At 66.7% G+C, this 44,290-nt stretch carries 31 protein-coding genes; 3 read left to right on the top strand and 28 right to left on the bottom strand.

Annotated features, from left to right (window positions below):
- Window positions 1-174 precede the first annotated feature (174 nt).
- The 19 genes from C9F12_RS21380 to C9F12_RS21290 all read right to left on the bottom strand — a co-directional run bounded on the left by C9F12_RS21380 (window position 175) and on the right by C9F12_RS21290 (window position 31,538).
- Complete coding sequence (locus tag C9F12_RS21380; RefSeq protein WP_108450147.1) at window positions 175-1,536, bottom strand: phosphatase PAP2/dual specificity phosphatase family protein; 1,362 nt, start codon at window positions 1,534-1,536, stop codon at window positions 175-177.
- A complete protein-coding gene (locus C9F12_RS21375; RefSeq protein WP_108450146.1) occupies window positions 1,533-3,287 on the bottom strand; it encodes a bifunctional alpha/beta hydrolase/class I SAM-dependent methyltransferase in 1,755 nt (584 codons plus the stop codon). Before C9F12_RS21375 ends, C9F12_RS21380 begins: the two co-directional genes overlap by 4 nt.
- Window positions 3,284-3,916, bottom strand: a complete 633-nt coding sequence (locus tag C9F12_RS21370; RefSeq protein WP_108450145.1) for a CDP-alcohol phosphatidyltransferase family protein — start codon at window positions 3,914-3,916, stop codon at window positions 3,284-3,286. Before C9F12_RS21370 ends, C9F12_RS21375 begins: the two co-directional genes overlap by 4 nt.
- A gap of 104 nt (window positions 3,917-4,020) precedes the next feature.
- Complete coding sequence (locus tag C9F12_RS21365) at window positions 4,021-4,785, bottom strand: FCD domain-containing protein (protein ID WP_231498686.1); 765 nt, start codon at window positions 4,783-4,785, stop codon at window positions 4,021-4,023.
- Window positions 4,786-4,968: 183 nt separating this feature from the next.
- Entirely contained in the window at window positions 4,969-7,194 is a 2,226-nt protein-coding gene (locus C9F12_RS21360; protein WP_205254748.1) for an HlyD family efflux transporter periplasmic adaptor subunit, read from the bottom strand.
- Window positions 7,195-7,196: 2 nt separating this feature from the next.
- Window positions 7,197-8,627 carry an HlyD family efflux transporter periplasmic adaptor subunit gene (locus C9F12_RS21355; RefSeq protein WP_108450143.1) on the bottom strand — a complete coding sequence of 477 codons (1,431 nt, stop codon included), beginning with the start codon at window positions 8,625-8,627 and terminating at the stop codon, window positions 7,197-7,199.
- Entirely contained in the window at window positions 8,624-9,568 is a 945-nt protein-coding gene (locus C9F12_RS21350) for an efflux RND transporter periplasmic adaptor subunit (RefSeq protein WP_162816546.1), read from the bottom strand. The genes C9F12_RS21355 and C9F12_RS21350 overlap by 4 nt, the downstream gene beginning before the upstream one ends.
- Window positions 9,558-11,153: a TolC family protein gene (locus C9F12_RS21345; protein ID WP_108450141.1), complete on the bottom strand. Its 1,596-nt coding sequence runs from the start codon at window positions 11,151-11,153 to the stop codon at window positions 9,558-9,560. The genes C9F12_RS21350 and C9F12_RS21345 overlap by 11 nt, the downstream gene beginning before the upstream one ends.
- A 23-nt stretch (window positions 11,154-11,176) precedes the next feature.
- Entirely contained in the window at window positions 11,177-21,067 is a 9,891-nt protein-coding gene (locus C9F12_RS21340; RefSeq protein WP_108450140.1) for a VCBS domain-containing protein, read from the bottom strand.
- A gap of 468 nt (window positions 21,068-21,535) precedes the next feature.
- Entirely contained in the window at window positions 21,536-22,276 is a 741-nt protein-coding gene (locus C9F12_RS21335) for an ABC transporter permease subunit (protein WP_108450139.1), read from the bottom strand.
- Between the two features lie 189 nt (window positions 22,277-22,465).
- On the bottom strand, window positions 22,466-23,179 hold the full coding sequence (locus C9F12_RS21330; protein WP_108450138.1) for an ABC transporter permease subunit: 714 nt from the start codon (window positions 23,177-23,179) through the stop codon (window positions 22,466-22,468).
- A 139-nt stretch (window positions 23,180-23,318) separates the two neighbouring features.
- The gene (locus C9F12_RS21325; protein WP_108450137.1) at window positions 23,319-24,173 is read right to left on the bottom strand and encodes a transporter substrate-binding domain-containing protein; all 855 of its coding nucleotides are present in this window, start codon (window positions 24,171-24,173) and stop codon (window positions 23,319-23,321) included.
- Between the two features lie 30 nt (window positions 24,174-24,203).
- Window positions 24,204-25,016 (bottom strand): amino acid ABC transporter ATP-binding protein, encoded by an 813-nt coding sequence (locus tag C9F12_RS21320; RefSeq protein ID WP_108133341.1) that lies wholly within the window; start codon window positions 25,014-25,016, stop codon window positions 24,204-24,206.
- Between the two features lie 7 nt (window positions 25,017-25,023).
- On the bottom strand, window positions 25,024-26,208 hold the full coding sequence (locus C9F12_RS21315; protein ID WP_108450136.1) for a pyridoxal phosphate-dependent aminotransferase: 1,185 nt from the start codon (window positions 26,206-26,208) through the stop codon (window positions 25,024-25,026).
- Window positions 26,205-26,960, bottom strand: a complete 756-nt coding sequence (locus C9F12_RS21310) for a class II aldolase/adducin family protein (protein ID WP_108450135.1) — start codon at window positions 26,958-26,960, stop codon at window positions 26,205-26,207. The genes C9F12_RS21315 and C9F12_RS21310 overlap by 4 nt, the downstream gene beginning before the upstream one ends.
- A complete protein-coding gene (locus C9F12_RS21305; RefSeq protein WP_231498688.1) occupies window positions 26,957-27,868 on the bottom strand; it encodes an ABC transporter substrate-binding protein in 912 nt (303 codons plus the stop codon). Before C9F12_RS21305 ends, C9F12_RS21310 begins: the two co-directional genes overlap by 4 nt.
- A gap of 144 nt (window positions 27,869-28,012) precedes the next feature.
- On the bottom strand, window positions 28,013-29,719 hold the full coding sequence (locus C9F12_RS21300; protein WP_108450134.1) for a 5-guanidino-2-oxopentanoate decarboxylase: 1,707 nt from the start codon (window positions 29,717-29,719) through the stop codon (window positions 28,013-28,015).
- Window positions 29,716-30,339, bottom strand: a complete 624-nt coding sequence (locus tag C9F12_RS21295) for an HD domain-containing protein (protein ID WP_181248663.1) — start codon at window positions 30,337-30,339, stop codon at window positions 29,716-29,718. The genes C9F12_RS21300 and C9F12_RS21295 overlap by 4 nt, the downstream gene beginning before the upstream one ends.
- A gap of 17 nt (window positions 30,340-30,356) precedes the next feature.
- The gene (locus C9F12_RS21290; protein WP_108450133.1) at window positions 30,357-31,538 is read right to left on the bottom strand and encodes a TauD/TfdA family dioxygenase; all 1,182 of its coding nucleotides are present in this window, start codon (window positions 31,536-31,538) and stop codon (window positions 30,357-30,359) included.
- A gap of 304 nt (window positions 31,539-31,842) precedes the next feature.
- On the opposite strand from C9F12_RS21290, the gene C9F12_RS21285 reads away from it, so the two are divergent.
- Window positions 31,843-32,895, top strand: a complete 1,053-nt coding sequence (locus C9F12_RS21285; RefSeq protein WP_240184324.1) for a GlxA family transcriptional regulator — start codon at window positions 31,843-31,845, stop codon at window positions 32,893-32,895.
- A gap of 20 nt (window positions 32,896-32,915) precedes the next feature.
- Here C9F12_RS21285 and C9F12_RS21280 read toward each other — a convergent pair whose 3' ends face one another.
- On the bottom strand, window positions 32,916-34,184 hold the full coding sequence (locus tag C9F12_RS21280; protein WP_108450131.1) for a TauD/TfdA family dioxygenase: 1,269 nt from the start codon (window positions 34,182-34,184) through the stop codon (window positions 32,916-32,918).
- Window positions 34,185-34,499: 315 nt separating this feature from the next.
- On the bottom strand, window positions 34,500-35,459 hold the full coding sequence (locus C9F12_RS21275) for a GlxA family transcriptional regulator (RefSeq protein WP_108450130.1): 960 nt from the start codon (window positions 35,457-35,459) through the stop codon (window positions 34,500-34,502).
- 277 nt (window positions 35,460-35,736) lie between these two features.
- Here C9F12_RS21275 and C9F12_RS21270 point away from each other — a divergent pair, with 277 nt between their 5' ends.
- On the top strand, window positions 35,737-36,732 hold the full coding sequence (locus C9F12_RS21270; protein ID WP_045994548.1) for a GlxA family transcriptional regulator: 996 nt from the start codon (window positions 35,737-35,739) through the stop codon (window positions 36,730-36,732).
- 12 nt (window positions 36,733-36,744) lie between these two features.
- On the opposite strand, the gene C9F12_RS21265 is transcribed toward C9F12_RS21270, so the two are convergent.
- A complete protein-coding gene (locus C9F12_RS21265; RefSeq protein ID WP_108450129.1) occupies window positions 36,745-37,419 on the bottom strand; it encodes a Fe2+-dependent dioxygenase in 675 nt (224 codons plus the stop codon).
- Between the two features lie 218 nt (window positions 37,420-37,637).
- Between C9F12_RS21265 and C9F12_RS22680 the strand changes: the two genes are divergently transcribed.
- Window positions 37,638-39,011 (top strand): hypothetical protein, encoded by a 1,374-nt coding sequence (locus tag C9F12_RS22680; protein WP_162816545.1) that lies wholly within the window; start codon window positions 37,638-37,640, stop codon window positions 39,009-39,011.
- A gap of 168 nt (window positions 39,012-39,179) precedes the next feature.
- On the opposite strand, the gene C9F12_RS21250 is transcribed toward C9F12_RS22680, so the two are convergent.
- The 6 genes from C9F12_RS21250 to C9F12_RS21225 form a co-directional block, all read right to left on the bottom strand.
- The gene (locus C9F12_RS21250; RefSeq protein ID WP_108450128.1) at window positions 39,180-40,571 is read right to left on the bottom strand and encodes a BCCT family transporter; all 1,392 of its coding nucleotides are present in this window, start codon (window positions 40,569-40,571) and stop codon (window positions 39,180-39,182) included.
- A gap of 130 nt (window positions 40,572-40,701) precedes the next feature.
- Window positions 40,702-41,520: an alpha/beta hydrolase gene (locus C9F12_RS21245; protein WP_108450127.1), complete on the bottom strand. Its 819-nt coding sequence runs from the start codon at window positions 41,518-41,520 to the stop codon at window positions 40,702-40,704.
- 40 nt (window positions 41,521-41,560) lie between these two features.
- Complete coding sequence (locus C9F12_RS21240; protein ID WP_045994798.1) at window positions 41,561-42,013, bottom strand: thioesterase family protein; 453 nt, start codon at window positions 42,011-42,013, stop codon at window positions 41,561-41,563.
- Complete coding sequence (locus tag C9F12_RS21235; protein WP_108450126.1) at window positions 42,013-42,966, bottom strand: L-carnitine dehydrogenase; 954 nt, start codon at window positions 42,964-42,966, stop codon at window positions 42,013-42,015. The genes C9F12_RS21240 and C9F12_RS21235 overlap by 1 nt, the downstream gene beginning before the upstream one ends.
- Window positions 42,963-43,883: a 3-keto-5-aminohexanoate cleavage protein gene (locus C9F12_RS21230; protein WP_108133355.1), complete on the bottom strand. Its 921-nt coding sequence runs from the start codon at window positions 43,881-43,883 to the stop codon at window positions 42,963-42,965. Before C9F12_RS21230 ends, C9F12_RS21235 begins: the two co-directional genes overlap by 4 nt.
- A 283-nt stretch (window positions 43,884-44,166) precedes the next feature.
- A partial coding sequence (locus C9F12_RS21225) for a transposase (RefSeq protein ID WP_146188265.1) occupies window positions 44,167-44,290 on the bottom strand: 124 nt, incomplete at its 5' end.

The following is a 44,290-nucleotide window of genomic DNA, read 5'->3' as shown; positions in this document are numbered from 1 at the left end:
TAGAGGGCATCAGGGGGCATAGTCTAGCTACCAGGCTGTTGAGCCTCAGGCTCTGTGGATGCTCACCCTGATGCCAAGGCCTGCTGGCAGCTAAACAACAAGCCCGGAGAGACACAAGGCTCTGTCCTGGGACCCGTGACAAGGCCCTGTCGAGTGTCACTCGGCGGGGCCTTGTCATGCCGGCGAGCCGACGCGCGCGAGGTGCGGGTCCCGCGCGAGGGTCTCGAGGGCCTGACGATGGTGGGCCTTGAGCACGCTGATGGGGCGGGCGCTGCGCACCTGTATCACGGCGTCATCGACGTTGCGCGCGCGCCCTGTCAGCAATAGCCAGGCAGCAACGGCGCTGGTGCTGCGCGAGACTCCGAGGGCGCAGCACACCAGCACAGGGCCTCCTTGGCGATAGTGTTCGATGGTAGCGGCGGCAAGGCGCAGCGTCTGCGGCGATGCCACTGTCAGGTCCATGACGCCAAGGCTCGTATAGTCTCTTGCCCCGGACGGCGCTGGAAGCTCGGCGCAAAGATCGACCAGGGCCATCGTCGGTGAGGGCATGGTGTGCCAGGGGAGTCGCCCGAGGTAGACCCCGTCGGTTACCACGTCGGGTTGCGGGCGTCGACGGGTCCACACACGAGCGTTGAGACAGGCGGCCATTGTGTAGGGGGCGTAGAGCAGCGTCGCCGCCAGTGAGAGCCGCCCTGTGGCGTCCTTTTGAAAGCCTGACGGGCCGAGCCAGGCGTAGTTGAGCGCGACCAGCAGCAGGGACAGCGCTGGCCAGGCGAGCCACAGCGCGGCGCCGCCGATGGCCAGGGCCAGTCCGCACAGGGCCGCCGCCGCCAGGGCGTAGCGCCAGGCCAGTTGGTAGCTCGCCGAGGGAAGTGACCGGCGTGACGCGAGAGGAGCCAGCGGCGAGCGAGCCTGGGAGGGCCATAGCCAGAGGCTCAGTGCACCGACCAGGGCGCCGCTCGGCACGTCGATGAAATGGTGCTGCCAGGTGGTCAGCACCGAGACGCCGATCAGGCCGCACCAGCCGTGTAACAGCCAGCGCCAGCGGCGGTCAAGGTGCGCGGCATAGGCGTGCCAGAGCACCACCAGCAGCGCGATATGCAACGACGGCGCCTGATTGTAGGGCAGGTCGAAGCCCATCAGGATATCGAAGAGCGAGCCAAAGACGCCGTCCAGCTCCGGTCGCACCAGGCCGCAGCGCAGTGGGTAGGCCAGAAAGCCGATGACGCAAAGCAGCTGCACGCTCAGCAGGCGCTTGACCAGCCGCGACAGCTCCCCTCCATCGCGCGGCAGCCACAGCAGCGCCAGGGCGTACATCAGGTCGATGGACCAGTAGGGCACGATGGTCCAGGGCAATAGCGGGATCGCCGATTCCCACGCAAACATCATGCTCGGCAGCGGTTCGCGCGCTGCGCTGAGGTGGTTGCAGGCGGTGTAGCTGGCAAAGAATATCAGCCCAAGAACCAACAGCGAGAGAGCCCCCCTGACGCGCAGGGCGAAGCAGGCGTGGTAGCGGTTGTCGCTGTTTGCGCTCATTGCGGGAGCCGGCGGGCGAGCATCACCGAGAAGATCCCCCAGGGATCGATACGCAGGGTTTCGACCACGAATCCGCTGGCGTGAAGGAGCTGGCGCATCTCGTATTGGCTGCGACAGCGCATCACCCAGGGCTCGCCCTGGCGGTGAGACGACAGGGCCCTGGCGATAAAGGTGAGCTGTGGATGCCAGGGCTGGTTGGTGACGATAAGGCGACTGCCTTCGGCCATGCTGTCGGCCAGCCCGCACAGGGAGTCCATGACCCGATCATTGTCGCAATAAAGCTCGTAGAGTCCCGAGACTACGGCCAGCGTGGGGGCGGGAGAGATGCGGGCGAGGCTAGCGCGGTCAAAGGCATCGCCGGCGTTGAAGCGAACGCGGTCGGCAAGGCCCATCTGTTGGATCATGGCCCTGCCGGCAGCGACGTTGTGCTCGCTGTAATCGCGCAATAGCACGCTGTCGGGCGCTGGGTCCATGGCTGCCACCGCAGAGAGAACGTAGCGACCGTGACCGGCGGCAACATCCAGCAGGTGCAGGTCGCGATCTTCGTCACGCAGGCATCCGGCAGCCAGGGAAATCAGTTCTTCCAGGTGGCGGCGTCTAAGGCGAATACCGCGCCAGCCAATGGCGTCGAGGTGCACGCGGTCGATCAGCCGGCCCAGGCGGCTCGAGCTCTCGGCGCGGTGGCGATAGACCTGATCGAGCATTGCTCCTGAGTCAAAGCCGCGTTCGATGCCTACCTTGAGGCTGCTGGAAAGACGCGCGCCGACCCTGAGAGCTGCCCGCATCAGACGCCAGTAGCCAGCCTTCAGCGAGCCTGCTGCAAGTGGGCGGCCCAGCGCTTCAACCTTGGCGCAGCCCTGTCCGTGGAGGTGGGCGGCAAGGCGAGTGAGCGGTAGAGCGGGCGCCTCAAGCTGGCGCAGGATAAAACGGCGCATGGGAGCCAGGGCCAGATGACGATCGCGCTCGCCGAGGGTGTCGTGGAAAAAGCCCTCGAGCAGGTGGCACTCCTTGTCCGGGTGGGGCAGTCGCGCAAAGAAGTCGAGCTGAGGTCGTCGGTCGACCACATGGTCTCGACCAGACAGCAGCAACTGGATGGGAGTATCGATGGTGTCGGCGTCATCGACGATGCGCCGGGAGGTATCGGCAAGACCGATCAAGATGCGCGCCGATATCTGGCGACTGATGGCCGGGTCCGTGGCGTAGCTGCGTTGACGCTCTGGGTCGTGGGTCAATAGCGAGGCACGCACGTAGCTCTTGATGAAGACTTTATCGGACAGTCGGGTGGCGAGCCTCAAACAGGGCAGCGCCAGGGGAATGTACAACTTGACCTTGAAGGCAGGCGCCGCCAGTACCGCGGCGCGTATGTCGGGGGCGTAGTCGTGAAGCCAGCTTGCTATGATCACGGCACCGACGCTCTGGGCGATCACGATGGTATCGGCGGCGGCTTGACGGTGATGGGCGGCGAGGTGGTCAAAGAAGGTCTGGACGTCTCGCGCATAGGTAGCAAAGTCCGGAGCGTCGCCACGAACCCCGTCGGAGGCGCCGTGACCACGCGCGTCCCAGGCGAAGAAGGCGACGCCGGGCAGGTCGAGTTCATCGACCAGATGGGCCATCCGGCCGCCGTGCTCGTGGCCACGATGAAACAGCACGATGGCGCCGTTGCGGTTGTCTGCCGTCGCCGGCCAGTGGCGATAGTGCAGGCGCTGGCCGTCGTGGGCGGTGAAATCGAGGGCCTCCTGCGGGCGCGTCATGGTCTTTCATCCCGGTCGCCTGGGGTAGCGACCTCGGCGATGCCACGCTGGACGCGATGGTACAGCGAGACCAGCATCAGCGCCGCCATCAGCCAGAAAACTGCTGCGATAAACCAGCTTGCCGCCAGGCCCACCACCACCACCAGGGCGAGTATGCCGATGATCAGGGCGCGATCGCTCTTGCCCATGGGGCCATCATAGCGTCGGGTCGCCCCGACCAGGGGGCCCATGACGCCGGCGTACTCGACGATGATCGCCAGCACCATGGCGACCAGGACGGCGCCGGGGCCTGTCTCGGGCAGCAGCGCGAAGGGGACGAACAGGGCGGCGTCCGAGACCACGTCGCAAAGCTCGTTGAGATAGCCGCCCAGGGCCGTCTGCTGGCCGTGTTCACGGGCGAGCATGCCGTCGATGGCGTTGAGCGCCATGCGTAGGGGGAGCCACAGTGCGATCAGTACGAACCAGAGCTGCGTCTGCACGTTGAGGCTAACCACTGCCGCCACCAGCAGTGACAGCACGGCGGCCAGCAGGGTGACCTGATTGGCGCTGACGCCACGCTGGTGAAGGCGGCCCACCAAGGGACGCAGCAGGGCTTGAAAACGAGGCTTGAAATCATACACGGAGGCCATGTCAAAGATCCTTTTTGACGGGCTAGGCGGGGGGACGGGGCTGGCGGGTGCGTGGGCTGCGCCAGGCCGCCAGCATAGCATGGCGGCTCCCACAGGACCTTGACTCAGCCGGTAGGAGGCAACTCCAGGTCGCTGCCGAGCACCGAGTCGCCGGGCTTGATGCCCAGGGCGTCGGCGGTACCGGCGAGCACCGCCTGGGCGGCGCGAAAGGCGTCCTGGGGGCGTCGCGTGCGGATCGCCTCCATCAGCTCGCGGTGACGCTCGAGGCTGTCCTCGGGGTCGCTGGCGCTTTCGTTGGAGGTCTCGATCAGCAGGTAGATCGAGGGGCGCAGGATATGCGAGAGCTGGGACCAGACGATATTGCGGGTGGCCTTGAAGATGGCCACATGGAAGGCGATGTCGTGATCGCTGTGCAAGCGCTTGGCGTCGCCCTCGGCGGCGTTCATGGCGCTCTCCATGCCCTCGAAGGCCTCCTCGATGGCGACCAGATCGCGGGCCGTCGCGCGGCGGGCGGCGGTCATCGCCACGTAGGGCTCGACGTCGAGGCGGAAGCTCAGGATCTCGCGCTGGATCTCGGGGTTGGGAGCCGCGTAACGGGTCATCCAGTCGGTGACCGACGGGTCGAGGATGTTCCAGGCCTCGACCTCGCGCACCTTGGAGCCGTGGCCGGAAATGCGCTCGATGATGCCCACGTCCACCAGCTGGCGCAGGTCGCTCCTGACCGCCGAACGGTTCAGCGCAAACTGTTCGGCCAGGTCGACCTCCTTGGGCACGAAGTCGCCGGGGCGATAGCGTCCGCCGAAGATGGCCTCGGCCAGGTAGTCGGCCACGCTGGGGCGTTTGCTGTTGCTGCGAGATGGGACGGCCACTGACTTGCTCCTGGCGAATGCAGTGACGATGCTAGCGAATGTGCAACATAGTGACAATGCGCCTTAGTGACAACGCGGCACAGTGACAACTTGGCACAGTGACAACGGGGCACAGCGACAACGGGGCACAGTGGCAGCGCTGGTGGACTCGCGGGCAGGCAGTCTAAAGGGAGCCGGGCCTTCTCAGAAGCCACTCTCGCGGATCACCACCGAAGCGACCCAGGTAGTGAACTGGCCGACCAGGCTCTGACGCTCGGCGTCGATGTGCAGTTGGCCAGCGGCCTGCCTGCCGCCTGTCCAGGGGCTGTCCAGGCGGGCTTCGATCGCGATCAGCGCGCGTTCAAGACGCAACTTGCCGCGCTCCTCCGGGTCCTCGTGGGTGGACAACGGGCCGCCGTGGCGTGCCGCCAGCAGGGGGTGACTCAGGTGCTCGGCACGGGTGGCACCGATGCTGGTGACGTGTCCGGCCAGCGGTCGGGTGTGGCCCTCCACCAGAAAGCGCACCCGAGCACCAGGACTCAGGCGGTGGACCTCGTCCTGAGGCACGTAGGCATCGATGACCCAGGTCGAGGGGTCCACCAGTACGCCCAGCGGCTCTCGGGTCGCGACCCATTGCCCAGGCGTCTGTTGGCGATCGAAGCGCTGCCATTCGCCGGCGAAGGGGGCGTTGATGACCAGTCGCTGCTGCTCCCGCCGGGCGGCCTGGCGTCCACTTTCGCTGACGCGGTGTAGCGCCAGGGTAGCGCTATCGCGATTACGCCCATCGTCGGCGTCGAGCAGCCCCGCGAGTTCGGCCTCCAGCAGGTCGAGCTCGCTTTCCTGGGCCAGCTCGCGACGTCGGATATCCGGCTCGCTCAGCCGCACCAGGGCCGCCTCTCGCTCGACCCGCCCGGAGGCGGCGATGGTCTCCAGGCGTGCGGGAAACGGCGAGTACAGGGTCAGCTCGCGCTCGGCGTGGAGCACGCCAGGCCCGCTGACGCGGGTCTGCAGGGGCAGGCAGGCCAGCAACAGCAGGGTGCCGAGGGCCAACAGCCAGGCCAGGCGAAAGCGCCGGGGGACGGCGCGGCGATGGGACCACCAGTGCTGCAGTTCTCGGGTGACGGGCATCAGGATGAACCAGGCAATTTCCACGGCGAACAGGACGATGCCCAGCGCCTTGAAGAACAGATGATAGACGGCCAGGGCGATGCCGAGGAACAGCACCAGTCGATACAGCCAGGTGGCGAAGGCGAACAGCACCAGCGAACGTCGCTGATGACGGGGGAAGGGTTCCGGCCAGGCCTCGTCGAGCCCCAGCAGTCGCCGGCGTAGCCACACGCGGGCCTGGGCGCCGGCGCGCTCGTGCAGGTTGGGGAAGTCGAGCAGATCGGTCAGCACGAAGTAGCCGTCGAAGCGCATGAAGGGACTTGCGTTGATCGCCAGGCTCAGCACCCAGCTGGTGGTGGCCAGATACAACAGCGCCGAGTTGACGGCGCCCGGCTCGGTCAGCACCCAGCCAAGGGTCGCCAGGCCTGCCAGGCCAAGCTCCACCAGCATGCCTGCCGACGAGATCGCCAGCCGCGATCGACTGCGCCTGAGTTTCCAGCTCTCGCCGGTGTCGGTGTAGAGCATCGGCCACAGCACGATAAAGGCGACGCCCATATGCGCCACCTTTACCCCCAGCCGGGTCGCCACTAGGGCATGGCCGAGCTCGTGGCAGGCCTTGGCGACCACCAGTGCACAGGCGAAGCTGAGCATGCCCGACAGCGAGAAGGCGTCCATCACCGCGTGGGTAAAGTGGTCCCAGCGGCGCACCACCAGCACCAGCCCGAGCAGTCCGAGCAACAGCACCGCCGTGACCATGCCACGGCTGAACAGCCAGGGCAGGGCGCGCACCACGGCGCCGAGAAAGCGCTGCGGGCGCACCAGCGGCAGGCGAAAGAACAGATAGTGATGCAGCCACCAGGACAGCTTGCGCCAGGCGGCGCCTGTGGCGGCCTCGCGGGCCAATCGGTCGGTAGCTTCGGGCCCGGCCCGCAAGAGACGGTGATGCTCGAGAAAGTCGACCAGTTCGAGCACCTGCTCGAGCGACGGCTGCATCGGCGTCTGGGCGGCGATCTCGTCGCGAATCCGCGCGGGGCTCGCCCCCCAGCGCGCCAGACACTCGAACTCGAGCCAGCCGATCCGGTAGAAGCGATTGGTCACCGGGTCCTGGATCGACCACTGGGGCTCGCCATGGCGATCACGACCTGCATCCACCAGCACCAGGTCCTCGCGCAGCGGTGGCGGCGGACGATCCGCCCGTTCATCGACGCCGGCGGTGTGATGGGCCATCGTCGCGGTAAAGGGACTGGCGTGGACGTCCGTGGGTGAGGCAGCCGCGCTATGGGAAGCCCCCGGGCCATGGCTTGCGGGTGTCGCTGAGGCCATGGCTACCACCCCGTCCAGGCGCGCAGGGCCGATAGCGGCCGGCGCAGCAGGTAGTAGCCGAGACTGACCTCTTCGCCGTAGACCTTGGCGGTGCCGTGCAGCCCCAGGCGTACCTTGTTTACTGCCGAGTCGGCCTGGGTATCGGTCACTTGGTCGAGGCTCTGTCCGGCGCTGTCTTTCACCTCGGTCGGCGCAAGCTCGGCCAGCAGGCGATAGGCGGCGACGCCATCTGCGTCGGTCGAGGCTTCGTAGCTGGTCTGGGTGAGGCGCGCGCCGATCGGTTCCAGCGGCCGGGCGCTGAGGAACACCTTGACCTCGGCCCCCGCTGCCAGGGTGATGGCGTCGGCGGCGGCCAGCTGGATCTCCACCGCCGGCTGATCGGGGTCGGCCAGGCGCAGGATGCGCTCGCCGGTGGCGACGGGGCGTCCTTCCCAGTCGTCGGGGTCGCTGTAGACCGCGACTCCCGCCGTCGGAGCCGTCACCAGGGTGCGTTCGAGCCTGGCCTCCAGTGCCTCCAGTTCGGCCAGGCGCTGTGCCTGCTGGCGCCTCAGGCGACTTATGTCGGCGAGCCGTGAGCGGTCGTCGAAGGCCAGGTTGCCGGCGGCGTCGAGCTCGGCGCTGGCCACCTCGAGCTGACGCCTGAGTACCTCGGCGCGGCCTTCGAGTTCGCTACGATCCAGGCGAAACAGGGGGGTGCCGGCCTCGACGCGTGAGTTGGGCTCTACCAGCATCTCGGCCACCACACCGTCCAGCGGGCTGGTGATGGCGGCGCTGTCCAGCGACACGATCTCGGCCGGGGCCAGGGCCGACTGGCGCACCGGCAGGAACATCGCGGCGATCACTGCAACCAATAACAGCCAGCCGAGCCGACGACGCGGTAGCTGCCAGGCGCGTCGGCGTGGCGCCAGGGCCAGCCAGCAGTAGCGCCAGGTGGCGGCCAGGCCACCGAGCTGCTGGCGCAGCGCCTGGGGCGGTGGCTGCTCGAGCAGAAACAGCGCCCAGGCATGGTCGCTGGACGACTTTCGGTCGGCGTCGGCGACGCCGGGACCCAGCGGCACCAGCCACAGCACCTCTGGCCACCACTGGGCCCAGCCTTCGGACAGGTCGTCGGGGAGTTCAAGTTGATCGCGCAGCAGCAGCCTGGGGCCATCGATGTCGTGTTGATCGAGCAGCCAGGCGCCGAGCCTTTCCACCCAGTTGACGAAGGGGGTGCGCTCGGTGGGCGTGGCCAGCCCCGAGACACAGCGCAGCCTGACCGCACCCCGGGCACGGCCCTCCAGTACCAGTGCCTGACGAAAGCGCAGCAGCGGATAGGGGTCGTTGGCGATGGAGAAGGCCAGGGTGGTGCGCGAGTCGGCGTCCAGCGCGCGATCTCGCAGGGCCAGGCTCAATGACGCCAGCGACGCCGGGCGTGGGTGTTCGCTGGCGCTCATGGCGTGCCTTCGTCGCTGTCCTCTGTGGTAGGCGATTCGGCCACCAGGGTGGCACGCCCGGTCATGCCCGGCATCAGCTCGTCATGGGCCTGGTCGAGGCGTGCCTCGAGCTCGACGGTCTGGGCCACCGCATCGATGCGGGCACTCACCGCGCTGAGCGTGGCGGCGTAGCGCTTGCCGGTCTCGCTGACGTCAAGGCTGAGCGACTGGCCTTCGCCGAGCTCGGCCAGGTGCGCCGAGGGGGCATTGAGCCGGACCTTGAGAGGGCCATCACCGACCAGATCGACGATCGGCGTACCGGCGGCCATGGTCTGAAAGGGCTTGACGTGAACCGCGGCGATGCGCCCGGCGAAGGGCGCCTTCAAGGTACAGCGATCGCGCTGGACGGCGGCAAGGTTCAAGGCGCTCTGGGCCTTGTCGACCTCCGCCCGGGCCAGCGCCACCTCGAGATCGCCCACCGCGTCCAGGCGGCGCAGGCGGTCCTTGGCCTGGCTGTTGAGCCGGGCCACGCCGAGTTCGGTATTGGCCACGTTGACCCGGGCCTGCTCGATTCGGCAGTCGAAGCGGGCCAGCACATCGCCCTCGGCCACCCTAGCACCCAGCGACACGGCCAGCTCGTCCAGGGTGCCTTCCATGCGGCTGGACAGGGTCGCCTCCTGCTGGGGGGCCAGCAGGGCGCGCATGGTCAGCTCGCTCCGGCTTTGCTGGGTCGATTGCTGTGCCGACTGCTGGGTCGATTGCTGTGCCGACTGCTGGGTCGATTGCTGTGCCGACTGCTGGGTCGATTGATGTGCCGACTGCTGGGTCGATTGATGTGCCGACTGCTGGGTCGATTGAGGTGCCGACTGCTGGGCCGATGCCAGCGCCGAAAGCCCGAGCAGGGGCAGTGCGAGGCCGAGGAGCATCCCGGCCGAGCGCGGGCGAAGACGACTAGACGGCATCGGTGCCCCCCTCATCGGCGCCTGTCCCCGGCTGCGGGCGACGCGGCTCCAGGGTGTGCCCGCCGGCTGGCGCCGGTGGCTGGCCCGGGTGAGGCGCAATGATGCCCTGGCGCTCGTGGGTGGTCATGATCCGCTCGATCTCGCCGGCCAGGGTCTGTACATCGTGCTGGCCGACGGTCTCGGGCAGCACGTCCAGGCCCACCGAGTTGAACAACCGGCCCCAGGCGGCCTGGGCGCGGGAGTAGGCCGCCTCGCGCTGGTACTGGGACAGCAGATAGCGGCTCTCGGCGCGAATCACCTCAAGCTCCGAGCCGATGGAAGAGGAGGCCGCGGCCTTGGCGTAGGCCAGCAGGTCCTCGTCCACCTCGAGGCTCTCGTCACTGTACTCGAGCTCCTCGCGGGCCAGGTGGTAGCGCAGGGCGCCCACCCGAACCTGGGTCAGTACCGCCATGGACAGCGCGGTACGGCGCAGGTCGTCGGCGTCACCCTGGGTGTCCTGGGCTTCGTTTAGATCGGGATAGGACAACAGCTTCAACAGGTTCAGGGACACGTTGACGCCGGTCTCGGTCCAGTCGTTGTTGTACAGGTAGTCGTTGGAATCGTACTCGACGCCCGCGCTGACCGTGACGTTGGGCCACAGCCTGAGCTTGGCGGCTTCCAGATCGTTCTGGTTGACCCGCTTGCGGTACCACTCCTCCATGATCTCCGGGCGGTGCTGCAGCGCCAGCTGTTCCAGGCGCTCGATATCGCTGACGTCCGGGGGAAGATCCGGTTCCGGTTCGTCGGCCAGGATCAGGCGGGTACCGGGGGGCAGCGACATCAGCGCGGCCAGTTCGGTCTTGGCCAGCTCCAGATCCTGGCGGCGCGCGGTCAGCAGGGTGGTGGAGTCGAGCAGGGCGCGTTGGTAGGCCAGTACCTCCTGGCGTGGCAGCAGCCCCTGGCGCTGGGCCTCACGGGCGGCGTCCAGCGCTACCTCGGTGCGCGCCAGCAGTACATTGAGGCGAGGAATCAGGCGTTGGGCGGCCAGCGCCCGCCAGTAGGCGTTGCGTACGTCGCGCAGCACGTTCTGGGCGACCTTGCGCCGACGTTCCTCGGCCATCAGCATCTGATCGGCCTTCTGCTGGTTCTCGTAGTAGGCCAGGCCGAAGTCGAGCAGGCTCCAGGACAGGCCAAGGCCCGCGGTGGAACGGTAGCGCTGCTCCGAGGTGGAGGGCCGCAGGCTTTCCTCGCCGTCCTCGATACCGATGGAGGTGCCGCCGGAGTCGTTGCTGCGATCGCTGTAGCCGGCCTCGGCGACGATGCGTGGCAGCAGTTCATGGCGCGAGACGTCACGCAGGTTCGAGGCCAGGGCGCTTTCCATCAGCTTCAGGCGATAGTCGAGGTTGTACTTGAGTGCCCGGGCGGCGGCCTCGTAGAAGGTGACCGGCTGATTGAGCGGCTCCTGCAGGCGATACATCTGGGCCTGGTCGCTGATCGCCCGCTGACGGATCTCGGTGGCGTCGAAGGGCTGGGGCTCGAGGCTGGAGCAGGCACTCAGGGTCAGGCCGGCGGTGACCGCCAGCGTGGTGAGCGGTAGTCGATGCATGCGGTGTCCTTGTCGTTCGAATCTCACAGGTCGTGCTCCCCTCGCAGCGGCGCGGTGGAGCCGGCCATGGCCGTCAGTTGTGCGCGAAAGCCTGCAGCGACCCTGGGAGAGGCGCCGGAGGTCTCATCTGGCCCGCGCCAGCCGTCCTGGTCACCATCGGCGATCCATTCGGCCCCCGGCGGCAGCACAGGCCGGCCGTCATCTGCCGCGTCGGGGGGCGGCGCCTCGGCCGAGCCAGGTTGAGCGTCGCCCGGCGTCGAGCTTCGCGTCGGAATCGTCGGTTCGCTGTCGGCACCAGAGGCGTTGTTCAGCAATTGTTCGCGGGTGGGAGCGTAGACGGAGGGATCGGCCAGCAGGCCATCCGCCGTCAGATCGGTGCGGCCGTGGCGGCCCAGCAGCAGCAATTGATCCTGCTCGGCATATAGGCGACTCAAGGCTACGCCGCGCAGCACGTACTGGCCTGGCACCTCACCCAGGCCGTTGGCCAGCGACGGGATCTGCGTCTCCAGCGGCCTGACCAGCCAGGGCTGGGCGCCGTGGGACAGGCGCAGGTAGTCGAAGACCTGACGGCTGTTGCGCTCGACTTCCGGGGTGACGTAGACCACCGGGTCGACATCGCCGAGGGTGGCGCGCGACTGGCGCCCATCGTCCGGGCGCAGGAAATGGGGCCCGGCGCCATCCCTGATCGGAATATAGGGTGCGGCGATATCCAGGGTCAGGGTCAGGGTGGCGGTGTCGCTGGCGCCGGCCTGGTCGGTCAGGGTGTAGACGAAGACCTCCTGCAACAGCGGACCCAGGCCGCTGGCGCGCAGCACCTCGCTGTTGGTGCGGTCGATAAAGTAGCGGTAGCTGCCGTCCGCCTCGATGATCAGGGTGCCGTAGCGGCCCGCCAGGCGCTCGCCGGGCGCCGCGGTGACGCCATCCTGGGTCACTAGGGTGACCCTTTGGGTCTCGCCGTAGCGCTCGGCGTCGACGTCTGTGTCGTTGGGCAGCACATTGCCGGTGGCGTCGGGGCGGCTCGCGCCTCCGCCGATGTCCACGGCGTCGCCGCTGTCGTCGCGGGCCGTCGGTGCGTCGTTACGCCCATCGATGGTGATCGTCAGGTTGGCACTGGCGGGGCCGCCCCAGCGATCTTCCAGTGCATAGGTGAAGACGTCGACCAGGGTCTGACCGCTTTGACGCAACGCCTGGACCTCCGGGTTGTCGTCATCGACCTGGTAGCGGTAGCTGCCGTCGGCCTCCATCACCAGGCTGCCGTAGCGGCCCACAAGGGCGTTGCCGAGGGTGCCTTCGGTGCCAGCACTTGGGTCATCGCCGGTGCGAACGCCGGTCACTGTCAGGTTGGGGCCGAGCAGGTTGACGCCGAGGTTGATGTCGCCATCGACGTCGCTGTCGTTGTCGAGCACATTGCCCACGGCGTCCGCCCCGGGTGTGGCGTTGTCCCGGCCGCCGGCCTCCACCGCCAGGCCATCGTCGGCGCCGGGCAGCGGCGCCTGGTTCTGGCCGCGCACGAACACCGTCAGTTCCGCCAGGTCCACTAGTCCCGCCAGATCACGGGCCTCGTAGGTGAAGATGTCGCGGCGGAACTCCAGGGGGCCAAGCCCGAGGATCTCGGCGTTGGTCTGGTCGACCGCGTAGGTGTAGCTGCCGTCGGTGGCAAGCGTCAGGGTGCCGTACTGGCCTGTCAGGGTTATCGTGCCGGCGCTGGGGGGGGACAGGGCCCCGCCTGCGGCCTCGGTGCCGGGTCGGGCAGCGCTGACGGCAATTCGGTCACCGGCGTCGATATCACTGTCGTTGTCGAGCACGTTGCCGCTGGGATCGCGGCCGGTGCCCAGGTCGTTGTCGGCCACCGCCAAGGCGATGTTGTCGGCGGCCACCGGGGCGTCGTCGCGTCCCTGAATGGTCACGGTCAGACGCGCCGTGGTGCTGGCACCCAGGGGATCGACGCTGCGGTAGACGAAGACCTCGGTGAGGGTATCGTTGGCGGTTCTTAGGGCCTCCACCGTCGGATTGGTGTTGTCGACCACATAGGAAAAGCTGCCGTCGGCGTTCAGGGTCAGGGTGCCGTAGCGTCCGGCCAGCGGCTGGCCGGCGTTTACCGTGGTGGTGTTGAAGCGGACCTGATCGACACTCAGTGTCTGTCCATCCACGTCGTCGTCGTTGGTCAGGACATTGCCGCTGGGGTCGTCACCTGGGGTGGCGTTGGCGGTACCCCCGGCCTCCACCGCGATGGCCTTGTCGGCCACCGGGCTCGGCGGATCGTTGGCGCCGGTGACGGTGACGACCAGCTCGGCCAGGTCCGGATTGCCGGCGGTGTCGATCAGCCTATAGGTGAAGGTCTCGCTCAGGGTGGCGCCTGCCGCCAGGGCCTGTACGGCGGCGTTGTCGCCGTCGACCACGTAGCGGTAGCTGCCGTCGGCGTTTACCGTGAGGCGCCCGTACTGACCATCGACGCTGGCGCTGACGCCACCGAGGCTGGTCATGGCGCCGCCGGCCGTCTCGCTGCCGGGGCGAATGGCGCCGACGGCGAGTGCGCCCTGGTCGATCGCATCGACGTCAACGTCGACGCCATCGCCGTCGTTATCGCCGATCAGATTGCCGGTGCCGTCCACCGCTGGCGTGGCACCGTCGGTGGACGGTGCCTGGGCGCTGGTGGTGTTGTCGGTGGCGACGGGGTTGTCCTGGGCACCTTCGATGGTGATGGTCAGCACCGCGATGTCATCGAGTCCCAGGGCGTCGGTGATCCGGTAGCTGAAGGTCTCGCTCAGGGTCTCGCCTGCCGCCAGGGCCTCGACCGCCGCGGTATCGTCCTCGACGACGTAGCGGTAGTTGCCATCGGGGGTGATGGTCAGGATGCCGTAGCTGCCGAACACGTCGGTGGCGCCACTTACGTCGGTAAAGACGCCGAGAGGCTCATCGCCAACGCGGATCCCGGACACCGCCTTGCTCTCGCCGTTGAGGTCGACGTCGGTGTCGTTGCTCAGCACATTGCCGCTGGCGTCCTGGCCGGCGGTGGCGTTGTTGATGCCACCTTTCTCGATGGCCACGCCGCTGTCGTCGACGCCTACCGGGGCGTCGTTGGCGCCTTCGATGGTGATGATGATGGTGGCCTGGGAGGTGACGCCTGCGCGATCGCTGATTTCATAGACGAAGGACTCGGGCAGCGTATTGCCGCTCAGCCTCAGAGCCTCGACAGCAGCGTTGTCGTTGTCGAGCTGGTACTCCGCCGAGCCGCTCGAGGAGATCACCAGGGTGCCGTAGGTGCCGACGATAAGGGTAGGTGAGGCGGGGTCGCTGTTGACCGCCTGCAGTGAGCCCGCAGTGGTGCCCGCCCGGACCACCGTCAGCACGTCGGGGTCGGCGTCATTGAGGTCGGCGTCGGTATCATTGAGGATGACCAGGCCGTTGGGATCGATACCGCCGAGATTGAAGCGTCCCCCGGCCTCCACGGCGATGGCGTTGTCGTTGGTCGCGATGGGGTCGTCGTTGACCGCGATCACTTCGATGGCCAGGGTATCGCGGTCGGTCAGGGCGTCGGCGCTCTCGCCGGGGGTGCCGTCGCCGGTGTCCGGGTGGTCGCCGAAGTTACCGTTGTCGCTGGTGACGATGGTCAGGGTATCGTTGCCGTTGAAGTTGGCGTTGCCGGTATAGGTCAGGGTGGCGAGGGCAGCATTGATCTGGGTGACGCTGCCGGTGAGGATCAGCTCGCTGGTGCCACTGCCTGACACACTGGCGCCACCGGCGCTGGAAGCGTTCAGGGTGCCGTTGTTCACACTCAACGTCGTGGTCAGGTTCTGGGCCCCGCTGGTACCGGGTGTCAGGGCGTCGGGATCGGCAATCGAGATGCCGGAGATGGCAAATTCGGTGTCTTCGTTGCCGGAGGCCGGCGAGGCCGGCAAGGCGTGGACCGGGGCGTCGTTGAGTTCGACATAGCCGATATCGGCGTCGAAGGTGGTGGCACCGTCGACGGCGCCGGTGATCAACGACAGGCTGCCGTCGCCGAAGGTGCCGCCATCTGAGTCGAGGCGCGCCTTCAGCTCGCCAGAGGTGGCGTCGGTGAGGCTTTCGCTAGCCGAGATCCGATAGCTGCCCTTGGGCAGCACACCGAAGGCGTAGTTGCCGTTTGCGTCGGTGAGCGTGGTGTAGCTGACGTCGTCGGCGTTACCGAAGGTATCATCGCTGCCTGCCCAGGTCAGGGTCACACTGACGCCGGCCAGGCCATCGCCATCGGGTGCGGTGCTGGCGTCGGCGGAAAGGGTGTCATTCCACAGCGTGCCTTCGACAAGTCCGAGACTCGCCCCGGCGGTCAACACATAGTCATTGAGCCCGCCGCTGCCGTCGGCATCGGTACGCTCGCCCTTGTCCGTGCCGTCGACGCCGACATCGCTGCCACCAAAACCATCGAAGCTGCCGTCGTCGGGCAGGCTGGACCAGGCAAGACGGGCCTCGGCGGCGGTGGCCGCCACCACCGCGTTGTTGGGTACCTCGACGCGATAGGACACGCTGACCTCGCTGCCCGGCTCGAGCTGTGCAAAGGTGAGCTCGATTCCCGAGGCGGTGGCGCTGGCCGTGACTCCGGCCGGCAGGCCGCCCAGGCTGTAGCTCTGGCCATCGATGACCACACTGTCGATGACATAACCGCTGCCCGAGGGAAAGGCGTCGGTCAGCTTGACGTCATAGGCGGGCATGCCGCCGTTCTGGGTAAAGGCAACGGTGACGCTGGCGGTACCGGTGGTGTCATCCGGGGCGGGATCGAAGGCCACCACCGTCTTGGTCATGTCGGTGAAGGACGGCTCGACGATACGTTCGATCAGGGTGGCGCTCTCGCCCCGGACCGTGTCGGCCCCGCCTCCGCTCGCGTCAATCAGTTCCCTTGCCACCACCGCGAGCTGGTCGCCTGACTGATTGCCCGACACATTGTCGACGCGCACGTTGAAGTCGATGGAGATGCCTTCGCGATTGGCGTCGGCGGTTTCGCTGTTTTCGAGCCGGCGGAAGTCAAAGGTGAGCACCTGCTTGCCGCCAACAGTCGTGATGGTCAGGATGCCGGCAGCGTGCAGCTGTATTGCCGTGGGTGACACCGCCTGGCCAAGGGTCAGTGCCTGGGCCAGGGCGCTGGTCTCGTCGCCGGCCTCGTTGAAGTCATCACCGATGCCCCGAATGTCGAGTGCCGAACTCGACAGCCCCCCGGCGTCGGAGATCAGTGCCAGGTTGACGCGGTTATCGCCAAAGTCGACAAAGGACAGGCCCGCATCCAGGGTCACCTGAAGCTTGTAGGACTGGTTGTCGCCGTCGGGGGCCAGGGCTACCACCCTATAACGGATGATCTCGCCCACCGCCACGTCGTTGCTGGCGGCCTGGCTGTCGCTGGCGTCGCCGGTGCTGGCAAGGCCACCGATGCGTGAAATATCCAGATAGCTCGCCACCGGTATCGCCAGGGTATCGCTGGTCCGGTAGTCATTGAGGACATTGACGCCAGGCTCGCCGTCGGCGCCGGTGCGCTCGACCACTGGGCTTGCCGGGTCGCCGTCGAGGCTGGTCCACTGCACGCTGGTCGAATTGTCCAGTGTCACCTGGTTGGGGGCATTGGCCGATACCGTCCCCTCGATGGTCAGGGTGACGACGTCTCCGTCCGCCAGGTCGAGATCGAATCCACTCTTGACGCTGACTTGATAGCCGTCGGTGGCGTTGCCAGTGATCTCGAAGGGATTGTCGGCGCCGCTGACGTTAATGACGGAGCCATTGATCGTCACTTGGCTGATGGTGGGCGACACCAGTTCGGGCGAGATGTCGCCGTTGACGTCCAGATCGAAGGCATCGACTCCCGAGGTATTGGACAAGGTGATGGTGTAGCTGACGGGGTCATCGGCATCGACGCCAAGGCCCGGATCGGAAGGAGTGGTCAGCGCCTGTTCGATGGTGACCGTGGGTTCCACCAGGGTGGTGGTCGGGCCCGTACCGGGCTGACTGACGTCGCGATCCACGGCGGTGCTGCCGTTGACCTCATCACCGTCGACGTCTTGGTAGGTGAGGCTGGCCTTGTGTTCGTGCTCGGTACTTTGCTGGTTGTCGAGGGTATTGCTGGCGATCAGGCGTACCCGCAGCACGAAGGTGTTGTTGCCGGTGTCGTTGTCGCCGGTGGCGCTGGCGGCGCTGAAGGTGTACTGGGCATCGACGCCGTCAGCGCCCAGGGTGCCGCTGCTGCCGGTAAGCGCGCTGACGGAGACGCTGCCGGCGAAGTCTGCGCTCAGGTTGTCGCTGTCGGCGGCCAGGGTGATCAGTTCGTAACCCGAGCCATTGAAGCTGGTATCCAGCGCCATGCCCGGTGGTATCAGGTCGTTGATCACGAGGCTCTGGGTAGTGCCTTCCGGCAGGGTCACCACGATGTCGTAGAGCATCGACTCGCCGACCACCAGGTCGGCGCCGTCGGTGTGGCTGGCGCTTGAGTCGTCGTCAGTGGCGGCGCCGCCGTCCGCGAAGGTGGTGGTGATGGTTGGCGCCGCCACCTGCTGGGTGGCGTCGTCATCGAGATCCGTCGGGGTAAAGTCGCTGCCACCGTCGACGCTGGCGTAGTTGGTGAGCGTTGCCTTGGTGCCGAGGGTGCGACTGGCGCTGACCGCCGCGGCCACGGTCACGTCGTAGGTGATGACGATGATGTTGGTGCCGGCGGCGTCGCTGGCGCTGCCATCCCGCCCGGCCTGCAGGGTGGCCTGGCCGCTGTCGTCGAGCAGGGTGATGGTGTTGCCACTGACGCTGTAGTCGGTGCCCTCGATCAGCACGCTGCCGTCACCGAGCGTCAGGGTCAGGTTGGCACCGCCCAGGCTGCCACCGACAAAGGCCAGGTCCGTGGGCAGCGCGATCTCGGTCGTCACGTCGAAGGCACCGCCGCCGCCGGTGTTCTCGAGCAGGGTGGCCAGGCGCAGGGTGTCGCCGGCGTCGATGTCGGTGACGTCGCCGTCCACCGCCGCCGGGTCGGTAATGCTGCCGGTGAAGGGCGCACCCGCCGTGCCGGGCGCATTCCAGCTGCCGCTGGTGCCGCTGACGCTGCCGTTGGTCGAGGACACCACCCCATGGGTGATGGTGACGACCGGCTCGGCCACCGACTGCACCTTGACCACGTCCTGGGTCACCAGTTCGGTCTTGTCGAGGGTGGTGGTCTGGCGCGATTCGGCCAGCACATCCAGCGAGCGACCATCGGCGAAGGGCTGATCCCCCACCGTCATGGTAAAGCTCAGGGCGATGGTGCTGGCCTCTGTCGTGGTCAGGTCTGCCAGGGTAAAGACGATGGCGTTGCCGGGACCGCTCGCTACGCTGGTGATATCGCCCGCCCAGCTGTTGTCCGCTGCCAGGGACCACTGGCCGGGGCCAGTCCCTTCTGTCCAGCTGATGCCCGAGGTGTCGAGCAGCGGCAGCGGCAGGTAGGCGATCAACTGGAAGTTTTCGTGGTCGCCGGTGACCAGCTCGTAGCGCAGGGTGAAGGTCACCTGGTCGCCGGGGGCCAGTTCGCTGACGCCTCCTTCGATGGCGATGTCCACCTGGCCGGTGGGCACCGTCAGCGCTGTGCTGGAGTCGTCGGTCTCGCTCTCGCCGGTCAGGTTGTTCGGGTTGAGCAGCAGGGTGGCATCGACCTCGGCGGCATTGCCCAGGCTGTCGCCTTCGTTGATGGCAGGGTGGTCGGTCACGTTCGCGTAGGCGTCATCGATGACCGCGCGATAGCTGATCAGCGCACGGGTGGCGCCGGCGTCGATCACCCCATCGAAGGCGGCGTCGCCGGCGAGCCAGGCCTGGTCATCCAGGGCGTTCTCGATCGACTGGGCGATATCGAAGACAAGGGTGGTGGTGCCATCGGCATTGACGCTGGTGGTGACCACCAGATCGATGGTGGTGGCGTCATCACCGCTGTAGAGGATCAGCGTCGGGGTACCCGTGAGGGTCTGGCCATTGCCGAGGGTATCGGTGACGACAAACTGACCGTCGAGCTGAGTGTCCTCGCCGAAGGCGAAGTAGTCCGACAGTGCCATCTCCAGCTGGTATTCCAGGGTATCACCCGGGGTCAGGTCGCTGGTGCCGGTATCGATGGCAAGGGTGGCGGTCTTTTCCAGGGTGATCGACTTGGCAACGAAGCTCAGCGCATCGCCGGTCCCCTCGAAACTGACCTTGCCGTCGGGGTCGTCGGGATTGCGGTCGCGATCGTCCAGCGGCAGCCAGACGCCGCTGCCGGTCGGCGCGCCAAAGGTGATCGTCTGGTCATTGCCGGTCACCGGGTCGAGGACAGGGTCGCCGTTGGCATCGGTCTCCGGCACATAGAAGTCTACCCGGCTGGACTGGGCCTCGGTGAGGTTGGCGTAGGTCACCGTGTAGGAGGTGATAAATTCGTCGCCGTCGATCAAGTCCTGGATCTCCGAGGCGTCGGTGTAGGTGCCACCGCTGGCCAGGGTGATGGAGGTCAGGGTGCCGTTGCCGGGATCGATGGCGGTGACCTGAACGTTGGTCGGCACCGGCTGGGTGATGACCACGTCGGTCAGGGTCTGGGCGGTGGCCCCGGCGCCTGCCGGGCGCACCGTGGTGACCAGGCTGTGGGGGTAGTTCTCGCCGGTGGTGGTGTCGCCCTCGCTCATGTCGAGGCTCTGCTCCACCGCGATGACCGTGGGGGTGATGGTGAAGGCGACCGCACTACCGATCAGGCTGGGGTCCTGTTCCGGGTTGGACAGGGCGTCGTTGCCAAGCTCGAAGCCGGCCATGGCCTGGATGACCAGGTTCGGACTGCCGTTGGTCTGGGAGGTATCGGCCAGTTCGCTCAGCTCGCCGGTAAAGGTAACGTCGATGCTTGGCTGGTCGCTGGTCAGGCTGGCAAAGGGTAGTGCCGCCACCACCAGGGTGTCGCCGGCCTGGGCCCCATAGGCCGAGGCCAGCACGGTGATCGGGTCGCCATTGGCGTCCTTTGCCAGGGGGTGCACCGCCTCGCCGTTGGCGTCGAAGGTCACCTGGTAGAGGTCGAGTTGCCCCCCCAGGTAGCTTGCCGAGGTGATGATGACGCCATCGTCGACCTCGGCGCCGGCGCCGTCCTTGCCGGTGGCGGGCACGATCAACTGGACAAAGGGGGCGTAGCCCTCCTGGGCAGTGGAAGCATTGGACACGCTGACGGTGAACTGAAATTCCTCACCCAGCGGCACCTCTGTTGCAGATTCGCCGAGCGACGCCATGGGCTCGGCGTCGGCCAGCAGGCCATCCAAGGGTGCCAGGGCGGCGAGTGCCACGCCACGGTCGTCAGCCATTTGCCCCTGTTGACGCTCCAGTTCCCAGTCGCCGCCCAGGCCACTGTGGCCGGTATCATCGGTGGAGGCGCCCACGTCCATGCCGGTGGCGCTGGCGAGACCTTCCACCAGTTCGAGGCCTGCGTCGGCAGCGCCGATGCGGCAGCCGTAGAGCAGCAGGTCGGCGTCGGCCGTCAGTGCCTCGCGCCACTGGCCGAGGCTCGCCGTCAGGCTCGTGAGAGTGTCGTTGCCGACCCGGGTATCGCCGAGCTGAAACTGTCCTGAGGCGCCGTGGCTGAAGATCTCCACGCTCTCGACCTGGTCCATGCCGGCCAGGGCCGCGGTGATGGCCTCGATACCGTTTTCGTCGGCGTCGACCTCGAGCAGTTCGGCGTCGTCGGCAAGACCATCGCGGATCGTCTGGCGCTGGGCGTCGGAGAGGCGGGCGTCCACCACCACCAGATGGCGAGCCGGCGCTCCGCTACCACGGGGGCTGTCGCTGTCGCCCTGGGTGGCCGGTGCCTGGTCGTCGCCGTCCGTTGACTGCTGGTTGGGTTGCCCACCGTCGCCATCGCTGGCGGGGTCGGGGGTGGCCGCCATGGCACCATCGAACAGCAGGCGTGGCTCCAGCGCGATCAGCCGTGAACGAGTTCCCTTCATACCGACTCCTGCCTTTCCTTGTTGTCACTGTATCGATGGCAGATGACGCTTTGGCTAACATATCTGCACAGTACCCTAAACATAGACGCTGAATCTCTTTCTGTGCCGGAAAATTGGGGAGGCAAATGCTCAAGTCAAAACGTTGGGGGCAGGACTATGGTAGGGGACAGTGATCCGGTACCTAGCCCTTCACCTGAGGGCTGGCGGCTACCTTTTTCGAGGTAGGGTGGATGCGAAAATAACTTTTCAGCATATAAAGTAAGCCTTAGCACCAAAAATCAACACAAATCACAGGCGGCCCGCAAAGACGATTACCTGGTTGGCGGGGCGGACAACCGTGAGCCAGCATCTGGTAGAGGGGCATCGACAGAGGTGTGCCAGCAAATGGTGGTCCATTGCCGGCACAGGGAAAGGCGGAAAGGTCACATCAACATGGGCGTCGATGCCGGTGCGGATGGCGAAGCGCCTTTACACCCGACGAGGTTGTCCAAAGGGGCGCCAGGCGCGACGTGCCGGTTGTACCCCCGGAAAGTGGTGCTCGACCTGACGCAGGCATAGCGTCAGCACGATGGTCAGCAACAGATAGACGGCGGCGATCAGCAGCAGCGGTTCGTAGGTCAGGAAGGTCTCGTCGCGAATGATGTTGGCCGCCTGGAGCAGATCCATCATGGCGATGGTCGAGACCAGCGGGATCGACTTCAGCAGCAGGATCATCTCGCCGGTGAGGGTGGGCAGACACAACTGTACCGCGCGGGGTAGCCACAGACGCCAGAATACCTGGAACGGGTTGAGGCCGAAGGCCCGCCCGGCCTCGCGCTCGCCTGGCGGTACGCTGAGCAGGGCGCCGCGCAGGATCTCGCCGCTGTAGGCGCCGACCGAGAGGGTGAAGGTAAGGGTGGCGTAGAAGAACGGGTCGCGCAGCAAGCCCCAGAAGATGCTGTCCTGGATGCCGGGGATGCCTTCCAGCAGCCGACCCACGCCGTAGTAGAAGAAGAAAAGCTGCACCAGCAATGGGGTGCCGCGAATGACCGAGGTCACCGCCGTGGCCGTCCAGGCCAGCGGTCGGGGGCCCCTGATGCGTGCCATGGCCATGCCGACGGCCAGGGTGAGGCCGGCGATGGCCGATACCAGCAGCAGCCACAGGGTATTGATCAGGCCTTCGATGAGGTATTCCTGATAGAAAGGGTCGCTCAACCAGCTGAAGTCCATATCAGGTCTCCCGGGGCTGGAGGTGAGAGTGGGGCTGGCCGCGTTTGACACGCCGTGAACGACCAAAGGGCGCAATGAAATGACACCAGCGCATATCAGGTCTCCCGGGGCTGGAGGTGAGAGTGGGGCTGGCCGCGTTTGACATGCCGTGAACGACCAAAGGGCGCAATGAAATGACACCAGCGCATATCAGGTTTCCTGGCTCTGGGCCTGTCCACGCCTGACCCGGCGCTCGATCAGCGCGAAGACCAGGTTGGACGACAGCGTCATCATCAGATAGAGCACACCGGCGGCGGCGTAGAACAGAAAATGCGCACGGGTGCTGGCGGCGGCCTGTTGGATGGTGAAGAACAGTTCGCTGTAGCCGATCACGCTGATCAGGGCGGTGTCCTTGATCAGGATCAGCCAGAGGTTCGACATCCCTGGCAGGGCGTTGGGCAGCATCGCCGGCAGGGTGATGTGGAGAAAGCGTGCCCAGGGGGAAAAGCCGAAGGCGTCGGCGGCCTCGAGCTGGCCCTTGGGGATGGCGGAGATGGCGCCGCGGAACACCTCTGTCATGTAGGCGCCCTGGACGAAGGCCAGCACCCCCACGGCGGTGACGAAGCCGTTGATGGCGACCTGCCCGGGCAGGCCCAGGGCGTTGGTCAGAGCGGTCAGCGCCTGGGAGCCGGCATAGTAAAGCAGGATGATCAGCAGAAGCTCCGGCACCGCACGCACGCCGGTGGAGTAGGCGCCGCCGATACCGCGCAGCCAGGCGTGTCGAGACAGCCGGCAGGCGGCACCGACAAAGCCAAGCAGCACGCCGATGGCGTAGGCCAGGCAGGCGATCTGCAGGGTGGTGAGGGCGCCGTCGAGGATCGGTCCGGCCCAGTCGGCCAGCCCCTCCTGAGAAGCGTTGTTCATGGGGCATTCTCGTCGTGGGTGAAAGTCGCGATGGCAGCGGGCCTGGTGCGCATCCGGCGGCTGTTGCCGGCGTTCGACCAGGCCACGGCCTCAGGCAGAAGCGTCGTTCACACGAGCGCAGACACTTTTCGTACAAGCCCTAGCCCACGCAGACGTCGGTGCCGAAGTAGCGCTCGGACAGCTCGCTGCAGATGCCCTGCTGATTGACCGCCTTGATGGCGGCGTTGACGTCCTCGGTCAGGGCGTCGTCCTCCTGGCGCAGGCCGATGCCGACGCCTTCACCGTAGGCCTCGTGGTGCGGCGCCGTGGCCTTGATCTCGAAGTCGGCGGCTTCATCGCGTTCGACCAGCTCGATCATGGCGATCTCGTCGGCCAGGATCAGGTCCAGGCGGCCGGAGAGCAGGTCGCGATTGACCTGTTCGGCCTGGTCGTACAGACGGATATCGACGCCGCTGTCACGCAGGGCGCGACGGGCGTAGGTGGCGTTGGTGGTGGCGCTCTGCACCCCCAGCACCTTGCCGTCCAGGCCCTCGGGCGGCTCGATGTCCAGTGAGCGGGCGGCGACGTAGGCACCGGGGGTGAAGTAGTAGGGCGAGCTGAAGTCGATGACCCGCAGGCGCTTCTCGGTGATCGACATGGAGTTCATGATCATGTCGATGCGTCCGGCCTTGAGCGAGGGGATGATGCCACTCCAGCCGGTCGGGGTGATCTCGCACTCACGGCCCATCTGGTCGCAGATGGCCGATGCCAGTTCCACCTCGAAACCGGTCCAGTCACCGTCGGAGGAGGTGTAGGTGAAGGGCGGATAGGGTTCGGCGGAGATGCCGATCTTGAGGGGCTCGCCAGCAGTTTGGAGGGCAGGCTGGTTGGCTGCCTGGTCGGTCGCATGGGCGCTGCCGATGGTGGCGGCAGCGAGGGTCGTGGCGAGCGCGACGCCCAGGGCAAGGCGACGAGCGAGGTCGGCTGACGGGCGCAGGGAATGGGATACGGTCATGGGAACTCCTGGTTGTTGTGTGACGGGTACTCAGGCTGCGGGGGCGATGAAGCGCCGGCAGCGTTCGTTGTCGCTGTGTTCGAAGATGCGCTCGGGGGGGCCGGCTTCGCCGACGACGCCGCGGTCGAGAAACACGATCTGGTCGGATACCTCCCGGGCGAAGGCCATCTCGTGGGTCACCATCAGCATGGTGCGCCCCTCGTCGGCCAGGCCGCGGATGACCCCCAGCACCTCGTTGACCCTCTCCGGGTCCAGCGCTGAGGTAGGCTCGTCGAACAGCAGGATCTCGGGCTCCATGGCCAGCGCTCGGGCGATGGCCACACGCTGCTGCTGGCCACCGGAGAGAAACGCCGGGTAGGCGTCGGCGCGCTCGGCCATGCCGACGCGCTCCAGATAGTGGGCGGCCAGGGCGTTGGCCTTCCTGCGTGAGATTCCCTTGACCCGCACCGGGGCCTCGCTGACGTTGCCGAGCACGGTCAGGTGCGGCCAGAGGTTGAACTGCTGGAATACCATGGAGACCTTGCCGCGCAGGCGTTGCAGCTGATGGCGACTGAGCGGCATGTCGGTGTGGCTGCTGCGGGGGCCCTGCTCGGTGAAGCGGATGCGTTCATCGGCGATGGAGAGGCTGCCCTGCTGGGGCCGCTCCAGCAGGTTCATGCAGCGCAGCAGGGTGCTCTTGCCGGAGCCACTGGCGCCGATGATGGTGGTCACGGTGCCTTCGGCGACGCTCAGGGAGACGTCGCGCAGCACGCTGGTGTCCCCGTAGCGCTTGACGAGGTGACGAGCCTCGACCACGGGGGAGGTGGGGCTCAAGTCGTCGCTGGTGGTGACGGATGGTGGCATAGGCGACTCAGGGGCTGGTGACAAGACAGGCATCGGCAAATTCACGAAGCCGTGTTGCGGCGCGACTCAGGCGCTCCGGGGGCTGGGTCAGGCTCAGCCGTACGAAGCCAGCCGCCGAGGGGCCGAAGGCCTCACCGGACAGCACCGAGATGCCGCAGTCATCGAGCAGGCCATCGGCGAACTCGGCCGATGACAGACCAGTGGCGCGGATGTCGACCATCACGAACATGCCGGCGTCCGGGCAGATCGCCTTGACCGAGTCGGCACCGTCGAGGGCGCGGCAGACGCTGTCGCGGCGCTCGCGGTAGGCGGCGTGCATGGTGGCAAGCTCGGGGAGGTCGCTGTCGAGCGCGGTGATCGCCGCGTCCTGGATAAAGTCCGGGCAGCCGTACAGCATGCACAGCGCCAGATTGTCCAGGTGCTCGATCAGCGCCTCGGGCGCGACCACCCAGCCCAGCCGCCAGCCGGTCATGGCGTGGGACTTGGACAGGCTCGAGATCACCACGCTGCGATTGGCCATGTCGGGCAGCGCCAGCGGGCTGTGGTGCTCGCCCTCGAAGATCAGCTCGGCGTAGACCTCGTCGGAGATCAGCCACAGGTCATGGCGGTGACACAGCTCGGCGATCTGCTCCCACTGCTGCCGTGTCATCGACTGTCCGGTGGGGTTGTGGGGGCTGTTGAGCAGGATCGCCCGGGTGTTGTCGGTGATCGCGGCGGCGATATCGGCCACGTCGAGTCGGAAGCCGGCCTCTGGCCGCAGCGGCACTCGGGCAAGTGTTGCACCGGTCGACTGGATCACCGCCTCGTAGGTGACGTAGCTCGGCTCCGGCACGATCACCTCGTCGCCTGGATCGAGCAGGCACTGGGCGGTGGCGTAGAGCCCGCACTGGGCGCCGGCCATCACGATCAGCCGCTCGGGGGATACCTCGACACCCTGATGGCGACGATAGTGGCGGCTGATGGCTTCGCGCAGCTCACCCTTGCCCTGGACGTCGGCATAGTGGGTCGCGCCGCGGTCGAGGCTTTGCTTGGCCGCCTCGATGATCGGGGCGGGGGTGGTGAAGTCGGGATCGCCCACCGACAGTACGGTGATGTCTTCACCGCTGGCCTGGCGCTTCAGCGCACGCACATGGATGTCCCAGGCCGCGGTGCCTTCGCCGGCGATGCGTTGGGTCAGGGCGGAGACTTTCATGGTGAAGGGTCCTTGTTGTCGGAAGCGGCGGGAGCATCGATGCCGAGGCGGCGCAGTTCCGCCCGCCAGGCAAGCTCGGTGCCCTGGGGGCTCGCGGCCCAGTCGTCGTACTGGCGGGCGACCTTTTCGCAAAGCTCAGGACTGGCGCTGACCAGCGCCGCCCCGGTGGCCTGGGCCGCGAGCTGGGCCTGGCAGGAGCGCTCCAGGTCGCGCATGCGCAGAAAGGCGTCGCCGACGCTTTCGCCGACCACCAGCAGGCCGTGCTGGCGCAGGATCATGCTCATGTGTACGCCGAGGTCACGCACCAGCCGTTCACGCTCGTCCAGGTCGAGGGCGATGCCCTCGTAGTCGTGATAGCCGATGCGCCGATAGAACTGCATCGCCCACTGGTTCAGCGGCGCGAGGCCCTGCTCGAGGCACGACACGGCGACCCCGGCGACGCTGTGGGCGTGCAGTACACAGTGGGCGTCGGGACGCGCCGCATGGATGGCGCTGTGGATGGTAAAGCCGGCCGGGTTGATGCCGAGGCCGGTGGGATCGTCGAGCACCTGGCCGTGCTCGTCGACAGTCACCAGAGAGTCGGCGGTGACCTCCTCGAAGCGCAGACCGAAGGCATTGAGCAGGAAGCGCCCCGGGGCGACTCGTGCCGAGATATGGGTCGAGATGCCATCGTCCATGCCATCCATGGCCATCAGCCGGTAGGCGGCGGCCAGGTCGCGGCGGATGCGCTGCTGGCGGCTGTCTTCGCTCACAGGCTCGCCTCCAGGGCGGCCAGGGCGTCATCGCCGTCGCGGGTGGTGACGCCTTCGAGGAAGGCAGCGCGCTTGTCGGGATGCTGCTCGAGCCACTCTCGGGCGACCTCATCGAGGTCACGCTCCTCGAGGCTGAAGGCCTTGATGAACTCGCTCTGCTCATGCGCGCTGAACACGAACTGGTCGAGCAGTCGGGTCAGGTTGGGATTGGCCTCGGCGAACTCGCTGGCGACGATGGTCTTGACGTCGCTGCGGCCGTTGTCGGGGCCGAACACGCCTTCGCTGTCGTCGAGAATGTGTACGTCGTACTCGGGGATCATCCAGTGAGGCGTCCAGCCGTAGAAGACGATCCAGCGTTGTTCGTTCACCGCCGCCTTGACTTCGCTCAGCATGCCGGGGGTCGAGGAGGACATGACCTCCCAGTCACCGAGCCCGTGGGTGTCGCTGTCGATGGCGGCGTGGATGAAGTCGGTCACGGTGGAGCCGCTTTCGATGGAGTAGAAGGTGTGCTCGAAACGCTCGGCGTTCTGCGCCTCGCCCAACTGGGAAGCGTCGGTGATACCGGCCTCGGCCACGTAGCCGGGCACGGCGAATCCCATGCGCGCGCCGGTCACGTTGTTGCCCAGATCGACGATGGCGTCCGCCGCCATGGCGGCGTCGTAGCTTTCCTGCTGGGCCGGCAGCCAGCCGGCCAGAAAGGCGTCGCTGTCGCCGGTGGTCAGGGTCTTGTAGCCCACCGTGGAGCTGAGCTCCTGGCGTTCGACCTGGTAGCCCAGGGGCGCGACGAGCTGCGCCAGGATCTCGCTCTTGACGGTGACCCCGGGCCAGGGCGGAACGACCAGGCTCAGCTCATCGTCGCGGTCAGCGGCCTGGGCGGAGGCGGCGGCAAGGCCGAGCGCGGCTGCCAGGGCGATGGAACGGGGCTTGTGCGAGAAACATCGAGTCACGGGGAACTCCTTCGTTATTTTATGGATGCATAAGTGATGCATAACTGATGCATAAGTGATGCATGGTCGGGACGCCGTCGATCCGCTCGGCGCAGGCGTCCTGCCTCAGTGTTCGAGCTGGCGACACCAGGCCAGGGCGTCGATCTCGACGATCAGCGGTGAGCCGGCATCATTCAGGCTTGAAAGCGCCGACGCCAGGTCGTCGGCGCTGGCGGCCTGACGATAGCGGCAGTCGAAGGCCTGGGCGAGGGCGGCGAAGTCCGGGGGAGCCAGATCGACTCCCACGTGAGCGACACCGTCGGCGCTCATGTAACGGCGTATCTCGTCGTAGCCGTCGTTGTTCCAGATCAGGATCGCCAAGGGCCTGGCCAAGGCGGTGTCGGCGCAGGCCGCATCGCTCGAATCACGGTTGATTGACCCCTGCTCGGTGCGAGCGCGGTCGGCCTCCAGGGCGATATCCCGGGCGGTGGCTAGCTCTCCCAGCACGAACTGCAGGCCACCGTCGCCGACCAGCGCCACCACCGGCAGATCCGGTCGTGCCAGTCCCGCGCCCAGGGCCGCAGGCAGGCCGTAGCCCAGGGTGCCGAAGCCGGTGGCGGCGTTGAACCAGCGACGTGGCGCCGGGCGTCTGGCCACTACGTTGCCGGCGTACACCGGGCCGGTGGAGTCGCCGACGATGATCGCCTCGGGCAGTACCTCGTCGAGGGTGGCAAACAGCGGCCGATAGCGCGCGAGCTCCGGGTCATCGGCGAGGGCCAGCTCGTGGCGCACCCGCTCGCAGCGCTCGCGACCGACCTCTCGTTGTGGCCGGCCTTCATCTTCGCCGCGTTCCAGCGCGCCCAGCAGGGCCTCGGCGGTCAGCCCGATATCGGCCACCAGGGCCAGGTCGGCGATGTGACTGCGCGCCAGCTGCTCGGCGTCCAGATCGACCCGGATCAGGCTGCCCTCGAGCTTGAAACCGTCGTCGAACACCAGGTCGTAGTCGGTTTCGCCGAGTTCGGTGCCAAGGGCCAGGATGACGTCGGCCTGCCGGGCCAGTCGGCGTGTCGCCGGCAGGCTGGCGGTGGCGCCCAGGTCCAGCGGATGGTCGGCACCGAGCAACCCGCGGGCATTGATCGTGGTCAGGGTGGGGGCGTCCAGGTGTTCGACCAGGGCGGTGACGCTGGTGGCGGCGGCGCAGGCGCCACCTCCCACCAGTACCAGCGGGCGCTGTGCCTCGCCCAGCAGTCGGCTGGCGGCCGCGACGGCCTGGGGCGCTGGCGCCGGGGGAAAGACGCGCATCGCCGCAGGCATCGGTGCCTTGACCGGGGCGGCGAACAGATCGATGGGGATCTCGATATGCACCGGCCCCGGGCGTGCGCCCTGGAACACGGCGAAGGCGCGGGCCAGCACTTCGGGCAGCGCCTCGGGATCGAGCAGGGTATGGCTGAAGCGCGCCACCCCGGCCAGGGTCTGGCCCTGATGGGGCATCTCGTGGAGACGGCCCTGGCCGCGCCCAAGCGTCGACACGGTATTGACGCTGGAAATCACCAGCATCGGCACCGAATCGGCCAGCGCCTGGCCCATGGCGGTGGCGATATTGGTCATGCCCGGGCCCGTGATGATAAAGCAGGCGGCGGGTCGCCCGCTGGCCCGGGCGTAGCCGTCGGCCATGAAACCGGCGCCCTGTTCGTGGCGTGGCGTGACGTGGCGAAGTCGCGAATGCTCAAGGCCCCGGTACAGCTCGACGGTGTGCACGCCGGGAATGCCGAAGACGGTGTCGATCCCCTGAGCCTCGAGCAGCTCGATCAGGCGCTGGGCGCAGGTGGTCATCGGGAGGCCTCCTGGGCATTCGCCTGGGGCTCGGGGCTCGAGTCGCTGTCCTCCACCACGCTCGGCAGGCCACCGAAGGGTTCGCGGCCCATGACGTTTTCGATCATCGGCAGGAAGGCGTCCAGTGGCAGGGTGTCGTAGTCGGGGTCGAAGCTGGTCTGGTCCCAGTCGTCGCAGAAGCGCACCGTGCGGGCGTAGGCCGGGTGGTCGCGATAGGCCTCACGGGCGTGGCGATCCTGGCCGAAAAAGTGGCGGTAGTGGTAGCCCTGAAACAGCTCGTGGTGACGGATCATCCAGACATTGAGCGGGTCGACGAAAGGCTCGAGGATGGCGGCGGCGATCTCGGCGTGATTGGCCGGGGCCAGGTCGTCGCCGATGTCGTGGAGCAGGGCACAGACCACGGTCTCTTCATCGGCGCCGTCACGCAGCGCGCGGGTGGCGGTCTGCAGACAGTGCTCGTAGCGGTCCACCGGATAGCCGTGGGTGTCGCCCTTGAGTCGCTCGAGGTGGGCGAGCACACGACGGCAGGCGTCGCTCTGGTAGGCACGAAAGTGGCGGTCGATCAGGCGCCACTCTTCGGCGGTGCTCTGGTCAAAGCGCGCGAAGCGGGCCTGGGTCAGTGCGAGATCGCTGGTGCTCATACGCTGGCCCCCTGGGTGGTTCGTGGGAGGTTGTCGGCGGTACCGGCTTCCGAGTCGTGTGCGGGCTTGAGCCGATCCTTCAGCAACAGGCGTCGACTGGCGGTGCTGTCACGGTCCACGTAGCCCTGGCGCAGGTGGCGTACGCCGCCTTCGAGCTGAAAGGCGGTACGCCCGTGCAGCAGGCGGTAGTTGTCCATGATCAGCATCTCGCCAGGGGACAGCTTGAGTTCGAGGGTGAGCTCGGACGAGCGAATCAGTTGGTAGAAGGCCTTGCGGGCGGCGTAGTAGCGGCGCAGCAGGGCGCTGTCCATCAGGTCGATACGCTCGGTGCGGTTGGAGTAGCGTACCCGCGTCACCTCGCCCCGGGCGTCGAGCTCGATCAGCGGACCTTCGCTCTCTAGACGGGTGGTCTCGTCGTGGTAGCGAAAGCGCGGGGTCACTTCAGTCAGGCAGGCGAAGGCGTCGGGATCCTGCAGACGCAGGCGTCGAGCGGCCTCGAAGCCGTCCACCAGGGTGCTGTCGCCACCATCGGCGGCGTTGGTCAGACAGTGCAGCCAGATGTAACCGGGGATCGGATCGCGATAGGGGTTGTCGGTGTGGGGCTCGAGGCCGCGCTGGGTCATGGTCAGATCGTAGGCGTTGGCCACCGACTTGACGTCGGCGATGCCGCCCCAGTTGGTCCGGCGCAGCGGGCCGATACGGTCGATCAACGGCTGCATGCCGTCTTCGCTGACAGGTACGTCCGTGACGCGCACGAAACCGAAGCGATGCAGCTGGTCGAGCAGATCGAGCAGCGCCGGATCGCTTTCCAGTGCTTGCTTGAAGCTGGCCTGCGGGGGTGTGGCGAGCGTCGAGTCCCAGTACACCCGTGAGGCGTTGTCGTCCGAGCGCTGGCAGCGCACGGCATCCACGAGTTCGTCGATCGTGATGCTGCCTCGATGGCCATCGGAGAAGGCCACGACCAGCCGCCCATCCTGGACGTCTGCCTGGGTGAGGATCAGATCCAGCGGTAGTTCGGCGGCCTCGATCAGACGCTGCCCGGTCTGGGGGTCCAGGGTTTCGGCATCGGGCAGGCGTTCGCGCAGCCACAGGGCATCAAGACGGTGATGCCCTTCACCAAGGGTCAGCGCCAGTTGGCGGCCGTCATCGGTCAGTTGCGGGGGCGTCTGCTGGGTCATCGTCGAGGCTCTCTCCGGATTCGATCGGTCTGGCGTTGTAAAAGGCTCACCAGGTCGAGGAAGGGCGGTTCGTCACCTGGCGTCGCTGTCTGGGCTACAGGTTACTGTGCTATTTGGGATACAATTTGATCAAATTCGCCATAGCCTTGATAAAATTCGCCCCATGTCGGACGTTGATCACCACTTGCACAGTGACACAGAAAGCCACGCCAACAGCCACGCCAACCGCCGTGCCAACCGCCCGGCAGACAGCGAGGCCCGCTGGCCCGACAGCCATCCCTATCCGCGTCCGGACTCGCCGCCGCTGTTGTCGCCCGACCAGGCCGAACACACCCTGGACGTGTGGCTGGTGCCCAAGTTTTCGATGCTGACGCTGTTCTGCCTGCTCGAGCCGCTTCGGGTGGCCAACCGTTTTGGTCGGGATCTGTTTGCCTGGCGCCTGCTGTCCGCCGATGGCGAGGCGGTGACGGCCAGCAATGGCGTACGCATCGATGTCGATGGACGTCTGTCGGAGGTTACCGAGGCCGACTGGTACCAGGGGCTGGCGTCCAAGGGGCGTCTGATGGTGGTGTCGTCCTATGAGCCGGAAGCCTGTATCGGTGCCGAGGATCTGGCGCTGCTCAAGCGACTGGCGGCCCATGGCGTCTGGCTTGGGGGGGTGGACACCGCACCCTTTATCCTGGCCAGGGCGGGCGTACTGGAGGGCTATCCGGTGGCGCTGCACTGGGAAAGCGTGCCGGCCTTTCGCGAGGAGTTCCCTGAGCTGGAAGTGCGAGCGGACAGCTACGTCTGGGAAGGCGGACGTCTCACCGGCTCCGGCGGCGCCGCCAGCATCGACATGATGCTCGAGTGGATCGTGACCCTTTATGGTCCTTCGCTGGCCGAGGCGGTGGGGCGACAGATCGTGCATTCGCGGCCTGCGGAGGCGAGGGGAGCCGCAACAGCGCAGCAAGCAGCAGGGAGGGCTGGGGCCAGCACCGGCTGGGTAGCGGATCGGGCTTCGCCCAGGGAGCTGCCGCGTGGGGTGCTGCGCGCACTGGCGGTAATGGAGGCCAATCTCGCCCAGGCGCTGCCGATTCCCGACGTCTGTCGTCTGGCGGGCCTGTCCCAGCGCCAGTTGACCCGGCTATTCGTGCAGGAGTTCGGCGAGACGCCCAAGCAGTGCTATCTGAACATGCGGCTGGACCAGGCCCAGCGCATTCTGGCCGACAGTCGCATTGCGGTGACCGAGGCCGCGGTGGCGGTGGGCTTCAGCCACCTGGCGCACTTCTCCAGAGCCTACCGCAAGCGCTTTGGCGAGGCGCCGAGCGTGACCGCCCGGCGTGGGCTGCGGCCACCGGCGTCGGCGGAAGGCTAGCCGGTGGCCTTGCCTCGCCGCTAGGCCTGTCCGGCCTCGCCCAGTTCCCGCTCGCGGCGACGGCGCTGGACGATGCGATAGCGCGAGCGCACCTCATCGCGCTCGAGGTAGCAGCCCTGCAGCCAGCGGTGGCCGGAGTCGCCTTCAAAGGCGTCACGAGCGTGCAACAGGCGGCGATTGTCGAAGATCACCAGGTCGCCGGGGGCGTAGGTGAAGCGCAGGGCGAAGCGGGGCTCGCGCAGGCGCTGCTGGAGCGCCATCAGTGCCCGGTAGGCCTCCTCGACCTGGTCGAAATCGGTCATCAGCGGGCCGCGCAGGAAGTCGGCGATGCGCACCTCGAGCAGTTGCTGCTGTTCATCGAGCACGATCATCGGCGAGTGCCAGACGTAGTCGGTGGTCTTGGCGGTATTGGCGTAGCGCCAGTGGACGCGAGTCAGGGTAGCGAAGGCCTCGGGGTCTTCCTCGCGCAGTGCCTCGGCCACCGCGAAGCCGTCGAGCATTACCGCCTGGCCGCCGGCCACGCTGTTCTCGAGACAGTGCAGGAACTGAAGACCGGGATGGTACTCGCGGGTCGGCAGGTCCACGTGAGGCGGCAGGGCAATCGAGGTGTAGGCGTTGGAGTCCGGGTCCGGCTTGGCGCGAACGTTGAACAGGGTGCCGAAGTTGGTGGCCCGCAACGGCCCGAAGCGCTCGGCGATGTTCTCCAGGGTGCCGGGCTCGGTGGGCAGGCCGCGCAGCCGCACGAGGCCGTGGCGCAGCAGCGCGTCGAGCGCCGGGGCCAGGATCGTCTCTTCTTCGGGGCTGTCGGCCTGGGTCGCGGTCCAGCCGCCGGCGTCCAGGGTGACCGGTTCCTTGTCCTGGCCGCCGAGCCAGGTCTCGACCGGTACCAGCGGCGCCAGCGGATCTTCGGTGTTGTCGTAGTCGTGGGCTCTCAGCCAGCCGGGGTGAAAGCGCAGGCTGCGCTGTTCCGGCGTCATCAGCAGTTCGACGGCGCCGCTGGCGTCCAGCGTCGCTTGGGCAATTTCCGGCCAGGCGTCCAGGCTCGACAGATCGAGGATGCGCTCCCTTGTCGCTGGATTGATGGTGCTGTCGTCGGCGGCGTTTTCGCGCAGCCAGACGCTGTGATAGCGGCTGACACGGCCGTCCTGCCAGTTCACGGTCAGCACCCTTGGCGTCGAGGCTACGCTTGCGATGGGCACCTCGATCGGCCAGGCGTCATAGTCCGGGGTGCGCGGTAGATCGACCGAGGCGGACTGCTGGTGTTCGCTGGTGTGCTGTGGCTGGTTCATCGGGACTCCGTCGAAGCTGGGACGGGCGCGTGGTGCGTCACGGATGGCAGCGCCCGCGCTGTGCGTCATGGATGGCAGCGCCGACTGGCGCTCAAGTGGGGACCAGCTTGCCTGTCAGGCAGCACCGAAGTCGTGCATAAATCGACAGGTAGCGTGCAAAATCCGACATTCAGGGCGCGCCAGGTACGCCAGGTATGCCAACTGGCCAGGGCGAACAGGGCGACAGATGGTGGCCCGTGTCAAAGGAGGCGTCGTCTTGGCTCCCGGGGGGGCTGGCGCCGTGGCGTGTAGTAGACAGAAGTTGGTGGGCCAGTGTTAAAGGAGGCGTCGTCTTAGCTCCCGGGGGCTGGCGCCGTGGTGCTGGCGAAAGGCGCGGGTGAAGCTCGAGGCGGAGGCGAAGCCGCTGGCCAGGGCGATGTCCATGACGCCGTGACGAGTGCTGGTCACCAGATGGTGGGCCAGCGCCAGGCGACGCTCCAGATACAGCCGGCTCGGGGTACGGGCCAGGTGGTGCTGACAGTCGCGCTCTAGCTGACGCTCCGACAGGCCGATCTGGGCGGCCAGTTCGGCGATGGCCAAGGGGGACTCCAGGTGGCTGTCCATCAGGCCGATGACCCTGGTCAGGCGTTCGGGCAGCCGCTCGAATTCGCTGGCGTCACGCTGGCGACTGGCCGGCAGGCGACGATGGTCGTGCACCAGTTGCTGCTTGACCCGCCGGGTCAGGGCATCGCCGTGGCGGCGGCGGATGGTGTCCAGCGCAAGGTCAATGGAGGCGCTGGCGCCGGCGCCGTAGAAGCCGACCGGGCCGACCTCGTAGAGCGACTCCACCGCTTCGATGTCGGGATGGCGACGGCGAAACTCGGGCAGGCTTTCCCAGTGCAGGGTCACGGTGTCCTCGATCAGCCCGGCGTCGGCCAGGCAGAAGACACCGGTGTCCAGCGCGCCCAGACAGGCGCCCTGTGCCCGGCGTTGCGCCAGCCAGTCCCTGAGCGGCTGGTCCACTGCGGCCATCGGCTCGAAGCTTGCGCACACCGCCAGACTAGGGAGCCAGGGGGCATTGTCCAGGTCATGCTCGACGCTCAGGGGAATGCCGTTGCTGGCGGTGACCGGCTCGCCGTCGCGGCTGATCAGGTGCCAGCGAAACAGCGGCTGTCCGGCCAGACGATTGGCGATTCGCAAGGGGTCGATGGCCGAGAACAGCGCCACCATGGAGAAACGCGGCAGCAGCAGAAAGCCGATGGGTTCCGGGACAGGGCCCTGGTAGGTCAGACGCATGGTGGCCTCATGGATGGCGGGGGCGGGACGGCGCTGGCCGCGCCAGGATCGGTGGTTCGGGTATCGGCGCACCAGCGACAGCGGATTCAGGATCGGCCCGGTCCGCACCGCGCTGCAAGGGTGCCACCCTCGTACGCTGCCCTCAACTCAGGGCGCAGGCGAGACACGGCCAGCCAGGAGGCGCGGCCCCACTCTACTCAGCCTTTCGACGTTATCGTCGATATCCTCATGCTATGCTGCGCCGCAGTCACGAGCGTCGGTAAGGAGGCGGACAGCGATGGTAGAGCTCAGTGGTCAACGCCTGGAGGCGAGCGCCGGTGAAATCGAGCAGGCCGAACAGCGGCTGGGTTTTCTGCTGCTGCCGCAGTTCTCGATGATGGCGTTTTTCTCGGCGGTGGAGCCGCTGCGCATCGCTAACCGTATCGCCGGTCGCGCTCTTTATGACTGGACGCTGATCGGGCTGGGCGGAGGGCCGGTGACCGCCAGCAACGGCATGACCCTGCTGGTGGACCACCCCATGGAAGACGTCCGCAATCTGCCGTGGCTGGCGGTATGCAGCGGCTTCGATCCGGAATTGTGGATCGGCCACGGGCTCAGCGCCTGGCTCAACCGGCTCGACCAGGGTGGCTGCTGCATCGGCGCGCTGGACACCGGCGCGGTGGTGCTGGCGGAGGCCGGCTTGCTCAGGGGGCATACGGTGACCCTGCACTGGGAGACGCTGCCCACCTTCAACGAACGCTATCCCTCGATTCGCACCTGCGACGAGCTGTTCCTGCTGGAGGAGCGGCGCTTCTTCTGTGCCGGCGGCGCGGCGGCCATGGATATGACCCTGGAGATGATCGCCCGTCGCCACGGCATGGCGCTGGCGGTGGACGTGTCCGAACAATTGATTCACGACCGCCTGCGCTCGCGCACCGACCAGCAGCGAATGAGCCTGGTCAGGCGTCTTGGCACCCACCAGCCGCGGCTGGTCGATGCGGTAGCGCTGATGGAGTCGCACCTGGAAACGCCCCTGCCGTTGGCCGAGATCGCACGCCGCAGCCGCGTGTCGAGTCGCCAGCTACAGCGCTTGTTTGCCGATGTGCTGGGCACCTCTCCCAGTGCCTACTACCTGTCGCTGCGCCTCAAACGTGCCGCCCAATTGCTCAAGGATACCGACCTCGATGTGCTGGCGATCGGGCTCAGCTGTGGATTCGGCTCGGCGTCGAGTTTCAGTCGCGCCTTCCGCAGGGCGTTCGGAACCGCGCCGCAGGCCTTTCGACACCACGGCTGACCGGCACTCAAGTCAGATCTCGGCCCACATCCGCAGCAGATTGGCCAGGCTCTTCGAGATGCTGTCGAACTCGGCGGTCTTGCCGTCGCGCTCGAAGATCTGGCGGCGAGTGGTGTCGAGGTCGAACAGCACTTCACGCTGTTCAGGCTGGCGTACCTGGCTCTGCAGCCAGCCCACCGCGGCCAGTCGCTCGCCCTGGGTGACCGGGTCGACGCGATGCAGCGTCGAGGACGGGTACAGGATCATCGAACCCGCCGGCAGCTTGAAGCGCTGTTCGCCCTGGGTGGTCTCGGTGACCAGCTCTCCGCCCTCGTAGCTGTCCGGATCCCCAAGGAAGATGGTGAAGGACAGGTCGGTGCGCATCGGCCCCTGGGGGGTGGGCATCACCGCGTCGTCGACGTGATTGCCGTAGGTCATGCCTTGCTGGTAGCGACTGAACATGACCGGCTTCATTCGGCGCGGGCGCGCGGCGATCTGGAACAGGGTGTGTGCGGACAGGGTCTGCATGACCTCGTCACGCAGGGCGGCGATGGCGGGCTCCTGGCTGCTCGCCTGCTGGTTGCGCTTGACCGTGCGCGCATGCCAGCCGGCGGTCTCCCGTCCGTCACGAAAGTCGCTGGCGTCCAGTGTCTGGCGAATACGCTGGAGCTGGTCGTCGGTCAGCACCTTGTCGATACACAGAATCATCGGAGGCTCCCGCAAATGGCCGTCAGTATACCCGACTGTTAATCGTTTGCATTACACTTCGTGACACGCCAGTCTAGTGGGCAGGCACCTGATGGTTTGACTGGCGCAGACATTGCCAGATCGGACATGGGGTTGCGGCAAGTGGACCCTGGTTCCATCGAGCGCGAGCCCTGAACAAGAAATTGGCCCCAAGTAGACGTAGAAGGAAGGAGCACCCCATGACGCAAGAGACTCGTACCAAGCTGTGGATTGGCGTTGGCGCCAGCATACTGCTCGGATCCAGCGCCGCCTGGGCCGACCATCACGGCGATGGCGACGATATGCACAAGGACGACGCTGCCTACGAACAGAGCCACGGCGGTGAAGGTGGCGAAGGCGGCGAAGGTGGTGAAGCCGGCCACGGTGGCGAAGGTGGCGAAGCCGGCCACGGCGGTGAAGGCGGTGAAGGCGGCGAAGGCGGCGAGCACGGCCACGGTGGTGAAGGTGGCGAAGGTGGTGAATCCGGCCACGGCGGTGAAGGTGGCGAAGGTGGCGAGAAGGGCCACGGCGGTGAAGGTGGTGAAGGTGGTGAAGGTGGTGAAGCCGGCCACGGCGGCGAAGGCGGTGAAGGTGGCGAGAAGGGCCACGGCGGCGAAGGCGGTGAAGGTGGCGAGCACGGCCACGGCGGCGAAGGCGGCGAAGGCGGCGAAGGCGGTGAAGGTGGCGAGAAGGGCCACGGCGGCGAAGGCGGTGAAGGTGGCGAGCACGGCCACGGCGGCGAAGGCGGCGAAGGCGGTGAAAGTGCCTCCCTCGCCAGCGATCCCTATGCGGTCTTTGCCTATCTGACGGCGTCTTCCGGTGGTGAAGGTGGCGAAGGTGGCGAAGGCGGTGAAGGCGGCGAAGGCGGTGAAGGCGGCGAAGGCGGCGAAGGTGGTGAAGGCGGTGAAGGTGGCGAAGGCGGCGAAGGTGGCCACGTCGACGCGGCCAACCCTGGCGTCTACACCACTGAGCTCGCGCTGATGCTCGGCCACCTTGAGGTCGCCAAGGAGCTCTACACCGAGGGGGCCAAGACCGCGTCCTACCCCCACTTTGGTCATCCCTACCACGAGGTGTACCCCGGCATCGCGCCTGCGCTGGAAAGCCGTGGCATTGACGCTTTCGATACTGAGCTGGAAGCCTTCTCCGGCAAGGTGCAGCAGGGCGGTGACTGGAGCGAGGTCGAACAGGATTACGCATCGCTTCGCGAGACCATCCTCTCGGCCATGGCCGACGTCGACGATGGCCTCGAGCAGGATGCGGGCTTTCAGGCCAAGGTCCAGCTGGCGCTGTTGAAGACCGCGCTGCACGAGTACGAAGAAGCCGTGGATGACGGCGAGTTCAAGAACGTGGTCGAGTATCAGGACGGTCGTGGCTTTGTGCTGACCGCCCGGGAGTCGCTGGAGCGCCACGCCGACATGTTCCGTCAGGCGGGTGCCTACGATGCCCTGGTCGAGGGCTACGACGGGCTGCTCGAGGCCTGGCCGACGGCCAAGGCGCCGGAGTCTCCGGTGATGACGGTAGGCGAGCTGTCGGCGGCGATGTTCCCGCTGGAGGCCGAATTGGGCAAGTTCTGATGGAACTGCCCTTGAGCTAGCATCCCAGAGCTAGCGTGAAGGGGCCGGCGTCTGCCGACGCTGGCCCCTGGACGTAAGTCCGCCAACCACACCTGGTCATGACGCAGACAGGGCCTGTTTCCAGGCCTTGTCTGCGTTGGTCGTTGGGGTGGCACTCGACAATGCGGCTCAGGAGTCCTGGCCCTGCCTGTCGCTCAGATCATCGTGCCTGCCTCGGATGCGCACCAGGAAGGCGGCGACCAGTGCGAAGATTCCGAAGGCGACAGGCACGGCGGCGACCGAGATCAGGGTCAGAATGACCTTGAAGATGTCGCCTTCCAGCCAGTTGATCACCACCGCCAGGGCGGCCATGGCAACGATCCAGAAGGCTCGTGAGCGGCGCACCGTCAGCATCTCGCAGACCAGTCCCGCCGAGTCGGCGCTGGTGACGAAGAACAGCAGGATGTTGAGCGCCAGGACGGCCGACAGCACGCCATGGCTGTCGAGGGTCGCCATCAGGGCGAAGACGTCCTCGGAGCCGGTCTCGAGTCCGCCGAGGCCGAAGGTGGTAAACCACAGGCAGGAGAACAGACTCGGCACCAGCATCACCCCCAGTACCAGCTGGCGCAAGGTGCGGCCCTTCGAGATACGCGCGATGAATACGCCGGTGAACACAAACCAGCCGTACCAGGCGGCCTCGAAGGCGTACAGCCAGTCCGCCAGCCAGGCCTTGTGCTCGGGATCGCCGAGGCCGATATCGGTCGCCATCGCCGGGTACTTCACCAGGTATTCCGGCAACAGTCGGGTGAAGGTGCCGAGGATGTCCAGCGGTGAGGTCAGTGCGAAGACGCTGACCATCAGAAACAGGGCGAACAGCGTGTTGTAGTTGCTCAGCCACTTGATGCCACGCTGGAGACCCGAGGCGCTGGAGGCGATCGCGAACAGCGACAGCACCAGGATGATCAGGGTGGGGCTGGCGTCGATGCCGAAAAACTGCTCGAGGCTCTGTTTGAGCGGATCGGTGGCGTAGGAGAAGGTCAGCGACAGGCCGATGACGGTAGACACCACCAGGCTGACCAGGTTGAGCTTGCTGAGAAAGCCGCCACCAAGCAGCGTCTCGGCGGGCTTGTCGATGTTCAGGTTGTACATGGCGTGAGCGAAGATCACGCCGATCGCCAGATAGCCGGCCCAGGCCAGCAGGCCCCAGTGGTTGAAGGCGTACAGCAGGGCCTGGTCGGTGCTGTGGCCGGCATCGACGTGGTAGCGCGGTTCCAGCACGCCCCAGGTCACCAGGCCGATGCCCATGCCGGTGGCGAACAGCATGCCGAGCCAGGCCAGGGTGGAAAACTCGGGATCTCCCTGGCCGAACCTGAGCCGCCCCAGGGGAGTGAACATCAGCACGGTAAAGACGATGGAGGCGGCGAAGGCCGGGTAGGTGAAGATGAAACCGAAGTTGCCGATGACGTTGACCTTGATGGCGTCAAGCAGCGTCTGGAAGGGGCCTGGGGCGAGGGCGGCAAAGGAGATCAGGGCGATGACGGTGGCCACGGTGGCGACCGAAGTGGTGATGTTCTGGTTCATTGGCGTCTCGTTGTCGTTTTGGAGGGGCGGGCGGTCGGCGGTGTCCTCGGTTGGGCAGGGTAAAGGCGACGAAAATGTGCTGGATAGTCGATTCAAGCACTTGAAAAACAAGGCGTTTAGAGAAAAGACTCTAGTCAAGATGTGCGGCAAGCGCACGGCAGAATGCTCGCCAGGCAGCCTCCATGGCAGGCAGTGACGAGCGCGCGTGCAGGGCGCCGTGCAACATGCCCTCGGCCATATGCACACCGACCTGGTGGTGGCAGCGGCGCCATTCATCCAGTGTTGCCAGTAGAGGGGGCGTCAGCGGGTCATGCTCCACGGCCAGGCACTCGATGGCCCGGCTGGCGGGCAGGTCGTCGCCGATCCGGCGAGCCTGTTCGGCGATCATTGACCAGGCTGCCAACACGTCCTGACGGCTGAGCAGCGGCGCGTCCGGCCCGAGGCTTGTGTCGCTTGGCGTGCCGAGCAGCGGGTAGACCAGGCCCAGGGGGCTGTCATCGGCAGCACGCCTGGCGGCGTCCAGCACCAGCCGGGCACCGGCGCTGTCGCCGATCAGGGCAACCGGCGCAAGCCGCTGACGGACCACCTCGACGTCGTCGAGCAGCGCGAGATAGCTCGCCTCGGGCATCAGCCGGTAGTTCAGGCTGACGACCTCTCGCCCGAGGGCCTGGGCAAGACCGGCGGCGACACCTTGGTGGCTCTCTACCGAACCGATGGTGAAGCCGCCACCGTGGGCGTAGAGCACGACGCCGTCGGCGCCGAGGTGCGGCCGATAGCGGCGCACGCCGACGCCGTCGATGACCTCGTCGGTGACGGCGATCGTGGCCGGTACGGGGCCGGCGAAGCTGGCGCAGAGCTCGTCGTAGTGGCGCCTCGCCTGGTTCATCGGCATCGTCGCCATGGCGTCGAGCCCGGCCTGGAAACGTTCGGCGAAGTCATCGATGGTCATGGTCTGGTGTTCCCTGGCCGAATCTGCGCTGATGGCGCCGTCAGCGTCGGACGATGCCGATACGCCGCCCGAGTCCCTCGGGAGCGGGCGATGAGATGACCGGCAGCGCAGCGATGGCGGTGTCCACCGCCTCGGGGAAAGGTCCCGGTCGACCGCTGTCGAGGTCGATGCCCATCAACATCTGTTCGCTGGTGGCCAGCAGCTGTTCGCCGCTGTGCAGCTCGAACCACAGATGCAGGCGCTTGGCGTCACGATCGACCAGCGTGACCTCGACCTGAAGGGGCTGCCCCTGGTGGGCCTCGCGCAGGTAGCGCAGGTGGGTCTCCAGGGTGTAGAGGGTGTAGCCGTGCCGGTGGCGCCCGGCCTCGTCGAGGCCGATACGCTCCATCAGGGTGTCGACCGCCAGGGAAAACACCCTGGCGTACTCGGCGTCGTTCATATGGCCGTTGTAGTCGACCCAGTCAGGCTTGACGTCGGTGTCGAGCAGCGCCATCAGATGCGCCCCTCGAGGCCTTCCGCCTCCGGCCAGTACTTCTGGACCAGCCCGAGCAGCTCGACCAGAAAGTCGTCACGACGGCGATCCAGCTCGGACACGCTGCGACCCGCGGCCTGGTGCTCGCAGCCCTCGACCACCCGATCGATCAGCTCGTCGGTCAGCTCCGGGGCCTCGAGCTTGGTCCAGGGCAGCTTCAGGGCGGGGCCGAACTGTTCCAGCATGTGGCGCATGCCCTGATCGCCGCCGGCCAGATGGAAGGTCAGGAAGGTGCCCATCAGTGACCAGCGCAGGCCGCAGCCGTAGACCACGGCGGCGTCGATCTCTTCGGTGGTGGCGACACCGTCGTTGACCAGATGCAGGGACTCCCGCCACAGCGCCTCCATCAGGCGATCGGCGATATGCCCTTCGATCTCGCGACGCACCACCAGCGGGCGCATGTCGAGTGCCTGGTACAGCGCCTGGGCCCGCTCGGTGTGTTCGGCCTGGGTGGCCTCGCCGCCGACCAGCTCGACCAGCGGCAGCAGATACACCGGGTTGAAGGGGTGGGCGACGATGACCCGACCGGGCGCTTGCTGACAGCCCTGTTGCAGGTCGCTGGGCTTGAAGCCCGAGGTCGAGGAGCCGATCAGCACCTCAGGCGGCGCCGCGGCGTCGATCTGGGCCAGGATGCTGCGCTTGAGCTCGAGGCGCTCGGGCACGTTTTCCTGGATCAGGTCGGCGCCGTCCACTGCGGCTTCCAGCGAGGTCGCAAAGCGCAGGTTGTCGGGGCTTGCGCCCTCGGCCAGGCCCCGTTTTTCCAGTGACGGCCAGGCATTGTCGACGAAGGCACGGGTGCGTGCCTCGGCCTTGGGGTCGGGGTCAAAGGCGGCAACACGCCAGCCGTTGGCCAGGGCGCGAGCGATCCAGCCGTTGCCGATGACGCCGGTACCGATGACGGATAGCTGTTTCATGCATCACCTCCAGCGCTGTCGCCGGCGATCTGACCGGTGGACGGGTCGCGCAGCTTGAGGAACTTGCGGGTTTCGGCCGGGGTCATCACGTTGGCGCCAAGGTGGTTGATCATCCGACCGGCTTTCTCGACCAGCTGGGCGTTGGAGGCCAGTACTCCCTTTTCCAGGTAGAGGTTGTCCTCGAGGCCGACGCGGGCGTGGCCGCCGAGCAGTACCGCCTGGGCGGCCATGGGCATCTGGTGGCGACCGATGCCGAAGGCCGCCCAGTTGGCGTTGGTCGGCAGCTTGTTGCGCATGGCCAGCATGGTCTCGGTGTCGGCCTCGGCGCCCCAGGGGATGCCCAGGCACAGCTGGTAGAGCGGGTCACCGTCGATCAGGCCTTCGGCCTGGAGCTGGCGGGCGAACCATACATGGCCCAGGTCGAAGCACTCGAGCTCCGGCTTGACCCCGGCGGCCTGCACCAGGCGGGCGTGTTCACGCAGCCAGTCGGCAGAGTTGACGTAGATCATGTCGCCAAAGTTGAGGCTGCCGCAGTCCAGGGTGCACAGCTCAGGCAGCAGCTCGCCCACCGGCTCATGGCGCTGGGCCGGGGTCTGGATGTCGGTGCCGGGGCCGCCACGGGTCGGATCCTGGCTGTCCGGAATCCAGTCCCCGCCACCGCCGGCGGTGATGTTCATGACGATGTCGGTGTCGGCCTCGCGCACCCGCTCCATCACCTCGCGGAAGTGATCCAGCGAGTGGCTGACGCCACCGGTCTCGGGGTCGCGCACGTGGATGTGGGCGATGCTGGCGCCGGCCTTGGCGGCCTCGATGCAGTCGTTGGCGATCTGCTCGGGGGTGACCGGTACCTTGTCGCTCTTGGCGGTGGTGTCGCCGGCGCCGGTCACGGCGCAGGTCAGAATGACGTTGCGGTTCATGATGCTCTCCTCGTCGTGAATGGGCGCAGTGTGGCGAAGATGGCGGCCTGTCACTTGGCGCCAAGCGTCGTTTCGTTGACGTCATGCGACATTCTTGGTGTCGCTGCCAATCTGTGCCAGAAAAGGCGTGATGAGGAGGGTAGGGAGAGTGCGGGGAAAGGATTCGGCAACGAGCGCCACCAAGTAGCACGTTCATCGACGTATCCCTTCACCTCTGTATTGGAATAGAGACCCATGACCGACTTTACTCAGCACGATCTGTCCAGCGCCCCCGAAAAAAGGTTCATCGCACTTTGCCGGGAAATGCGGCACGGATCTTCAGGAAGAAGTACGCAGTGTCGCGGTATCCATAGGCCATCCGCTTGATAACTTTGATTCGGTTGTTCATGCCCTCCAGCACACTGGTG

It is taken from the genome of Halomonas sp. BN3-1 (assembly GCF_003056325.1).
GTDB classification, from domain to species: Bacteria; Pseudomonadota; Gammaproteobacteria; order Pseudomonadales; family Halomonadaceae; genus Halomonas; species Halomonas litopenaei.
Note: the sequence above shows the minus strand (reverse complement) of the source record. Positions and strands in the feature narration are given on the sequence as shown.

Coding starts and splice junctions, on each gene's coding strand:
- C9F12_RS21380 (WP_108450147.1), bottom strand. CDS start 1,536: ATGAGCGCAAACAGCGACAACCGCTACCACGCCTGCTTCGCCCTGCGC.
- C9F12_RS21375 (WP_108450146.1), bottom strand. CDS start 3,287: ATGACGCGCCCGCAGGAGGCCCTCGATTTCACCGCCCACGACGGCCAG.
- C9F12_RS21370 (WP_108450145.1), bottom strand. CDS start 3,916: ATGGCCTCCGTGTATGATTTCAAGCCTCGTTTTCAAGCCCTGCTGCGT.
- C9F12_RS21360 (WP_205254748.1), bottom strand. CDS start 7,194: ATGGCCTCAGCGACACCCGCAAGCCATGGCCCGGGGGCTTCCCATAGC.
- C9F12_RS21355 (WP_108450143.1), bottom strand. CDS start 8,627: ATGAGCGCCAGCGAACACCCACGCCCGGCGTCGCTGGCGTCATTGAGC.
- C9F12_RS21350 (WP_162816546.1), bottom strand. CDS start 9,568: ATGCCGTCTAGTCGTCTTCGCCCGCGCTCGGCCGGGATGCTCCTCGGC.
- C9F12_RS21345 (WP_108450141.1), bottom strand. CDS start 11,153: ATGCATCGACTACCGCTCACCACGCTGGCGGTCACCGCCGGCCTGACC.
- C9F12_RS21340 (WP_108450140.1), bottom strand. CDS start 21,067: ATGAAGGGAACTCGTTCACGGCTGATCGCGCTGGAGCCACGCCTGCTG.
- C9F12_RS21335 (WP_108450139.1), bottom strand. CDS start 22,276: ATGGACTTCAGCTGGTTGAGCGACCCTTTCTATCAGGAATACCTCATC.
- C9F12_RS21330 (WP_108450138.1), bottom strand. CDS start 23,179: ATGAACAACGCTTCTCAGGAGGGGCTGGCCGACTGGGCCGGACCGATC.
- C9F12_RS21325 (WP_108450137.1), bottom strand. CDS start 24,173: ATGACCGTATCCCATTCCCTGCGCCCGTCAGCCGACCTCGCTCGTCGC.
- C9F12_RS21320 (WP_108133341.1), bottom strand. CDS start 25,016: ATGCCACCATCCGTCACCACCAGCGACGACTTGAGCCCCACCTCCCCC.
- C9F12_RS21315 (WP_108450136.1), bottom strand. CDS start 26,208: ATGAAAGTCTCCGCCCTGACCCAACGCATCGCCGGCGAAGGCACCGCG.
- C9F12_RS21300 (WP_108450134.1), bottom strand. CDS start 29,719: ATGACCACCTGCGCCCAGCGCCTGATCGAGCTGCTCGAGGCTCAGGGG.
- C9F12_RS21290 (WP_108450133.1), bottom strand. CDS start 31,538: ATGACCCAGCAGACGCCCCCGCAACTGACCGATGACGGCCGCCAACTG.
- C9F12_RS21280 (WP_108450131.1), bottom strand. CDS start 34,184: ATGAACCAGCCACAGCACACCAGCGAACACCAGCAGTCCGCCTCGGTC.
- C9F12_RS21275 (WP_108450130.1), bottom strand. CDS start 35,459: ATGCGTCTGACCTACCAGGGCCCTGTCCCGGAACCCATCGGCTTTCTG.
- C9F12_RS21270 (WP_045994548.1), top strand. CDS start 35,737: ATGGTAGAGCTCAGTGGTCAACGCCTGGAGGCGAGCGCCGGTGAAATC.
- C9F12_RS21265 (WP_108450129.1), bottom strand. CDS start 37,419: ATGATTCTGTGTATCGACAAGGTGCTGACCGACGACCAGCTCCAGCGT.
- C9F12_RS22680 (WP_162816545.1), top strand. CDS start 37,638: ATGACGCAAGAGACTCGTACCAAGCTGTGGATTGGCGTTGGCGCCAGC.
- C9F12_RS21250 (WP_108450128.1), bottom strand. CDS start 40,571: ATGAACCAGAACATCACCACTTCGGTCGCCACCGTGGCCACCGTCATC.
- C9F12_RS21245 (WP_108450127.1), bottom strand. CDS start 41,520: ATGACCATCGATGACTTCGCCGAACGTTTCCAGGCCGGGCTCGACGCC.
- C9F12_RS21240 (WP_045994798.1), bottom strand. CDS start 42,013: ATGGCGCTGCTCGACACCGACGTCAAGCCTGACTGGGTCGACTACAAC.
- C9F12_RS21235 (WP_108450126.1), bottom strand. CDS start 42,966: ATGAAACAGCTATCCGTCATCGGTACCGGCGTCATCGGCAACGGCTGG.
- C9F12_RS21230 (WP_108133355.1), bottom strand. CDS start 43,883: ATGAACCGCAACGTCATTCTGACCTGCGCCGTGACCGGCGCCGGCGAC.